The organism is Gluconobacter oxydans DSM 3504, from assembly GCF_000583855.1.
Lineage (GTDB): Bacteria > Pseudomonadota > Alphaproteobacteria > Acetobacterales > Acetobacteraceae > Gluconobacter > Gluconobacter oxydans.
Genome location: NZ_CP004373.1, coordinates 383,345 through 441,015 on the forward strand (window position 1 = coordinate 383,345; position 57,671 = coordinate 441,015).

Below are 57,671 nucleotides of genomic sequence, written 5' to 3' on the forward strand. Positions count from 1 at the left end.
TGCCGGCCGCAGGTACCGCGGAAGTCCAGCTCGACCGCCACGAACGGCACATCCTCGACCTGGATGATTCCCTGTTCCATCGGCGTTTTCAGCCAGTAGGTTCCCTCAGGATCGCGGGTGAGCATCGAAGAGAACATGCACAGCATGGCTTTGCGTTTGATCGCCGAGCCCCGGTAAAGCCAGGTGCCATCGCGCTGGATGAGAAAAGGCAGCAGCCGGGGGCCTGTACCAGGCGTTCCGGGAAAGGAAGACGGAGGCATCAGGGGATCTGGAGACAGGGCGGCGTCAGGTCGGGCCGCCTGCCGGAACTGATGATCGCTCAATTTTCCCTCCAACTGCATAAAAACTCTCTTCTCACACCAACTTGGGTGCAATCGAGCCTTGATGAAACCCCCACACCTGTCAGACTGGCGTCATGAGCGAGCAGCAATATTCTTCCGGCGTTTCCGCCGGCACCCTGCAGGGCGAGGCGGACGTGGCTGAAGCCGACCGTCTGGCCCCGGTTCTCCGTCATGTCCGTCAGGCCATCGGCGGCATTGTTCTGGGCCAGGACAGCGTCATTGAACAGGTGCTTGTCACGATCCTGTCCGGTGGTCACGCGCTTCTGATGGGCGCGCCGGGTCTGGGCAAGACGCTTCTGGTCAATACGGCGTCGCGCGTGCTGGGTCTGGACGCAACGCGCATCCAGTTCACGCCCGACCTGATGCCGTCGGATATCACGGGTGCGGAAATCCTCGATCAGGATGCCGACGGGCGTCGCGCCTTCCGCTTCCTACCCGGCCCGATTTTCGGTCAGCTCGTTCTGGCTGATGAAATCAACCGTGCCAGCCCGCGCACCCAGTCTGCCCTGCTTCAGGCGATGGCAGAACGACGCGTGACGCAGGGCGGCAAGGATTACGCCCTTCCGCGTCCTTTCCACGTTCTCGCGACCCAGAACCCGATCGAGCAGGAAGGCACCTATCCGCTTCCCGAAGCCCAACTCGACCGTTTCATGCTTCAGATCAGCCTCGGATTTCCGGGTCGGGACGCGGAACGTCAGATGCTGCTTCAGACCACGGGCGCCACGACGCCGACGGCTTCTGCCCTGATGAATGCTGAAAGTCTTCTCGCGGCCCAGAACCTCGTTCGCCGCCTGCCGGTTGGCGATCAGGTCGTGGATGCAATCCTAACACTTACGCGCTCCCTGCGTCCGGAAGATCCGTCCTCTCCGCAGGACGTGCGTGATGCCGTCTCCTACGGTCCCGGCCCCCGTGCGGCACAGGCCTTGATGATCGCAACCCGCGCCCGCGCACTGCTCGACGGCCGTCTGGCGCCGAGCCTCGATGACGTCGTGGCCCTTGCAAGCCCGGTGCTGTCGCATCGTATCGGGCTGGGCTTTGGCGCGCGCGCATCGGGGACGGATCGCGAAGCCCTGATCCGCAAGCAGGCACAGGCCCTCCTCTGATCGCCGTGAAAAGTCCGTCCGATACCCTGCGCAGTTTCTTCCGCCGCAACCGGGGCGCTGCTTCCAGCGCTCCGGCCGTGCAGGCGGAAAGCCTCGCCCTGCCCGCGCTCGTTCTTGAAGCCGAAAAGATTGCCGCGAGCCTGCAAAGCGGTGTTCATGGCCGCAGGCGTTCGGGCGCGGGTGAGGATTTCTGGCAGTTCCGCCCCTATCACGCTGGCGAGCCCGCAACGTCCATCGACTGGCGGCAGTCAGCCCGCTCTCCGGTCGAGGACACGTTCTGGGTCCGTGAGCGCGAGCGGGAAAATGCCCAGTCGCTGATGCTGTGGTGCGACCCGTCGCCGTCCATGCAGTGGCGCTCGTCCGAGGCCCTGCCGACCAAGGCGGAGCGGGCGCAGCTCTGCACGCTGGCTCTGGCTTCCGCGTCCCTGCGCGGTGGCGAACGCGCTGGCCTTCTGACCGGGATTGAGGCGGGACGCGCTCTGGCTGGTCGGCAGGTCCTGCCGCGGCTGGCCGCCTCCCTTCTGCATCCGGATGCGGACGAGCCAGAGTTCCCGCGCATGGCACTCATTCCCGCCCGGTCCGATCTGGTCGTGATCAGCGATTTCCTGTGGGACGAAGACCGGATCGACACATTTCTCAAGACCTGCGCCAGCCGCCCCGTGCGTACCCATCTTCTCTGCGTTCTCGATCCTGCGGAGCGGGAACTGAAACGCTCCGGACGAATCCGGTTTGAAGGGCTGGAAGGCGGCGTTCTGACGCTTCCGGCGATGGAAAGCCTTGGCCCGGCCTATGAACAGGCCATGAATGCGCATCTGGCAGCGCTGAAGCAGAGTGCGGCCTCGCTTCATGCCGACTGCATCCTGCATGACACATCGCAGAATCCGCTTCCGGCCCTGCTGGCGCTTCACATGGCATTGGGAGGTGGCCGATGATTCTTCTCGCCCCACTCCTGCTGCTCGGCCTCCTCACGCTGCCTGCTTTGTGGTGGCTGGTCCGCGCCACGCCGCCCGCACCGCAGGATCAGCGCTTTCCGTCCCTGCTCATCCTGCACCGGCTGACGGCACGGCGCGAAGATGCGGCCCGTTCGCCGCTCTGGCTCCTGCTTCTGCGCATGGCCGCCGTGGCCCTCATCATTTTCGGACTAGCCCGTCCTGTCCTGACCCCGCATCAGGCTGAAACCGGAAACGGCCCGCTCACACTCATTCTCGATGATGGCTGGGCCGCCATTCCGCACTGGAACGAACGTATTTCCGCGGCTCTGGCGCTTGGTGAAACTGCGATCCGCAACGGTCAGGACGTAACGCTCCTGCACGCCGCCCGCGCGCCTGATGGCGCGATGCCCGAAGCATTCACGACGCATGACGCGCATGCCCTGTCCGAACATCTTTCCCGCCTGCGGCCTCAGCCCTGGCCAACGGACCGTCAGGCTCTGGCGTCCCTGCTCCAGCACCGGGACCTGTCCGGCCAGCGCGTGATGGTCCTTTCGGACGGGCTGGCGGCGGACGGAGACAACGCCCTGCATGACGCACTTGCAAAGGCCCATTCGGTGCAGGACATGCGCTGGAATGGCTGCGATATCTTGCGTCTTGCTGCGTCCACCGGTCAGGACGGTGCCCTTCATGCCAGAGTGGACACACTGTCCTGCCACACGCGGACCGTGACGCTCCATGCTGCCAATGCCAATGGTGGAACGCTTGCCGCCTATCCTGTCAGAACCGGGCAGGATCAGACCATTTCGCTCCCGCCTCTCCTGCGGAACCAGCTTGATCATCTGACGCTGGAAGGCGCGACCGGCCCGGCTGCAGTGCATCTGATGGGACAGGCGGATCATCGCCGCCCCGTCGGTATCCTCCAGACGCCCGGCGATGCCACACCGCTTGTCGGTTCGGCGTTCTTCCTGAACCGCGCCTTGCAGCCGATTTCAGATCTGCATAGCGGGGATGCGACGGCGCTGCTGGGTGCGCCCCTGTCTGTCCTGATTGCGACCGATGGCGCGCTTTCCGGCGACCAGACGCGCAGCCGTGTCCTGAACTGGGTCCGTCATGGCGGCATGCTCGTCCGCTTTGCCGGTCCCGGCCTCGCTGCCGATCAGGGCGCTGCTTCCGACGCCACGTCAGACGCGCTTTTACCCGTCCACCTCATGAGCGGCATGCGGCAGCTTGGCGGTCCCATGTCCTGGGGCAAGCCGCAGACACTGGCGCCCTTCCCCGAGACCTCGCCGTTCTCTGACCTCACGATCCCACCCGATGTCACCGTCTCCCGGCAGGTTCTGGCCAAGCCTGAAACAGGCCTGACGGATCACGTCTGGGCGGCCCTGAGCGACGGAACGCCTCTCGTGACCGCGCGGGCGGAAGGCAATGGCGAGATCGTCCTGTTCCATGTCACGGCCTCGCCGGACTGGTCCAATGTGCCGCTGTCGGGGCTGTTCCCCGACATGCTGGAGCGCCTGATCGAGCGTTCGGCCGGCGTTGCGGGCGGGGGACCTTCGGAGCTTGCGCCCTGGCGTATTATCGGAAGTGACGGTGGGCTCATCATGCCGCCACAGGCCGCACGCTCCATCCGCGTCGCGGATCTGGCGCATACGCCTGTCTCCGTTACTCATCCCGCCGGACTTTACGGTCCGGCCCATGGAACGCATGCCCTGAACCTTTCCGACTCTGCGCCCGCAATGAAGGAAGAAGCCCTGCTTGGGTCCCGCATTTCACCGGATGGTGCCCATGCGGACCGTCCTCTTGGCCCGGCGCTGATGACAGCGGGCCTGCTGCTTCTGCTGCTGGACCTGCTCCTGTCCCTGCGGCGTCGCGGGCTGCTGGGCGCTCTGGGCGTGGCCTGTCTGCTGATCCTGCCCGTGGCCCATGCCCAGACCCCGACGCAGATGCCGCCCCTGCCGACAACAGTGCCACAGGCTGCGCTTGATACACGGCTGGCTTATGTCATCACCGGCCATGACGATATCGACACTGTCTCCCGCGAAGGGCTTCAGGGCCTCTCCGACTTCACGACTGCACGCAGTTCCGCAACGCTCGGCCATCCGGATGGCGTCGTTCCTGGCAAGGACGATCTGGCGTTCTATCCGCTCCTGTACTGGCCGGTCACACCCGATGCCCAGCCCGACCCCGAGCGCACGAAAGCCCTCAATGCCTTCATGGATCATGGCGGCATCCTGCTGATTGACGAACAGGGCGCGGGGACCGATACGGATTCCGGAACCAGTTCTGCCGCCCGGGCTGCGCTTCAGCGCGTCACCGACGGTCTTGTCGTGCCGCCCCTCGCCAAGCTGACGGAAAAGCATGTTCTGGCCCATACCTTCTATCTGCTGCACAGCGGCTTTCCCGGCCGCGTTGCCGGGCAGCCGGTCTATGTCGCGCGTAACGGCGATGAAGCGAATGATGACGTCAGCCCGGTCATCATCGGCAATGGCGACTGGGCGCATGCCTGGGCCGTGGATGGTTCGGGCAACCATCCCTTTGCCGTCATTCCCGGTGGCGAGGACCAGCGGACGCAGGCCTATCGTTTCGGCATGAATATGGTGCTGTACGCCCTGACCGGAAACTACAAGAACGATCAGGCCCAGTATCCTGAAATGCTCCGCCGCCTCGGCACACCCGACAATGGAGCCGCCGCAACCAGCCCCGACAGCGTTGACGAGGAGGACGCACCATGATGTTCGACCTTTCTCCCATGCTGCCGGTCTGGCTTCTGGCAACGCTGGCAGTCCTGACCGTTGCGGGCGCAGTCTACGGTGCCATCCGTGGCGCACGCGGCATGCTTTGGCGGGCTCTCGCTGTGCTGGCACTTCTGGGCTGGCTGTCCGGACCGCGCTCGCTCCATCCGGTGCTGCGACCCGTGCCGCAGGATGCGCTTCTGGTTGTGGACCGCTCGGCCTCCATGCAGGTTGGTCACCGGACTGCCATCGCAGATCATGCCGCCGAACAGATCATGCAGGACGCGGCCCATCTTCCGGGCCTGACGCTGCATCGCGTCGATGTGCCGGGCGGGACCGGTCACGGAACGCGCCTGTTCGAGGCTCTCGACCATGCGGATCTGCCGCAGGGCCGTTTCGCGGGCGCCATTGTCGTGACCGATGGCATGGATCATGACGTGCCACCCCATCTGCCACCCCGCTTTCATGGCGCGAATGGACAAACGCTTCCTCTGCATCTTCTGCTGACGGCGCATGGCGAGGAACAGGACCGGCGCCTGCGTATCCTGAGCACGCCGCCCTATGCGATCGTCGGCCAGAACGCCACGATCCGCGTTCAGGTGGACGATCTGGGAGCGCCCAGCGCTTCGGACGCCATTCTCACGATCCGCTCCGGCGACGCCCCGTCGCAGACACGCCCCATCCAGACCGGTACGCCGCAGGACATCACGCTGCCCGTCCAGCATCCCGGCGAGACGCTGGTTGGGCTGTCCGTGTCCCCTCTGGCCGGGGAAGCGTCCACCGAGAACAACAGTGAAGTCGTCCGTATCCGTGGCGTTCGGGACCGGCTGCGCGTGCTGCTGGTCTCAGGTGTGCCCAATCAGGGAGAGCGGGTCTGGCGCCGGCTGCTGAAGGCCGATCCGTCCGTCGATCTCGTGCACTTCACCATCCTGCGCTCCCCCAATACCGATGACGGCACACCGCTGTCGGATCTGGCGCTGATCCCGTTCCCGATCCGCGAACTGTTTCAGGAAAAGATCCGCAGCTTCGACCTCATCATTCTGGACGGCTTTCGCAACAGCAACATCCTGCCCGACGAATACCTGACCAATATCGCCGATTACGTGCGCAATGGCGGCGGGCTGCTGGTGACGGCCGGACCTGAATTCACGCAGGACGGCACGCTTCAGGACACAAGCCTCGCGCAGGTTCTCCCCGCGCATGTCAGCACGGACGGAATCGTTACTCGCGCCTTCCGTCCTTCCCTGACCGATCTCGGCAAGACCCATCCGGTCACCGCTGGCCTGACGGAAGACTGGGGGCCCTGGTATCGCGCCCTTCATCCGGACCAGTCACACGGCGAAGACCTGATGCACGGTCCCGATGGTGCGCCGCTTCTCCTGCTGGACCGCGTGGATCGCGGGCGCGTGGCCATGCTGTTGTCGGATCAACTCTGGCTCTGGTCACGCGGTGAAGGTGGCGGCGGACCGCAGGCCGAACTTCTGCGCCGCCTGTCACACTGGCTGATGAAGGAACCGGACCTTGAGGAAAACCGCCTCACGGCCCGGATCGAGAACGGCCAGCTTGAAATCGAACGTCATGCCGCCGGCCAGCCCGTTTCGCCGGAAGCTTTCGTGACCGCCCCGGACGGAAAGCGCCAGCCCCTGACGCTGACCCGGACGAATGGCGTCTGGCATGCTACGGCCCCCGCCACGATGCCCGGAATCTGGAGCGTCCGGCAGGATGGTCTCGTCGCCTTTGCCAGCCCGGTCTCGCATGATCCGATCGAGCGGCAGGATCTGCGCGCCACCGCGACCGTCATGGGCGCCAGCGCCAAAGCCTCCGGCGGGTCGGTCTCCTGGATCGCGGATCACACGCCGCATCTGCGACAGGTTTCCACCGGTTCGGCCATGAGCGGTTCGGACTGGATGGGCCTGCCCGTCACGACCGCCGCCGTCGCGGGTGAGACACGCACGAAAGACCTCATTCCCGCCTGGGCGGCCCTGCTTGCGGCGCTGATTTTCCTCGCAATCGGCTGGTGGCGGGAAGGTCATTGAAAAAATGTCACATTCCGGCACGCCTGAGAGGCATCTGCAGACTCGCACAGGACGATCGATCACAGTATATTGGCATCATGCGACTGCTCCCCACCCTGCCCCGCCTGCTGCTCGTTGCTGCTCTGGCAATGACGCCGACGATTCTCGTACCCTGGCATCACGCCCAGGCTCAGGATGCCGACGACGCCGAGGCTGAACAGGAAGCCGAAGCCGCCCAGAAGAAGGCCGAGGCCCGCAAGGCCGCCCAGCGCGCCGCGCCGCCTTCCGCCCTGCCCGGAGCAGAAGCATCCGATGACGATGCCGGTCATGCCCGTTCGGACGTGAACCCGACCACCGCCCTGTTCGATGCCATCAACCGTGGCTCGCTCAACGCTGCGAAAGAAGCCCTCAACCGCGGTGCCGATATGGGCGGTCACAACGTTCTGGACCAGACGCCGCTGGACATGGCCATCGACCTGAACCGCAAGGACATCATGTTCCTGCTCCTGTCGATGCGGACCTACAACCCGGATGGCAAGATCGAGAACAGCGTCTCTGACGAGGGCGTCGAGATGAAGAACGGCAGCGGCCATCTCACGATCGGCGGCAAATCCGTTACCCCGAAACGCTCTCTCGTCGCAGCATCGCCGCATTTCGATACGAGCGGCGGAAAACCGGACCCGTCAGTCGGCTTCCTTGGTTTTGCAGGCCACTGATATTTCTGCACCAGACACGAAAAAAGCCGGAGACTGATCTCCGGCTTTTTTTATGAGCACTGCCCCGGGCGTCAGCCGACGTTACGGAGCGCCTGGCTTTCCTGACGCAGCACATCAATCTGGACGTACTGGCCGTCCCGCTCGAAATACCAGAACGTCCAGCCATTGCAGGACGGTGCATTGGTCAGCATCGCACCCAGCTTGTGGATCGAGCCACGCTGATTGCCCGACACGAGCGTGCCATCGGGCGTGACGGTTGCTTTCAGCCGCTTCTGCCGGTCGTAAAGCAGCGTCCCGGCCGGAAGGACACCGGTTTCCACGAAACTGCCGAACGGAATGCGCGGCATTTCGCGCTTGGCAGGCGTCGTCGCAAGCTGCTCGGAAGTCAGGCGCTCTTCACGCGCCACGCGTTCCCGGGCGGCTTTGACGTAGTCCGGGTGGCGTTCAATAGCGATGTAATGGCGACCAAGGCGCTTCGCCATCGCAGGGGTGGTGCCACTTCCGCAGAACGGATCGAGCACCACGTCATTGGCATTGGTCGAGGCCACCAGCACACGATGCAGCAGGCTTTCCGGCTTCTGCGTCGGATGCAGTTTCAGACCATGTTCGTTCTTCAGACGCTCATTGCCCGTGCACAGCGGCAGGTACCAGTCCGAACGCATCTGAAGATCGTCATTCAGCGCCTTCATGGCCTGATAGTTGAAGCGATACTTGCTTTGCGGACCGCGCGCGGCCCAGATCAGCGTTTCATGCGCGTTGGTAAAACGACGTCCGCGGAAATTCGGCATCGGGTTGGACTTGCGCCAGACGATGTCGTTCAGGATCCAGAACCCCAGATCCTGCATGATCGCGCCCAGCCGGAAGACGTTGTGATACGACCCGATAACCCAGATCGTGCCGTCCTTGTGCAGGATACGACGCGCTTCACTCAGCCATTCGCGCGTAAAATTGTCGTAGGTCGCGTAATCCGCGAACTTGTCCCAGTCATCATCCACGCCATCCACGACGGTTTCGTCTGGACGACGCAACTCACCGCGCAGCTGAAGGTTGTACGGTGGGTCGGCGAAAATGCAGTCCACGCTCCCATCGGGCAGCGTCTTCATCGTCTCGATGCATTCTCCACGCAGGATCTGGTCGACGGGAAATTCACCGCTCATGCTGCGTGTGCCTCTGCTTCAATCATGTTTCGTATCGGCGCGAACCCGCGCCTGTGATGGGGTGTCACCCCCCGGAGCTTCAGTCCCTGCATATGCGCGGCCGTACCGTAACCGGCATTGCGCTCCCATCCATAAGCATCATGACGCACAGCCAGACGCGCCATCAGGCGGTCCCGCGTCACTTTTGCAATGATGGAGGCTGCGGCGATGGACAGGCTGATCCCGTCCCCGCCGATCACCATTTTGATGGGGCATGGCAGCTTCGGGGCATGTTTGCCGTCCACAAGCGCCAGATCGGGAGTGCGTCCCAGACGGGACAGGGCCCGCCGCATGGCCAGATAGCAGGCCTGGGCAATATTGATCTGCTCGATTTCCGCAACCGATGCCGCGCCGATACCGATCAGCGCCTGCTCATCGGCCATCAGGGCCTCATAGGCCAGCATCCGGCGACGGGCCGTCAGTTTCTTGGAATCATCGAGGAGGGAAGACAGGGTTTCTGAGGGGGGAGCCGTGAATGCTACGGCAGAAGCCACTACCGGCCCTGCCAGAGGACCACGCCCGACTTCGTCGATCCCGACGACCAGCCCCCCATGGGCAGCTTCCAGGGCGTAATCCGGCATTTCTGAGCATTCTCCCCGACAGACACCCCGAAATCAGGTGACCGAATCGGTTTTGAATCATGGCGACTCGAAAGGGAAGCCCAAAAATGCATGTTCTCTAAGTTTAATCTGTCAAGTGTGGTGGGAAAGACTCTTTCCCACCACCGTCAGAGTTCTTCCTGCTCGTTGTCCTGACCCGAGGCTGGCGGGGTTGAGGGAGCGGGCTGATTCAGCTCTCCCTGCCGGGTCTGAAGCTCGGTTTCGATCTGTGGCAGCTGATAGATTTTTTCCGTCACATTGGCCGCCAGCAGCACGAGACTGACGATAAGGAGCGACAATCCGCGCCCAACAATCTGCCGGCGCCGCCAGAAATATCCGGGCAGGAACAGCCACCACCAGAAGCCCGGCGGCGTCTGTCCACTTTCGCGGATGGAGTTCCGGTCCAGCATGAAAGCCGTAAAGAACAGGGCCAGCGACATCATTCCGACGATGGAGAAAGTCCCCATCCGTTCGCTGTCAGGGATCTGCCGCCAGTCCAGAACAAGAAGCGCCAGACGCTGGATCAGCCATGGCCCGACCAGCAGCACCCAGGCCCAGTGCTCCGAGATCCCGGCCGACATGCGCAGCAGCCCCGTCAGCGGAGACACCAGCCCCGCCGCGCTGGCCGGCTTCCAGACGTCTCCGAATTCCGACGTCCAGACAAGCGTCTCAGGTCTGATGCGCTGCTGCATGATCAGACGCAGAATTTCTTCACGGGAGACGGGACCGGCCTGCTGCCCGTTATTCTCGTAAAACCATTCCATGCAAAAAGCCTCCCGGATTACTCCGGGAGGCTTCTAGCACAAAGACGCCGCTGTGGTCGAAGCGCCTCTTGCTCCCTCAGGAGCTTTTGCGACCGAACATCAGTCCGCCCACGATCATTCCCACGACCGTCGCGATCACCAGCGAGATCAGCGGGCGATCCTGAACGAATGCCGTCGCGGCTTCGAGCTTGGTTTCACCCTCGTCGTACAGGTCCGCGAAGTCCTGCTGCGCCATGCCGGAAAGCTGGTCGAACTTGCCTTCGGCCTGGAGCTTCGCATCGCCCGTCAGACCGCCGAAACCGTCCTTGACCTTGCCCTTGGCTTCGTCCAGGAGGCCCTCGGCCTTCGTCTCAGTTGTATCAGCCATCTTGTTCTCCTCTGTCCGGATAGACCTGTGTCTGCATTCAAACGCGCGACGGGAGCATCCGGTTCCTGTCCGATATGATCCCTGAGCGCAGAAGAGACAAGCCCCGGGAAAAGGTAACGAAGCGTATCATTTGCGCTCTTTTTGATTTTCATTGTCAAAACTGAACAGGATTTAAGGTCGCGTCATGGCAGGCGCTGGCCTCCTGCCTTATAGGTATGAAAACACACAGCATCGCCGCCTGAGAGCCCTGTGCTCTGGTATACGGGAAAGACAGAACCACCATGGATCAGCAGACGGCCGGCTCAAACGACCGCCTTACGAACAGCACAGCCCAGTCCTCCCCCCCACCCGCACGCTCCCGTCGGCGCTGGATCCTGTGGGGAATTGTCCTTCTGGTCGCTCTTCTGATCCTGTTCGCAGTTTTCCGCCCCCATGGCGCAACGCACAAGCATGCCCGCGGAGCAACCGCCGATGGAAGCGTGCAGCCCGTCGCTGTCGCAACCGCCCATATCGGTGACATGCCCGTCATTTTCCAGGAAATCGGCACGGTCGTCCCGGTCACCAACGTGACGATCACACCGCGCGTCAACGGCCATATCGCGGCTGTCTATTACCAGGAAGGCCAGCACGTCCATAAAGGTGACGAGCTCGAACTGATCGATCCGCGTCCTTATGAGGCCACGCTCGAGCAGTATCGCGGCACGCTTGCGGCCGATATTGCGCAGCTTGAAAAAGCCCGTGTGGACAATGCCCGTTACCAGCGCCTGATCAAGCAGAACTCGACCTCGGCCATGACCGCCCGGGATCAGGAATTCACGGTGCAGCAGCTTGAAGGACAGGTCGAATACGATCGCGCCAATGTCCGCAATGCCGAACTGAACGTGATGTACTGCCATATCGTCGCGCCGGTCGAAGGTCGCGTCGGTATCCGCGTGCTCGACGTGGGCAACTATGTCACCGCGGGCCAGTCCGGCGGCCTGACGATCCTGACGCAGATGCAGCCGATCTCCGTGATTTTCACGGTCCCGCAGAACCAGCTGGGCGAAGTCGCGACCCATCTGCGTGAATCCGGCGAACTGACGGTCGAAGCCTGGAACAGCGACAACACCCAGAAACTCGCCACCGGCACGGTAAAAGCCCTCGACAGCCAGATCGACACCTCGACCGGAACGGTCCGGATGCGTGGCATTTTCCCGAACGAGGATGAACGCCTCTTCCCGAACCAGTTCGTCAATCCGCATCTGCTGGTTACGACGCTGCATAATGTCCTGCTCGTCCCCGGCAATGCCCTGCAGACCGGTCCGGACGGACGCTTCGTCTACCGCGTGAAATCCGATATGACCGTGGAAACCGTCCCCGTCACGGTGGGCGCCACTGACAGCACGAATGCCGTGATCCAGAAAGGCCTGAACGACGGTGACCGTGTTGTGACGGACGGCGTCAGCCATCTGCGCCCCGGCCAGAAGGTCTCGATCCCCGACACGTCTTCGGCAGCCAAGCAGACCTCGGAAGCCGAGCAGCAGACCGCCGGTCAGCACCGCCGGCACCGCAACGGACAGCAGAGCTCCGACGCCCCGCAGAAAACCAACGATCCGTCCTCGCCCGCCGATACTGGCAACCACTGATCGCCGCCCAGAACAGCAAGATTAGGGAACAGCAAGACCGTGAATCCGTCCCGCCTGTTCATCGAGCGCCCGGTTGCCACCAGCCTCCTGATGTTCGCCATCCTGCTGAGCGGTCTGCTCGGCTATCACTTCCTGGCCGTGTCAGCCCTGCCGCAGGTCGAATACCCGACGATCACGGTCTCGACCTTCTATCCGGGCGCCGGGCCGGACGTGATGAGCACGTCCGTCACCGCCCCTCTGGAAACCCAGCTCGGCCAGATGGCGGGTCTGGACCAGATGACGTCCCAGTCTTCGGGCGGTGCCTCGGTCGTGACCCTGCGCTTCGGGCTCGACATGTCGATGGACGTGGCCGAGCAGGAAGTCCAGGCGGCGATCAACAATGCCACCTCCCTGCTTCCCAGTGATCTGCCCGCACCCCCGATCTATGCGAAGGTCAATCCGGCTGACACCCCCGTCCTGACGCTCGGCATCACGTCCAAGACGCTGCCGCTTCCGGAAGTCGAGGATTACGTCAACACACGTCTTGAGCAGAAGATCAGCCAGATTTCCGGCGTTGGTCTCGTCACCCTGTCGGGCGGCAACCGCAAGGCGTACCGGATCCAGGTCAACATCCCGAAGCTGACATCCTACGGCATCGCGATTGATACGCTGCGCACCATTATCAGCACGGTGAACGTCAACTCCCCGACCGGTACGTTCGACGGTCCCAAGCGCTCCACCTCCCTGCGCATCGACGGTCAGATCCAGTCCGTCGAACAGCTCATGAATCAGGTGATCGCGTATCAGAACAACGGTCCGATCCGCGTGCGGGACATCGCAACCGTCGTCGAAGGTGCGGAAAACGCACAGCTCGCCGCCTGGGCCAACCGCACGCCTGCGCTGATCCTGAACGTGCAGCGCCAGCCCGGCGCGAATGTCATTGGCGTCGTGGACAACGTGCTGCGCGTCCTGCCGCAGCTCAAACTCGACCTGCCGCCCGGCATTGACGTCACGCCCCTGACCGACCGGACCACCACCATCCGCGCCTCGGTCAATGACGTGGAATACGAACTCGCACTGGCCATGCTGCTGGTCGTGGGCGTGATCTTCGTATTCCTGCGAAACGTTCCGGCGACGATCATTCCCAGCCTCTCCGTTCCGCTGTCGCTGATCGGCACGCTGGCGGCGATGTATCTGCTGGGCTTCTCGCTCGACAACCTTTCGCTGATGTCCCTGACCATCGCGACCGGCTTTGTCGTCGATGACGCCATCGTGGTGATCGAGAACATCGCGCGTTACGTCGAAGCCGGCGAGGACCGCTACACTGCTGCGCTGAAGGGTGCGGGCGAAATCGGCTTCACCATCATCTCGCTGACGGTCTCGCTGATCGCCGTGCTGATCCCGCTGCTGTTCATGAAGGATGTCGTCGGGCGTCTCTTCCATGAATTCGCGATGACGCTTTCCATCACGATCATCATTTCCGCCGTCGTCGCCCTGACGCTGGTGCCGATGATGTGCGCGCGCCTGCTCTCCGATACGCATGCGCCGTCCACGAAAAACACGGTCTGGAGCCGTCTGTCCAACAGCACAGAACGCGGCATCAATGCCCTGATCGCTGGCTATGGCCGCTGGCTTGATGTGGTGCTGCGCTTCCGTGTCACGACCCTTCTGGTCACGGTCGGCACGATCATCCTGACAGGCGTTCTGGCCTGGACCATTCCCAAGGGCTTCTTCCCGACACAGGACACCGGCGTCATCCAGGGCATCTCCGTGATGTCGCAGGCCATTTCGTTCGAAGGCATGAAGGAGCGTCAGGCCGCCCTTGGAGACGTGATCCTCAAGGACCCGGACGTCGCCAGCATCTCGTCCTTCGTCGGCATCGACGGCCAGAACATGACGCTGAATGTCGGCCGCTTCCTCATCAACCTCAAGCCGCGTGAACAGCGGACGAGCGACCTTCAGACGATCCTGCGCCGCCTCTCTTCCGTCGGGCAGCAGGTGACCGGCGCCGAACTCTATGTCCAGCCGATCCAGGATCTGTCGCTGGATTCCTCGATTTCCGCTACGCAGTACCAGTTCATGCTGGAAAACCCGGATTACGACACCTTCAAGACCTGGGTGCCGAAATTCGTGGATGCGCTGCGCAAGGAGCCGTCCCTGACGGATGTGACGTCCGATCTTCAGGCCGAGGGGCTGGTCGCCCAGCTCTCGCTCGACCGTCCGACCGGCGCGCGTTACTCCATCACGCCCCAGACGATCGACAACCTTCTGTATGACAGCTACGGCCAGCGCCAGATCACCACGATCTACACGCAATCCAACCAGTACCGCGTCATTCTGGAAGCCGATCCGAAGCTCCAGACGGACCTGACGTCCCTGAGCCAGCTTTACCTGCCGGGCATCTCGTCCGAAGCCGGCGCCAGCACGTCTGGCCCGACCCGCCAGCCGACATCCGGTCTCGTGCCGCTGTCGCAGGTGACGACGATCACCCATGCGCTCTCGCCGCTGCTGATCAGCCATTACGGGCAGTTCCCCGCCACGACCGTCTCGTTCAACGTGGCCAATGGCTATTCGCTGGGCACCGCGACCGACGCCATCGAGCGCGTGGAAAAGCAGATCGGCCTGCCGCCCGAGTTCCAGACCGCCTTCCAGGGCACGGCCGCGGCGTTCCGCTCGTCGCTGTCCAACGAGGTCTGGCTGGTCATGGCGGCCGTGATCGCGGTCTATATCGTGCTGGGCATTCTCTATGAGAGCTATGTCCATCCGATCACGATCCTCTCCACCCTGCCTTCGGCCGCCATTGGTGCACTGATCGGGCTCTATCTGTTCGGGATGGATCTCGACATCATGGGCATCATCGGCATCGTGCTGCTGATCGGCATCGTGAAGAAGAACGCCATCATGATGATCGACTTCGCGCTCGAAGCCGAACGTCTGGAAGGCCATACGCCCCTTGAGTCCATCAAGCGCGCGGCCATGCTCCGTTTCCGTCCGATCCTGATGACCACGCTGGCCGCCCTGTTCGGCGCCCTGCCCCTGCTGCTTGGCACGGGTGTCGGTTCCGAACTGCGTCGTCCGCTGGGTGTGGCCATCGTCTTCGGCCTGATGATGTCGCAGCTTCTGACCCTGTTCACCACGCCCGTCATCTATCTGTTCATGGATGAACTCGGCACGAAAACCCGTGCCTTCATCAAGCGCCACCGTCGCAGCAGCCCGCCTTCGAAGCCCCAGACCTCCAATCCCCAGACAGGCGCTCCGTGAATCTGGTCCGCCTCTTCGTCCTGAGGCCCGTCGGCACGACGCTGCTGGCCGTTGCTCTCGTGATGGGCGGCATCATGGGGTATTTTACCCTGCCGGTCGCCGATCTGCCGGACGTGGATTTCCCGGTCATCATGGTGACCGCGAACCAGCCCGGCGGCTCCCCGTCCGAAATCGCGAGCACGATCGCCGGACCTCTGGAACGGCATCTGGGCGCGATTTCCGGCGTGACCGAGATGACGTCGGAATCCACGGTCAACCAGACGCGCATCACGCTGCAGTTCGACCTGTCGCGGGATATCAACGGCGCGGCGCGTGACGTGGAAGCAGCGTTGCAGGGTGCGCGGCAGGATCTGCCCACGACCCTGCGCAGCAACCCGACCTATATGAAGGCGAACTCGAATGGTCCGCCCGTCCTCGCGCTGACGCTGACGTCCAGCACCCGGACCCCACAGGAACTCTACGACTTCGCCAGCAATATCCTGATCCCACAGCTCAGCCAGATCGAAGGCGTGGGCGATGTGGACATCCGGGGCGCCTCCCTGCCGGCCGTGCGTGTCGAGATCAATCCGCTACGGCTGTTCCGTTACGGGATCGGGTTCGAGGATCTTCGCGCTGCCCTGGCCTCCGCCAATGCGCACACGCCCAAGGGCTTTCTGGACGCCAATGGCGAGCGCATGATGCTCTCCACCAACGATCAGGCCACGAAGGCCGAGGAATACCGTGACCTGATCATCGCCTACCGTGACAGCCAGCCCGTCCGTCTCACGGACGTGGCGGAGGTCAATGACAGCGTCGAGGATCTCCGCCAGGCTGGCTACCTGAATGGTCAGGCCGCCATCATCTGCACCGTGTTCACCCAGGGTGGGGCCAACGTCATCAAGACGATCGACGGCATCCGCAGCCGCCTGCCTGTCCTGCAGTCCGCCCTGCCTGGCAACACCGATATCTCGATCCTGATCGATCGCTCCAAAACGATCCGGGCCTCGCTGGACGATACGAAACAGACGCTCATCATCGCCGTCGTGCTTGTGGTGGCCGTGGTTCTGCTGTTCCTGCGCAGTCTGTCGGCCATCATGGTTCCGGCCATCGTGGTTCCGGTCTCGATCATTGGCACCTTCGGCGCGATGTCGCTGATGGGATACCAGCTCGACAACATGTCGCTGATGGCCCTGACGATCTCGACCGGCTTCGTGGTCGATGACGCCATCGTCGTTCTGGAAAACATCGCCCGCTACATGGAGATGGGTTACGAACGGCAGGAAGCCGCCATCAAGGGCACGACGGAAGTGGCTTTCACCGTCGTCTCGATCACCGTCTCGCTGATCGTCGTCTTCGCACCGATCATGCTGATGGGCGGCATTGCCGGGCGCCTGTTCCACGAGTTCGCGATGACCATGGTCATCACGCTCTGCATCTCGCTGGTCCTGTCCCTGACGCTGACGCCCATGATCAGCGCCCAGCTCCTGACCCATACGGACGATCAGGGGCCTGGCCTGTGGAAGAAGATCGGCCGCTTCCTCGAACGTTCGATCAACGGCATTACCGCGGGTTACGGGCGCTCCCTCGACTGGGCGCTGGGGCATCAGTTCCTGATTGCGATGTCCCTGCCCGCCACGCTGGTTCTTGCGGGTGTGCTGTATGTGAAGATGCCCAAGGGCTTTTTCCCGTCCGAGGATACCGGACAGATCATGGGCCGCGTCGTCGCCGACCAGTCGATCTCGTTCCAGGCGCTCCAGAAAATCGTGGTCAAGGCCATGAAAGCCGTCGCATCCGATCGCGACGTCGTGGGCGTCATGGGCGGTGTTGGCGGACGTTCGGCCAATTCCGCCAACATGTTCGTCGCCCTCAAGCCCAAATCCGAGCGCACGGACGATCTCGCCACGACCATTCAGCGCCTGACCCGCCGGTTCTCCCACATCCCCGGGGCTCAGCTTCGCCTGATGGCGCCGGGCAGCGTCCGGATGGGTGCGCGTCCCGGCGATGCCGCCTATCAGTATTCGCTGGAAGGGCCTTCCGCCGAGGACCTGTTTGAATGGACGCCCAAGATCGTGGCCGCGCTCTCCAAGCTGCCGGAACTCATGGACGTCACCTCGGACGTGGAACAGGGCGGACAGGGCATCAACATCGCGATCAACCGCGATACGGAGGCCCGCTACTCCGTCACGCCGCAGCTGATTTCCAACACGCTCTATGATGCGTTCGGCCAGCGCTCGGCATCCATCATCTACGGCAATCTCAACCAGTACCGCGTTGTCATGGAAGCGGCCCCCCGCTACTGGCAGGATCCGTCGATGCTGGATCAGATGTGGGTCAGTATCTCGGGCGGGACAGCCGCAGGCGGAACGGCGTCCAACAACATCCGCGTCAAGGCCACAACCACGACGACCACCCTGTCCGAGAGTGAAATCTCCTATCAGAACTCAGTGGCCAACGCCCTCGCCGGCGGCAAGTCAGCCTCAAGCGGTTCCGCGGTGGCCACGAGCGCATCCACGATGGTGCCGCTCTCCGTCGTCTCGCGCCAGCGCAACACCAACACGGCCCTGACCGTCAGCCATGACGGACAGTCCGTCGCGACGACCATCTCCTTCAACCTTGCCCCGGGCGTCTCGCTTGGTCCGGCTGTCGATGCCGTTCAGGCCGCCATGGTCAAGCTGCATGTCCCTGCGGATATTCACGGCGGGTTTGCCGGCAATGCGGCGGCCTTCCAGAAGTCGGTTGGCAACGAGGCCCTGCTGATCCTCGCGGCACTCGCGGCCGTCTATATCGTGCTCGGCATCCTGTATGAGAGCCTGATCCATCCCCTGACGATCCTCTCGACCCTGCCGTCTGCGGGTGTGGGCGCTATCCTGGCCCTTCAGGTCTGCGGTGAGGAGTTTTCCCTCATGGCGATGATCGGCGTGATCCTGCTGATCGGTATCGTCAAGAAGAATGCCATCATGCTGATCGACTTCGCCCTGGTGGCGCAGCGTGAGGGCCTGTCCCCCACGGATGCCATCCGTCAGGCGAGCCATCTGCGCTTCCGCCCGATCCTCATGACATCGCTGGCAGCCGCATTCGGCGCCGTGCCCCTGATCATCGGCAACGGATATGGCTGTGAACTGCGGCGTCCGCTGGGTATCGCCATCCTTGGCGGTCTCGTGGTCAGCCAGCTTCTGACGCTCTACAGCACCCCCGTCATTTTCCTGTATCTCGACCGGTTCGGGCGCGCCATGGGCCGTCTGCGGGCCCATATCGCCTCCTTCTTCCATCTTTCTTCCCGGGAAACACAGTCCTGATGACCGCCCTCCGTAAGTCTACCCTGCGCACTGCCCTGCTGGGGGCAGCGACCCTGCCTTTCCTGAGCGGCTGCATCGGCGGCATGGTCGGACCGAACTATCATCGTCCGAAGGCCATCATCTCTGCCAAGTTCAAGGAAGCGCCCCCGCCCCCCGGCTGGCAGGTTGCCGCCCCGGATCTTGCAAAGATGCCCAAGGGAGACTGGTGGACGATCTTCAACGATCCCATCCTGAACGATCTTGAAGAGCGGGTTGCCACATCCAATCAGAGCCTGAAGGAATACGAGGCGCAGTACCGCAAGGCTGCCGCCACGATTGACTCGATCCGCGCGCAGCTCTTCCCGACCCTGAGCGGCAAGTTCAGCTTCAACCGCAACTCGGAGGGCGGCAGCACCTCGAATGCCAGCAACGGCATTCCCTACACGTCCAGCCAGTCCTACACGTCCAACACATGGACCACCGGCCCCTCGGCAAGCTGGACCGTGGACGTCTGGGGCATGATCCGCCGTCAGGTGCAGGAGCAGGTCGCTGCAACCCAGGCCGACGCCGCGCTGGTTGCCAACATGCGCCTGTCCTATCAGCTCCAGCTGGCTCAGGATTATTTCGATCTGCGTTATCAGGACAGCCTGATTGCGCTCTATGCCCGCAACGTGGACCTGTATCGCCACAACCTGGAGATCCTCCAGAACCAGCTCGAAGCCGGTGTCGCCGATCCCGCAAGCGTGCTCCAGGCCCGATATCTCCTGCAATCGACACAGGCCAGCCTCTCCAACGCACATATTGCCCGCTCGCAGTATGAGCATGCCATCGCGATGCTGACGGGCCGCGCTCCGGCAGAGCTTACTCTAGCGCCCTCTCCCCTGCCCGAGACGATCCCCCCGGCGCCTGTTGCGGTCCCGTCCATGCTGCTCCAGCGCCGTCCGGACGTGGCGCAGGCCGAGCGGAACATGGAAGCCTATAATGCCGAAATCGGATACGAGATCGGGGCCTTCTTCCCGCAGGTCACGCTCTCCGCATCCTACGGCTACAGCGGTAATCCGCTCCAGCAGCTGATCCAGACCGCTACCCGGACCTGGAGCCTTGGTGCAGCAGCAACGGAGACCATCTTCGAGGGCGGCTCGCGCTCCGCTGCGGTTCGCAGTGCAGAAGCCGATTACGACAACGCTGTCGCCACCTACCGTCAGACAGTCCTGGCCGCGCTGCAGGACACCGAGGATCAGATGTCAGGTCTGCATTATCTCGATCAGCAGCTGGCCCTGCAGAATGCTGCCGTAAAATCCGCCGAGGCCGCGGTTCAGGTTTCGATGAACGAATATCTTGCCGGAACGCAGATCTATACGACGGTCATCACGGCCGAGCAGAATGCCCTGCAATATCAGGAAACCCAGCTCAGCGTGCGGCAGCAGCAGTTCCTTGCCGAAGTAAAGCTGATAACGGATCTTGGCGGCGGCTGGACCACGCAGCAGCTTCCCAGCAAAAACTCGCTCCAGACGGACAATCCGCTGCTTCCGTCCTTCATCCAGAGGGACAAGAACGGAAACTGAAGCACAGAAAAAGGGCGGGGCCATCGGCACCCGCCCTTTTCATATCCGCCCCGCCTCCCGGAATCAGAGAGCGTGCAGCCCCGCGACACCTGCGAGAATGGCCAGCACTGCCAGCACCAGGAAGACGATAAAGAACAGCTTGGCGATTCCAGCCGTTGCGGCCGAAATACCGGAAAAGCCGAAAACACCGGCAATGATGGAAATGATAAAGAAAACAATCGCATAGTGCAGCATGACGCAGGCTCCTCGCCCAAGAGTTCGTGGTCATGTCGTAACGTGACGAGCCTGCGGAAGTTTAACTTTTCCGAAAAAGACCTTTTCCCAACAAAATCCCGATGAAAAACGAGGTCAGCAACCAGAACAGTGGCTGATCCACCATCAAATCGCTGACAAGTGCCTCAGTTTCTCTTGCAGCACTGGAAACTTTTTTCTCAAGACCGTTCATCCAGGGACAGGCGCTGGCATCGTCCTGCAATCGCCCTACCCCTGCCTCCAGATACTGTTCCAGATCGGCGTCCATAGCTCTTCTCCTTGACATGACTGCCTCCCAACGCGGAAGGGGGCAGCCCGATCCCGGACTGCCCCCTTCTTTTACAGTGTCAGGGCGATGACGGAATGCCCTGAACTCAGTGCCCAACCACTGGAGCGCTCTCGCCCCGTGCTGCAGCTTCTTCGCTGTAGCGACGTGCTTCCGGCGAGATGGTCAGAGCCATCGTCATGCCGGCAGAGGCCAGATAGATCACGGCAAAGGTCCAGATCACATACTGCATGCCCGGACCGAAGACAGCTTCACAGCCTGCCACGACTGCCGGACCAACCCAGGTGGATGCACCTGCACCCAGACCCAGAATGGACAGCGCAGCAGCTTTCTCACGCGGGCAGATCTGCGGCATCAGGCCGGACAGCGGAACGAATGCTGCCACGGTCGCGCCATAGAAAATGCCTGCGGCGGCCACGGCCCAGAAGTTTCCGGGGAACCACAGCGGCACATAATAAAACAGCGGAATGGCGATGAAGCCGCCAATGCCACCGAACACGGCGACAACGAACCGGTGCCCAAGGCTATCGGCAACCATACCCGAGACAAGGTTGAACAGGATGTTGCTCAGGAAGATGAGAGACAGCAGGTTCAGCCACTGGCCGAGGGAAAAGCCGAGATGGTCGACGAAGAACGCCGGCATGATCGCCAGGAATGCATATTCCGAAGACGTGTCGATCACACGGACGATACCGGCAATCAGCGTCTTGGGCTCACGCCACATGATGCTCATGGAACCAAAGAAAATGTCCTTGGTCGGAACATGGTCCGGGAGAAGGCGCTTCTTGCCGGTCGGCTCATGCGTAAACAGCAGAGCGACAAGACCACCGATGATCACCAGTCCGAGGGAGCACCAGAAGGTCCGAAGCTCGCCAATCTGGGGAATGGCAAAACGTGCAAACTGCGAGCCAAGCGTCGGCAGGCCGGCAGAGAAGGAAAACCAGAACCAGCCCGCAGCCGAACCCAGCATGGCGGTCGGCGTGGCGGCGGCAATCCAGACAAGGAAGCCATACGCAAAGAGCGGATAGGCAAAACCGCGAAGCGTATAGAAAAGCAGGATCATCGGTCCGCTGTTGGGTCCAAGACCCAGGGACAGGAAGCCCACTTCAAGAATGGCCCACAGGACGAGACCAAGCCACATGACTTTCTTCGGCCCCATGAGATCCGACAGCGGCCCGGAGAACCAGGCGGCGATCATCACGGTGATGCCGTAGAAAGTGAACATTTCGTTCACGAAACCCTGCGTATGGCCGTGATGAAGCATGTAGGTATCGAGATACCCCGCCTCCACACCATCACCGACCATGAACAGGAGCTGTCCCACAAATGCCCAGAACAGGGCTCTGGGTATCCCAAGGGCTTCCGCAAGCCCGTGCTTGGGGGGGGAAGATTCGGACATTATAACGCTCTCCAAACGCTAGACGCATCACGAACCCATCCGGGCCTCATTGCCGGGATACATATTCGATGCGTCGTGGCAGGCCCTACGAGAGTGCTCGGACCTGTTTCTCAGAATTGTGCAGACCCACCGCGAAGAACGGCGGAACGTTCTCCAAAAAGGGCGGGAACCGCTCCCGTGAGGAAACGGAATTTCACGCTGTCCCGACACAGGACAGGAATGGGTCTGCAAAGAGTGGGGACTGCATATCACACAACATCGTGGCAAAGAAACCACGAATCAAAAAAGGCCGGGGCATTCCTGCCCCGGCCTTTCTCAAAGCTTTGAAAACAGGAGCCTCAGGCGGCTTCCTGCTCCTCTGCAACGTTTTGCTTCGGTCCGCTGTCCTGGCCCTTTGCAGCGACATCACGATCGACCAGCTCGATCACGGCCATATCGGCATTGTCGCCATAACGGACGCCAGCCTTCAGGACGCGGGAGTAGCCACCGGCACGTCCCTTGTAGCGCTCGGCAACAGCCGAGAACAGCTTCGTCACGACGGCGTCGTCACGCAGCTGTGCGAAAGCCTGACGACGGGCGTGCAGATCGCCACGCTTTCCGAGCGTGATCAGCTTCTCGACCACCGGGCGAAGTTCCTTCGCCTTCGGCAGCGTCGTCGTGATCTGCTCGTGCTTGATGAGAGCCACGGCCATGTTGCGGAACATGGCAGCGCGGTGAGAAGAGGTGACGTTGAGCTTACGCCCGCTCACACCATGACGCATTGCTAGTTTTCCTTACCTTGAAAGTTCTCAGAACGTCTCGTCGAGACGCTTGGCCAGATCCTCGATGTTCTCGGGCGGCCAGGCCGGGACGCTCATGCCGAGCGACAGCCCCATACCGGTGAGAACTTCCTTGATCTCGTTGAGCGACTTGCGCCCGAAATTGGGCGTACGGAGCATTTCCTGTTCGGACTTCTGCACCAGATCGCCAATATAGACAATGTTGTCGTTCTTGAGGCAGTTGGCGCTACGCACCGACAGCTCGAGCTCGTCAACCTTGCGGAGAAGATTGCGGTTGAACGGCAGGTCATCCTGCGGCTCTTCATGCTGGACCGGACGCGGCTCATCAAAGTTGATGAACAGCTGCAGCTGATCCTGAAGAATCCGGGCTGCAAGAGCCAGACTGTCTTCCGGTGTCACCGCACCGTTGGTCTCGACCGTCAGCAGCAGCTTGTCATAGTCAGTGACCTGACCGACACGCGTCTGCTCGATCTTGTAGGAAACCCGACGCACCGGCGAATAGATCGCGTCAATGGGAATCAGGCCAATCGGGGCATCTTCCGGACGGTTTGCTGCTGCTGCAACATAGCCCTTGCCCATATTGACGGTGAATTCCATGCCGAGCTTCACGCCGTCATCGAGCGTGCAGATCACGAGATCAGGATTCATGATCTCGATGTCATGACCCGCCTGGATCTGGCCAGCCGTCACTTCACCCGGGCCCGTGGCCGTCAGGATCATGCGCTTGGGGCCTTCACCATGCATGCGCAGGGCAAGCTGCTTGACGTTCAGGACGATGTCCGTGACGTCTTCGCGAACACCCGGCACGGCGGAGAACTCGTGCAGCACGCCATCGATCTGGATGGCGGTCACGGCAGCGCCCTGCAGCGACGACAGGAGAATACGACGCAGTGCGTTACCGAGCGTCATGCCGAAGCCGCGTTCCAGAGGCTCGGCCACGACAGTGGCGATGCGCGAGGCAACCGGTCCGGGCTCGACTTCAAGCTTCTCCGGCTTGATGAGGGACTGCCAGTTTTTCTGGAGAACCAAGGTCGTGGCCTTTCAAACAACGAAGCACGCCAAGGGAAATTGGCGGCACCTGGGCCCGCACCGAAGGTGCGGCAAAAGATGCAATCACTTACAGATGCTGCGTATCGCGCACGATACGCAGCAAAGCATCACTCAGACGCGACGACGCTTCCGGGGACGGCAGCCATTGTGCGGCACGGGCGTCATGTCGCGGATGGACGTAATGTTGAACCCTACGGCCTGAAGAGCACGGAGAGCGCTTTCACGCCCCGAACCCGGACCGGAGACCTCGATCTCAAGCGTTTCCATGCCATGCTCGCGTGCCTTGCGGCCGGCATCTTCTGCAGCGACCTGAGCAGCATACGGCGTGGACTTACGGGAGCCTTTGAAGCCCTGCGCACCCGACGACGACCAGGCAATCGCGTTGCCCTGTGCGTCAGAAATGGTGATCATGGTGTTGTTGAACGTGGAAAGCACGTGAGCAACACCGGAAATGATATTCTTGCGTTCCTTTTTACGGATACGCGGAGCAGCGGCCTTGGCCATGAGAGAGGTCGTCCTAAAAGTTTAACGAAAAACGTCGATGAAGATGTCAGGCGCGGATTAGCGCGTGACCTTCTTCTTGCCGGCAATCGCCACGGCCTTGCCCTTGCGGGTACGGGCGTTCGTGTGCGTGCGCTGACCGCGGACCGGCAGGCCACGACGGTGACGAAGGCCACGGTAGCAACCGAGGTCCATCAGACGCTTGATGTTCATTGCGGTCTCGCGACGGAGGTCGCCTTCAACGCGCAGTTCGGAATCGATCAGCTCGCGGATCTTCACGATTTCATCGTCAGACAGCTCGTTGACGCGCTTGGCATCGGGGATTTCGAGCTTGTTGCAGATGGACTGCGCCGTCGACGGGCCGATGCCGTAGACATAACGCAGGGCAATGACGACCCGCTTGTTGGTCGGAATGTTTACGCCGGCAATACGTGCCACGCCTGTTACTCCCATTGGAACGGCTCAGGGCCGTACCAGACTGTTACGTGCCCGGCCGTGGCCAGGTCGATTATCTCGCAGCCGGACCTGTCACCTGCCGATTCCGGCATGCGCATACACGGTCTGACTGCAGCTGTGTCGAGGGCGCGCAATATACTGCCCACCCTACCTGAGTCAAATGATAGAGATCACTTTTTCGTGATTCTATCAGAATGCTCAGTGTTTCTTCGCTGCCGCAACGATGGCATCGATCTCTTTGCCAACGCTCTCAACGTCTTTCATGCCATCAACATGCAGCAGACGCCCGGCCCTCTCATAATAAGGAAGGATGGGCGCGGTCTGCTTGCGATAGACATCCAGACGGGCACGGACCACATCGGGATTGTCATCCGGACGCCGCGTACCATCTTCGCCGCGGCGACTGGCGATCCGCTCAACGAGTTCTTCTTCGTTGACGTCCAGAAGGATAACGGCATCGATCGTCAGGCCACGAGCGGATAGCATGGTGTCCAGCGCCTCAGCCTGACTTTCGGTCCGCGGGAAGCCATCAAGAATGAAGCCCCGCTCGCAGTCCGGCTGTGCAATCCGGTTCTGGATCATGGCAACAATGATCGGATCAGGAACAAACTGTCCCTTCTCCATGATCGCCTTGGCTTCGTTGCCAATCGCCGAACCAGCAGCGACTTCCGCCCGCAGCATGTCGCCGGTAGAAATCTGCTTGAAGCCATAGAGAGCTTCAAGACGTTTGGCTTGGGTTCCCTTGCCTGCCCCCGGGGGGCCAAGAAGAATGATGTTCATCGACGCTTCGAGCCTCCCGGAATACCACCACGGGAACCGCGGCTACGCTGTTTGCGGATCAGGCCCGAATACTGATGCGCCACCAGATGGGACTGAACCTGTGTCACCGTATCAATCGTGACCGACACGATGATGATCAGACTGGTGCCCCCGAAATAGAACGGCACGTTATATTTGCTGATCAGGATCTGCGGCAACAGGCAGACCACCACGAGGTACATCGCACCGATCGCCGTCAGACGGGACAAGATCTTGTCGAAATACGTGGCGGTGCTTGCCCCCGGACGAATACCCGGGATGAAGCCCCCCTGCTTGCGCAGGTTCTCTGCCGTTTCCTCGGGATTGAACGTGATCGCCGCATAGAAATAGGAGAAGAACAGGATCATCGCTGCATAGAACAGCATGTACAGCGGCTGTCCCTGCCCCAGCTGCTGGCCCAGAACCGAGAGCCATCCCGGCATCGAATGCCCGTTCATGAAGCCGGAGATGGTCACCGGAATCAGAAGAACAGAGGATGCAAAGATCGGCGGAATGACACCGGCCGTATTGACCTTTAGCGGCATGTGGGTGGAGTCACCGCCAAAAATGCGGTTTCCAACCTGGCGCTTCGGATACTGAATCACGACGCGGCGCTGTGCCTGTTCCATAAAGACGATGAAGCCAATGACGGCAATCGCCAGAACAAGGAAGATCACAACGAAAATGGGCGAAAGAGCCCCCGTCCGTCCTAGTTCGAAAAGACTGGCCAGAGCATGCGGCAGGTTCGCCACGATACCCGCGAAAATGATGAGGGAAATCCCGTTCCCAACACCTCGGGACGTGATCTGCTCTCCAAGCCACATCAGGAACATCGTGCCGCCCACAAGCGTCACGACGCAGGATGCAATGAAGAACATCCCAGGGGCCACCACAGCATTCGCACCATGCGCCGTCATGTTCTCAAGCCCGACAGCAATGCCATAGGCCTGAAAAAGGGCGATGAAAACCGTAAGATAGCGCGTGTACTGATTGAGCTTCTTACGACCCGCCTCACCTTCCTTCTTCATTGCTTCCATGGACGGAAGCGCCGTGGAAAGAAGCTGGATGATGATCGAGGCACTGATATACGGCATGATGTTCAGCGCGAACACGGTCATACGCCCAAGCGCACCACCCGTGAACATGTCGAACATCCCTAGGATACCACCCTGATGCTGGGCAAGAAGCTGCCCCATCACGGTCGCGTCCACGCCGGGAACCGGAATATACGTGCCAAGCCGATAGACGATCAGCGCACCCAAGGTGAACCAGATGCGCTTCTTGAGTTCGGTCGCCTTGGAAAACGAACTCATATTGAGATTGGCGGCGAGCTGCTCTGCTGCGGAAGCCATCCACCTGTCCTTTCATGAAAACAGCGTCGCCGCACGAGAGCACGGGACGCTGTTCACTATCCAACCCTATACCGGGCCGAAGCCCGGAGAAGAAATATCAGGCGTCAGCCTGAGCTTCCTTCTTGGTTTCGAGCACCTTGACGGTGCCGCCAGCCTTCTCAACCGCAGCCAGAGCTGCAGCGGAAGCGCCAGCCACTTCGATGGTCACACCATGCGAAAGCTCACCATGGGCAAGAAGACGGACACCGGCCAGCTTGCTACCGTTGACGAGACCAGCCTTGCGGAGGGCCTCCTCATTGACGGTTGCAGCCTTGTCCAGCTTTCCGCTTTCGATGGCCTTGGAGATCGCACCGAGGTTCACCGGAGCATATTCCTTGCGGAAAATGTTCACGAAGCCACGCTTCGGCATACGACGGTACAGCGGAAGCTGGCCACCCTCGAAGCCGTTGAGGGACACGCCCTCACGAGCCTTCTGACCCTTGACGCCACGACCCGACGTCTTGCCCTTGCCGGACCCGATGCCGCGTCCGAGACGCTTCTTGCGATAACGAGAGCCCTCGTTATCGCGCAGTTCGTTGAGGTTCATTTCAACCCTCCACCTTGATGAGGTGGGCAACCTTGCGGATCATTCCACGCACGGCCGGAGTATCCTCCAGCGTACGCGTGGAACCAATTCCACGCAGACCAAGACCGGTGATGGTCTCAGCCTGGCCCGGTTTACGACCGATGACCGATGCGATCTGCGTAACCTGGACGGTCTTGCCGTTCTCAGCCATTTGTCACCTCCGCTTCCGTCTGGCCCTGCTCGCGCTTGCCAAACAGTTCTGCAGCCTTCTTGCCGCGACGGGAAGCAACATGACGCGGGCTGCTGGCCTTCTCAAGCGCAGCAAAGGTCGCCTTGATCATGTTGTGCGGGTTCCGCGTGCCGAGGCTCTTGGCCACAACGTCATTGACGCCGAGGCTTTCGAATACTGCACGCATCGGACCACCGGCGATGATACCCGTACCGGCTTCAGCCGCACGGACAACAACCTTGCCGGCACCGTAGTGACCGAACGTATCGTGATGAAGGGTACGACCCTCCTTCATCGGTACGCGGATCATCGTGCGCTTCGCGCGCTCGGTTGCCTTGCGGATCGCCTCGGGAACTTCACGGGCCTTGCCCGCACCGTAACCAACGCGCCCCTTCTGGTCACCAACAACCACGAGGGCAGCGAACGCAAAACGCCGACCACCCTTCACGACCTTGGCGACACGGTTGATGGTTACGAGCTTGTCGACCAGATCATCGCCCTGCTCGCGCTCACGACCACCACGGCCGCCTTCTCTTGGCTCACGTGCCATGTGTGATCCTCCTTAGAACGAGAGTCCGCCCTCACGGGCAGCCTCTGCCAGGGCTTTGACCCGGCCATGATACAGATAAGAGCCGCGGTCGAACACGACGGTCTTGACGCCAGCTGCAACACCGCGCTCGGCAATCAGCTTGCCGATAACCGTAGCCGCAGACACGTCGGCGCCGGTCTTGCCAGCGTCGCGGAGCGTCTTTTCCAGCGTGGAAGCGCTGGCAAGTGTGCGGCCCTGTGCATCGTCGATGATCTGGGCGTGAATGTGCTTGCTGGAACGGAAGACCGACAAACGCGGCCGGCCGCCGCTCTTGCGACGAAGCTGGAAACGCAGCCGCTGACGGCGACGTTCCTGCAATCCTTGCTGCGATGCCATTACTTCTTCTTACCTTCCTTACGACGCAGAACCTCGGTCTCGTACCGAACACCCTTGCCCTTGTAAGGCTCAGGCTTGCGGAAGCTGCGAATATCGAGCGCAACCTGACCAACACGCTGCTTGTCGTTACCTTCAACGACAATCGCGGTCGGACGCGGAGTGGTGATCTTGATGCCTTCCGGAATCGGATAGACAACATCGTGCGAGAAACCGAGGTTCATCACCAGGTTGGAGCCCTGAACAGCAGCACGGAAACCCGTACCCTGAATTTCAAGCCCCTTGGAGAAGCCGTCGGACACGCCCTTGACCGTATTGGCGATCAGAGCGCGAGTCGTTCCCCACATGGTCCAGTTTTCACGGGAGCGACGACCGACAGGAGCGACGGAAACGTTGCTGCCCTCAATCTTGACTTCCACGTGACGGGACACCGGAACGGTCAGTTCACCGAGCTTGCCCTTGGCCTTGAAGAAGCCATCAGCAACGGAAACCTGCACGCCAGCCGGAACTTCGACGGGATATTTACCTACGCGAGACATGCGATCCTCCTTAGAAGACGCGGCAGAGGACCTCGCCGCCAACGTTGGCAGCGCGAGCCTCGACGTCCGACAGGACGCCACGCGGGGTGGACAGGATCGACACACCAAGGCCGGCATAAACGCGCGGAAGTTCCTTGATCTTCGAGTAGACGCGACGGCCGGGCTTGGAAACGCGATGGATTTCCTTGATGACCGGCTGGCCTTCTACATACTTCAGCTCGATGCGGAGCTGTGCAACACCCTTGCGGAGTTCCTCGGCTGCGAAGCCACGGATGTAGCCTTCACGCTTCAGAGCTTCCAGAACGCTTGCGCGCAGCTTGGATGCAGGCGCAACGCAGACAGCATGACGGGCACGCTGCGCATTGCGGATCCGGGTCAGCATATCGCCCAGTGGATCAGACAAAGACATTCGATCTACCCTTTACCAGCTCGACTTGACCATGCCAGGAATCTGGCCGGCGGAGGCAAGATCACGCAGAGCGATACGGCTCAGCTCGAACTTGCGATAGTTGGCACGGGGGCGACCAGAAAGCTTGCAACGCAGACGGACACGCGTGGCGGATCCATTGCGCGGCATCTGGGCCAACTTGAGGGTCGCATCAAAGCGGTCTTCAACCGACAGTGTGCGATCCTTGATGATGTTCTTGAGAGCGGTCCGCTTTTCCTTGTCGCGCTTCACCAGGGCAGCGCGATGGTTATTACGGTTTACCGCTGAGACCTTCGCCATCTCGAATTTTCTCCCGGAACCTGTCAGGCCTATCCCGACGGTTTTCCAATCAGCGTGTCTATAAAGGAAAGCGGCCTTCCAATGGAAGGCCGAATCCTGATTTTAACCGTGATCGGTCTGAAAAATTATGGATCAGCCGTTGAACGGCAGATCAAAGGCCTTCAGCAGGGCCTTTGCTTCAGCATCAGACTTGGCGCTGGTCACGAAAATGATGTCCATGCCGCGGACGGCATCGATCTTGTCATATTCGATCTCAGGAAACACGATCTGTTCCTTGATGCCCATGGCGAAGTTGCCGTGTCCATCAAAGCCCTTGTTTGCCGGCAGACCGCGGAAATCGCGGATACGCGGCATGGCGATCGTCACCAGACGGTCAAGAAACTCGTACATGCGGGCACGACGGAGCGTGACCTTGCAGCCGATGGGCAGACCTTCACGGATCTTGAAGCCGGCAATAGCCTTGCGAGCAAGGGTCTTGACGGGCTTCTGACCGGAAATGACGGTCATTTCCGCAACAGCGGCATCAAGCTTCTTCTGGTCGCCGGCGGCTTCACCAACACCCATGTTCAGCACGATCTTCTCGAGCTTGGGAACCTGGAGTTCGTTGGCGTAACCGAACTGCTCACGCAGCTGCTTCTTCAGAACGTCTTCGTAGCGCTGGTGCAGACGCGGCAAAGCGTTTTTATATTCGCTCATTGTTGCGCTCCTCAGCCTTCGATCACTTCGCCGGTTGCCTTGGCAACGCGAACCTTGCGACCGTCTTCCAGAATACGGAAACCAACGCGCGTCGGCTTACCGCTCTTCGGATCAACCAGCTTCAGGTTGGAGAGGTGGATCGGCATTTCGCGCTCGATGATGCCACCTTCTCCGCCCATGCGGTTGGGCTTCGTGTGACGCTTGGCAACTGCCACGCCACGCACAACAGCCTTTTCGGCCTTCGGCATCACGGCGAGAACTTCGCCACGAACGCCACGGGACTTGCCGGAGAGGACCAGAACCTGGTCACCCTTCTTGATACGAGCAGCCATTACAGCACCTCCGGAGCCAGCGAGATGATCTTCATGAACTTGCGCGCACGCAGTTCACGAACCACCGGGCCAAAGATACGCGTACCAATCGGCTCCTGCTGCTTGTTCAGCAGAACGGCAGCATTCTTGTCGAAGCGGATGGCGGAGCCATCTGCACGACGGACCGGGTAGGAGGTGCGAACGATAACGGCCTGATGGACGTCACCCTTCTTCACCTTGCCGCGGGGAATTGCTTCCTTGACGGACACGACAATGACGTCGCCGACCGAGGCGGTCTTCCGCTTGGAACCGCCCAGCACCTTGATGCACTGCACCCGACGTGCGCCGGAGTTGTCGGCGACGTCCAGGTTGGTCTCGGGATGAATCATGTGCCTACCCCCTTATGCGCTGACGGAAGAGGAGGCAGCAGCCAAGTCCTCTCCGTTGCGCGACACGACAGACCACGTCTTGCGCTTGGAGATCGGTGCGCATTCTTCAATGCGGACCAGATCACCCGTCTGGCAGACGTTCTCTTCGTCATGAGCCGCATACTTCTTGGAGCGGCGAATAAACTTCTTGTAGAGCGGATGCATGATGCGACGATCGACAAGAACGGTAACCGTCTTGTCCATCTTGTCGCTCGTGACCCTACCCGTCAGGACGCGCCTTGGCATCGTCCGTCTCCTCTCAGGACTTAGCGGCGGACGTTTTGGCGCCCGCACGGTTCTTCGATTGATGAGCCAGTGTCTTGATACGTGCTACTGCACGGCGCACGACCTTGACGCGGCTTGTGTTCTCCGACTGCCCGGTGGCAGCCGAAAAACGGTGGTTGATCTGTTCGCGCTTGAGATCGAGCAGAAGAGCGTTCAGCTCGTCCTCGCTCTTCGCGCGCAGATCGGCAGGCTTGTACGTGTCGGCCATTACGCGTCTCCGATACGCTGAACGAACTTGGTCTTGATCGGAAGCTTTGCAGCACCCAGGCTCAGGGCCAGCTTGGCAACCTCAGGCGGAACGCCTTCGATCTCGAACAGGATACGACCCGGCTTGACACGTGCTGCCCAGTACTCGGGGTTACCCTTACCGGAGCCCATACGCACTTCTGCAGGCTTTGTCGAGACCGGAGTGTCCGGAAAGATACGAATCCACACACGACCGGCACGCTTCATGGCACGCGTGATCGCACGACGGGAGGCTTCGATCTGGCGAGCGGTGATCCGCTCCGGCTCCAGCGCCTTCAGGCCGAAGGCACCGAAGTTAAGCTGGGTTCCGCTTTTCGCCAGACCGTGAATGCGGCCCTTGTGGGCCTTACGAAACTTTGTCCGCTTCGGGGAAAGCATGTTGTTAAATCCTCAAATCAGCACCAGCAATGGAACTGTGAGCTTGCGCTCACAGTCTTAGCGCTGGGGAGCCTGCTCCGCAGCACGACGATCCTGTGCCAGCGGGTCATGAGCCAGGATCTCGCCCTTGAAGATCCATACCTTCACACCGCAGGTGCCATACGTTGTCTTGGCGGTTGCCGTACCGTAATCGATGTCGGCGCGAAGCGTATGCAGGGGAACGCGTCCCTCACGATACTTTTCGGCACGAGCGATTTCAGCACCACCCAGACGACCACCGCAGGTGATCCGGATGCCCTGGGCACCAAGACGCATTGCGGACTGAATTGCGCGCTTCATGGCACGACGGAAAGCAACACGACGTTCCAGCTGCTGAGCAATGTTCTCGGCAACGAGGGTCGCATCGATTTCCGGCTTGCGGATCTCGACGATGTTCAGCGCCACGTCGGTCTTCGCCATACGGCTCAGTTCCTTGCGGAGCGCGTCGATGTCCTGGCCCTTCTTGCCGATCACGACGCCCGGACGGGCGGCATAAATCGTCACGCGGGGCTTCTTGGCCGGACGCTCGATAACAACGCGGGACACGCCTGCGCCGGACAGCTTGCGACGCAGGAATGCACGAAGCTTCAGGTCTTCATGCAGCAGACGTGCGTAGTCTTGACCGGCGTACCAGCGGCTGTCCCAGGTACGGTTGACGCCGAGCCGAAGCCCGATCGGATTGACCTTGTGTCCCATGGATCAGGCTGCCTTCTGCTCTTTGTTGGTTCCGCGAGACGGCTTCGTCTCTTCCGGTGCTTCTGCACGCTCGGCAACAACAATCTTCAGGTGGCTGAAGAACTTCTCGACGCGAGCGGAACGGCCACGACCACGAGCGTGGAAACGCTTCATGACGATGGACTTGCCCACTTCTGCCGTCTTGACCACCAGCTGATCGACATCGAGCTGGTGATTGTTCTCAGCGTTGGCCACGGCGCTCTCAAGAGTCTTCTTGACCTGCTGCGCGATACGACGACGCGAGAAGGTCAGAGCGGCGATAGCCTTGTCAGCCGGCTGGTTGCGGATCATTGCCGCGACCAGGTTCAGCTTGCGCGGGCTGACGCGGATGTTGCGGGCAACTGCCTGCGCTTCCGTGTCAGCGAGCGTGCGGATGTGCTTCGGCTTGCTCATTTTCAGCCCCGCTTCGACTTCTTGTCAGAGCCATGACCGGTGTAGGTCCGCGTCGGCGAGAACTCACCGAACTTGTGACCGACCATGTTCTCCGTGACCTGCACAGGCAGGAACTTGTGACCATTATAGACGCCGAACGTAAGCCCGACGAACTGCGGAAGGATCGTCGAACGACGCGACCAGATCTTGATCACTTCATTACGACCCGAAGCGCGTGACGCTTCAGCCTTACCGAACAGATACCCGTCAACGAACGGGCCCTTCCAGACGGAACGTGCCATCTCTGTTTGCCCCCTCTTACTTGCCGGACTTACGGCGACGGATGATCAGGCTATCCGTCTTCTTGTTAACACGCGTCTTGTAACCCTTGGTCGGAACACCCCACGGCGTAACCGGATGACGGCCACCAGAGGTCCGGCCTTCACCACCACCATGCGGATGGTCAACCGGGTTCATGACAACGCCACGGTTGTGCGGGCGACGTCCGAGCCAGCGGGAACGGCCGGCCTTGCCCATGTGCTGGTTCATGTTGTCCGGGTTGGACACGGCACCAACGGTTGCCATGCATTCACCGCGAACAAGACGCAGCTCACCGGACTGCAGCTTGACCTGTGCATAGCCGGCATCCTTGCCAACCAGCTGGGCATATGTGCCAGCGGAGCGGGCCAGCTTGCCACCGGCGCCCTGCTTCAGCTCGATGTTATGCACGATCGTTCCGACCGGCATTGCACCCAGCGGCATGGCGTTGCCAGGCTTGACGTCCGTGTGGGCGCCGGAGATGACGCGATCGCCAACCTTCACGCGCTGCGGAGCAAGGATGTAGGCGAGCTCGCCATCTTCATACTTGATCAGCGCAATGAATGCCGTGCGGTTCGGATCGTATTCGAGACGCTCGACCGTTGCGGCCACATCGAACTTGCGACGCTTGAAGTCGACATAACGATAGGACTGCTTGTGCCCGCCGCCACGGAAGCGAACCGTGGTGCGACCGTGATTGTTACGGCCGCCCGACTTGTTCTTGCCTTCCGTCAGCTGCTTGACCGGCTTGCCCTTGAAGAGCTCGCTGCGGTCAATCAGCACGGTGCCGCGTGTGCTCGGCGTCGTGGGATTAAAGTGCTTGAGTGCCATGGTATCCTACCCCGCGTCAGCCCAGCTTGGCTGTAAGGTCAATGGACTGACCTTCAGCAAGCTGTACATACGCCTTCTTGATGTCCGAGCGACGGCCGGGACGACCCTTGACGCGCTTGACCTTGCCCTTCTGGACCAGCGTGTTCACGCCGGTAACCTTCACGTTGAAGAGCTTCTCAACCGCAGCCTTGATCTGAGGCTTCGTCGCACCGGGAGCGACCTTGAACACCACCTGGTTACGCTCGGAAAGAAGCGTAGCCTTTTCGGTGATCAGCGGTGCACGGACCACGTCGTACAGGGCTTCCTGCGACATGTTCTGTGCCGTCTTGTGTGCGTTCATGACGGTATTGGTGGTCATGCCAGACGCTCCTTAAGACCCTCAAGACCGGCGCGGGTGATGACCAGCACGTCGTGGTTGAGGATGTCATAGACGTTTGCACCAATGGTCGGCAGAACGTCGATCTTCGGCAGATTGGCGATTGCGCGAGCGAACTGCTCGTCAACAGCGCCATCAACGATCAGCGCGGACGTCCAGCCCAGGGCCTTGATCTTCGCTGCGGCTTCACGGGTCTTGGTGACACCGTTGGCTGCATCGAGAACGATCAGCTTGCCCTCGGCTGCCTTCTGCGACAGGGCGCAGATCAGGCCGAGACGACGGACCTTCTTGGGAAGATCATAGCCGTGGTCGCGAACGACCGGACCATGGACAACGCCACCCGTACGGAACTGCGGTGCACGCAGGGAGCCCTGACGGGCAGAACCCGTGCCCTTCTGGCGGTAAGGCTTCTTGGTCGTGCCAGAAATCTCACCCATGCCCTTCGTACGGTGCGTACCGGCACGGCGCTTTGCGAGCTGCCAGTGCACAACACGTGCCATGATGTCAGAGCGCGGAGTGACCGCGAAAATCTCTTCAGGAAGCGCGACAGAGCCTGCGCTACCGTTATCGAGGGTCTTGATATCGTATTCCATGCCCCTCGTCCTCAACCGGCGGCCGCCACTGTTGCTGCCGGATACGGCGCATCAGCATGGCGAGCCTTCTTGATTGCATCGCGAATCAGCACAAGGCCGTTCTTCGCACCAGGAATTGCACCCCTGACCATGATCAGGTTGCGCTCTTCATCCACGGCAGCGATCTCAAGGTTCAGCGTGGTAACACGCTCGTCACCCATGTGACCTGCCATCTTCTTTCCCTTGAAGACCTTGCCAGGATCCTGGCGCTGGCCCGTAGAACCATGGGAACGGTGGCTGATGGAGACGCCGTGGGACGCTTCGAGACCTGCGAAGTTATGACGCTTCATAACACCCGCAAAACCCTTGCCCTTGCTCTGGCCCGTGACGTCAACTTTCTGTCCCACAACGAAGTGAGCAGCGGACAGCTTGGTTCCAGCTTCCAGCAGGGCGTCTTCAGAGACGCGGAACTCTGCCAGATGCTTCTTTGGCTCGACCTTGGTCCGGGCGAAATGGCCACGGTTCGCCTTGGTGACATTCTTCACCTTGGCATTACCAAGTCCGAGCTGAATGGCGGTATAGCCATCGCGCTCGTTCGTGCGGGCATCCACAACCTCGACATTGTCAAGGTGAAGGACCGTCACAGGCACATGCGTGCCATCTTCCTTAAACAGCCGGGTCATTCCCAGCTTCTTTGCAATCAATCCGGTTCGCATCGTCTGGACCTTAGAGTTTGATCTCGACGTCCACGCCAGCGGCGAGGTCGAGCTTCATGAGGGCGTCCACGGTCTGCGGGGTCGGCTCGACAATGTCGAGCAGCCGGCGGTGAGTCCGAATTTCGAACTGTTCGCGGCTTTTCTTATCCACGTGTGGCGAGCGGTTCACCGTGAACCGTTCGATATGCGTCGGCAGCGGGATCGGACCCCGAACCCGCGCACCCGTACGCTTCGCCGTGTTTACGATCTCCTTGGTGCTGTTGTCCAGCACGCGATGATCGTACGCCTTAAGGCGAATGCGGATGTTCTGGTTGTCCATGTTCTTGTTCGTCCAACTCAAAAATTCGGGTGTCGTCCTACTGCCATTGCCCCTGAAAGGGAACCCCGGTCAGAAAAAATCTGACCGGGGCTGTCAAAGCCAACGGCTAAACGCAGGACTTAGGCGGTGATGGAAGAAACCACACCGGCACCCACGGTACGGCCACCTTCGCGCATAGCGAAGCGCAGGCCTTCGTCCATGGCGATCGGAGCGATCAGCTCCACATCCATGGCAACGTTGTCACCCGGCATGACCATTTCCGTGCCTTCCGGCAGCGTCACGACGCCCGTGACGTCGGTCGTACGAAAATAGAACTGCGGGCGGTAGTTCGTGAAGAACGGCGTGTGACGGCCACCCTCTTCCTTCGTGAGGATGTAAGCCTCAGCCTTGAACTTCTTGTGCGGCGTGATGGAGCCGGGCTTTGCCAGAACCTGGCCACGCTCGACGTCTTCACGCTTCGTGCCACGAACCAGCGCACCGATGTTGTCACCGGCTTCACCGCGATCGAGCAGCTTGCGGAACATCTCGACGCCCGTAACGGTCGTCTTGACGGTGTCCTTCAGGCCGACGATTTCGACTTCGTCACCCACGTTGACAACGCCGCGCTCGACACGACCCGTGACAACCGTACCACGACCCGAGATCGAGAACACGTCTTCGATCGGCATCAGGAACGGACGGTCAACCGGACGCTCCGGCTGCGGGATGTAGGCGTCAACCTGCGTCATCAGCTCGAGAACGCGGTCTTCACCGATGGACGGATCGCCATCTTCCAGCGTCACAAGAGCGGAGCCCTTGACGATGGGGATATCGTCGCCCGGGAACTGGTAGGAAGACAGAAGCTCACGAACTTCCATTTCCACGAGCTCGAGCAGCTCCGGATCATCAACCTGGTCAACCTTGTTCAGGAACACGACCAGTGCCGGCACGCCAACCTGACGGGCAAGCAGGATGTGCTCGCGGGTCTGCGGCATCGGACCATCAGCAGCGGACACGACGAGGATCGCGCCGTCCATCTGAGCTGCACCCGTGATCATGTTCTTCACGTAGTCAGCATGGCCCGGGCAGTCGACGTGAGCGTAGTGACGGTCAGCCGTCTCGTACTCAACGTGAGCCGTGGAAATGGTGATACCACGGGCGCGCTCTTCCGGAGCCTTGTCGATCTGGTCGTACGCGCTGTAGGTGGCGCCGCCGGTCTTAGCCAGCGTCTTGGTGATTGCAGCAGTCAGCGAGGTCTTGCCGTGATCGACGTGACCGATGGTGCCGATGTTGCAGTGCGGCTTCGTCCGCTCGAATTTAGCCTTTGCCATCGTCTTTCTCCAAAACCCCGCTCCACCTGGAACGGGAGTAAGACTGAAAGTTCAAACCAGTCAGTGCACGATCCTGAGATCGACACACTGCCGGAAGCCCTTTAACCGGTTCTGATTACCAGCGATAGTGGCTGAATGCCTTGTTGGCTTCAGCCATGCGGTGCGTGTCTTCGCGCTTCTTGACAGCGGAGCCACGGTTGTTGACCGCATCCATCAGTTCGTTGGACAGACGCTCCTGCATCGTGTTCTCGCCACGCTTGCGGGAGGCATCGATCAGCCAGCGGATCGCGAGAGCCTGACGGCGCTCGGCGCGGACTTCAACCGGAACCTGATAGGTTGCGCCACCGACGCGACGCGAGCGGACTTCAACCGCAGGCTTCACGTTGTCCAGAGCCGAGTGGAACATGGCCACCGGATCTGCAGTCGTGCCGCCGCGACGGCGCATGACTTCGAGAGCACCGTAAACGATGCCTTCGGCAGTGGATTTCTTACCATCGTACATCAGCGCATTCATGAAGCGCGTAATGACGACGTCTCCGAACTTCGGATCGGGAAGGATCTCGCGCTTTACAGCGCGGTGACGGCGACTCATTCCAAATACCTCTTACTTCGGACGCTTCGCGCCATACAGCGAACGACGCTGACGACGCTTGGCGAGACCCTGTGTATCAAGCACACCACGCAGGATGTGATAACGGACGCCAGGAAGATCCTTCACGCGGCCACCACGGATCAGAACAACACTGTGTTCCTGAAGGTTGTGGCCTTCACCCGGAATGTAGCTCACGACCTCATACCCGTTGGTCAGACGCACCTTGGCGACCTTACGCAGAGCGGAGTTCGGCTTCTTCGGCGTTACGGTATACACACGCGTGCAAACGCCGCGCTTCTGCGGGCAGCCCTGCAGTGCGGGGACCTTGTTCCGCTTTGCGGCCGGCTCACGGCCGTTCGCGATCAACTGGTTGATGGTCGGCATGCGCCCTTCCCAATCCTTGTCCTATTTCAGACAGCAACATTGCTGTTTCTGTCGTGACATTTGTTCCAACCGACATGCGGTAGGACCGCCTGCCATTTCCACATCGTGAAAAGGAAACAGCCTGAGCTGTTCCCTTCTCTCTTTAGCGTGCGGCCTTGGCATTTCCTCCTGAGAGAATAGCGGCACCGCATGCGATTCTTTAAACTTCGTCGGCTTTTTCAGCCTTCCGGGAAGGCAGTAGCCGAGGGCGCGGAACCTACGAAGGGTTCGACGCCAAGTCAAGTGGTTCAGCCGAAATGGCCCGATTCTGCAAAGAAAGTTTCCGGAATCGGGCGAGCCGGATCCCCGCCTCATTCAAAAGCGGGGATCCGGCTCTCATTCCGCTGCGTCTTCGACGGCCTTCGGAGACGTTCCACCGACACGCTGACGGTCCTGGCTGGCAGCGATACCCCGCAGGCGGTTCATCACACTGCCCGTTCCTGCCGGGATCAGACGCCCGACAATCACGTTCTCCTTCAGACCGTTGAGGGTATCCACCTTGCCCGACGTCGCCGCATCCGTGAGGACACGTGTGGTCTCCTGGAAGGAGGCCGCCGAGATAAAGGACTGCGTCTGCAGAGACGCCTTGGTGATGCCCTGCAGAACCGGCATGGCCTTTGCAGGCGTATCCCCGTTCTCCATGAGACGCTGGTTTTCACCCTCGTACTCGATACGATCCACCGTCTCGCCGATCAGGTAGGTCGAGTCACCCGGCTCAAGGATTTCCACCTTCTGCAGCATCTGACGAACAATGACTTCGATATGCTTGTCATTGATCTTCACGCCCTGCAGTCGATAGACGTCCTGAATCTCATTGACGAGATAGTCGGACAGGGCCTCGACACCCATGACCTTGAGAATGTCATGCGGCACGCGCGGACCGTCGACCAGCGGATCGCCCTTCTGGACAAAGTCGCCTTCCTGAACGGAAACGTGCTTGCCCTTCGGGATGAGGTACTGGGTCTCTTCACCCGTATCGTCGTTCTTGACGATGACGCAGCGCTTGGACTTGTAGTCCTTCCCGAACTCGATACGGCCCTCGCCTTCGGCAATGATCGCATGATCCTTCGGACGACGTGCCTCGAACAGTTCTGCCACACGCGGCAGACCACCCGTAATGTCACGCGTCTTGGACCCTTCGCGAGGAATACGGGCCAGCACGTCACCGGCATTGACCTCCGCTCCGTTCTCCACCGACAGAATACTGTCCGGAGAGAGGAAGTAGCGGGCGTCATTGCCATTGGCGAGCTTGACGACGTTGCCGGAAGCATCCTTGAGCTGCAGGCGCGGACGCAGATCCACACCCTTGGCTGCCTGCTTGTAATCAACGACGACCTTCGAGCTCAGACCTGTGACTTCATCCATGCGCTCAACGAGCGTGATGCTGTCGATCAGGTCGAGATACTCGACGGTACCAGCCTGCTCGGTGATGATCGGCAGGGTGTACGGATCCCACTCGGCCATCTTCTGGGTCCGCGTCACCGCTTCGCCTTCCGAGACCATCAGACGTGCACCGTAAGGCACACGGTAGCGGGCACGTTCCACACCGTTTTCGTCGGTCAGCAGGATCTCGCAGTTACGCGACATCACGACCAGAACCTTCTGCGAGTTCTCGACGACGTTGCGGTTCTTGATCGTCACGATACCGTCGCGGGACGCTTCGACCATGGACTGCTCGGCACCACGCGTTGCCGCACCGCCAATATGGAAGGTACGCATCGTCAGCTGGGTGCCCGGTTCACCGATGGACTGGGCAGCGATAACGCCGACAGCCTCACCGATATTGACCGGCGTACCGCGGGCCAGATCACGGCCATAGCAGTGAGCGCAGATACCGACGCGGCTGTCACAGGTCAGAACAGAGCGGATGTCGACGCTTTCCACACCAGCCTTCTCGATGAGCTCGGCCTCGGCTTCTTCGATCAGCGTGTTGCGCGGCAGAATGACATCCTGCGTCACCGGATGGATCACATCCTTGGACAGGGTACGACCCAGGATACGCTCGGACAGGGAGGCAACGACTTCGCCGCTATCCATGACCGCACGGACCGTCAGGCCGCGCTCCGTACCGCAATCCGGCTCGACAATGATGCAGTCCTGCGCCACGTCGACGAGACGACGCGTCAGGTAACCCGAGTTCGCGGTCTTCAGCGCCGTATCCGCGAGGCCCTTACGGGCACCGTGGCTGGAGGTGAAGTAATCAAGAACCGACAGGCCTTCCTTGAAGTTCGCGATGATCGGCTGTTCGATGATCTCGCCCGAAGGCTTCACCATCAGACCGCGCATACCGGCGAGCTGCTTCATCTGGGCCGGCGACCCACGGGCACCGGAGTGGCTCATCATCCAGACCGAGTTCGTCGGCTTGCCGATAACCTGCTTGGAGATCTCCTTGAGCATCGCAGCCTGGACTTCGTCCGTGCAGCGTGACCAAGCATCAACTACCTTGTTGTAGCGCTCGCCAGCCGTGATCAGACCGTCCTGATACTGCTGCTCGAATTCCTTGACCTCTTCCGACGTCTTGCCAACCAGCGTTGCCTTGGCTTCCGGAATGATCATGTCATCCTTGCCGAAGGAAATGCCGGCGCGGGCTGCATGACGGAAACCAAGCCCCATCAGGCGGTCACAGAAGATCACGGCTTCCTTCTGACCACAGTGACGATAGACCGTGTCGATCACGTCGGACACGTTCTTCTTCGTCAGCTGCTTGTTGATCAGGCTGAACGGAATGGCCTGGTGCTTCGGCAGAATCTGCGCAATCAGCGCACGACCCGGCGTCGTCACGATCGTCTGACGGACCGACTTGCCCTCTGCATCGATCGTCGGCAGACGCAGACGGATCTTGTCATGCAGCTTCAGCGAACCCGAAAGCATGGCGCTCTCGATTTCGGCGACATCCGAATAGGCTGGCGGAGCTGCCGTGACGATCTTGCCATCCTTGATGACGGCTTCGTCAGGCGTCTCGCGGTATTCCGGCACTTCGAGGCTCAGGTAATACAGACCCAGAACGATATCCTGGGACGGCACGATGATCGGCTTGCCGTTCGCGGGGCTGAGAATGTTGTTCGTGGACATCATCAGCACGCGGGCTTCAAGCTGGGCTTCAAGCGACAGCGGCACGTGAACGGCCATCTGGTCACCGTCGAAGTCGGCGTTGAATGCGGTGCAGACCAGCGGATGAAGCTGGATGGCCTTGCCTTCGATCAGCGTCGGCTCGAACGCCTGGATGCCCAGACGGTGAAGCGTCGGCGCACGGTTCAGCATCACCGGGTGCTCGCGGATCACCTCTTCCAGGATATCCCAGACTTCCGGACGCTCCTTCTCCACCATGCGCTTTGCAGCCTTGATGGTGGTGGCGTGACCGTACTTCTCGAGCTTCGAGTAGATGAACGGCTTGAACAGCTCGAGCGCCATCTTCTTCGGAAGACCGCACTGATGCAGCTTCAGCTCCGGACCGACCACGATGACCGAACGGCCGGAATAGTCGACGCGCTTTCCGAGCAGGTTCTGACGGAAGCGGCCCTGCTTGCCCTTCAGCATGTCAGACAGCGACTTCAGCGGACGCTTGTTGGCACCCGTGATGGCACGACCACGACGGCCGTTGTCGAACAGGGCGTCAACAGCTTCCTGCAGCATGCGCTTTTCGTTGCGGACAATGATGTCCGGCGCACGTAGCTCGATCAGCCGCTTCAGACGGTTGTTACGGTTGATGACGCGGCGATACAGGTCGTTCAGATCCGACGTCGCGAAACGGCCGCCATCCAGCGGCACCAGCGGACGCAGTTCCGGCGGAATGACCGGAACGATGTCCATGATCATCCAGTCCGGACGCGAGCCGCTTTCCACGAAGGCTTCGACCAGCTTCAGACGCTTGACGAGCTTCTTGCGCGCGGCTTCCGAGGTCGCCTTGCGCAGCTTCTTGCGCATCATGGTCTTCTCGGAATCGCCTTCCATGACGTCAGCGTCATAGTCGAACGGATCCGGCAGGCCCTTTTCCTTTGCCGCGAGGCTCAGCTCACGTTCCTGGTCGTTCGGAATACCCCAGTCATAGCTGGACAGCGCGCGCTTGATGGCTTCCGCACCGATTCCGACGTCGATGCCTGCATCCGGATATTCGTCCAGCAGGTCTTCGCAGCGGATTTCGTCCAGCAGGTACTGGTCGCGCTTCTTGCCGTTCTTGTACGAGTCGATCTGATCGGATTCACAGACGCCCTTGTCGAGCACCAGGAACTTCTCGAAATACAGAACCGGCTCGACGTCCTTGAGCGGCAGATCCAGCATCGTGGCGATGCGGCTCGGCAGGGACTTCAGGAACCAGATATGTGCAACCGGAGAAGCCAGTTCGATGTGACCCATGCGCTCACGGCGCACCTTGGCCAGCGTGACTTCCACACCGCATTTTTCGCAGACAATACCGCGGAACTTCATCCGCTTGTACTTGCCGCAGAGGCACTCGTAATCCTTGATCGGGCCAAAGATACGAGCACAGAACAGACCGTCACGCTCAGGCTTGAACGTCCGGTAGTTGATGGTCTCCGGCTTCTTGATTTCGCCGTAAGACCACGACCGCACCTGCTCGCTGGAAGCGAGCTGGATCTTGATCTGGTCGAAGGTCACCGACTGGCCGGTCTGACCTAGGATCTTCATGAGTTCGTTCATGCGCCGAAACCCCAATGTGTACCGCGGCGTCCCGCGGACACCTTAAAAATGAACCGTGGCGAGAAGGAGGGAGCGGGCAATTAAAGCCCGCTCTGCTCGAGTTCGACGTTCAGGCCGAGCGACTTCAGTTCCTTGATCAGAACGTTGAAGCTCTCCGGAATGCCGGCTTCGAAATCGTCCTGCTCGCGAACGATTGCCTCGTAGACCTTGGTACGGCCGGACACGTCATCCGACTTCACCGTCAGCATTTCCTGCAGCGTGTAGGCTGCACCGTATGCCTCAAGGGCCCACACTTCCATTTCACCAAAGCGCTGACCACCGAACTGCGCCTTACCACCCAGCGGCTGCTGCGTGACAAGCGAGTAAGGACCGATCGAACGGGCATGGATCTTGTCATCGACAAGGTGATGCAGCTTCAGCATGTAGATGTAGCCAACCGTCGTCTGACGCTCGAACGGCTCACCCGTACGACCATCGATCAACTGCGACTGGCCCGACTTGTTGACGCCGGCCTTCTCGAGCATCTCTTCGATGTCCGGGATGGAGGCACCGTCGAACACCGGCGTTGCGATCGGCAGACCCTTGCGAAGGTTGTTCGCAAGCTCGATCAGCTGTTCGTTCGGCAGGGTCGCCACATCTTCGTTGAAGATGACATCGCCATAGACTTCGTGCAGACGGTCCAGCAGTTCCTGCTTGCGCTCACCGGTCCGCTGATACTCGTCCACCATATCGCCGATGCTTGCGCCGATATTGGCACAGGCCCAGCCCAGATGGGTCTCAAGGATCTGACCGATGTTCATGCGCGACGGCACACCCAGCGGGTTCAGCACGATGTCGACAGCCTGACCGTTCTCAAGGAACGGCATGTCCTCGACCGGAACAACGCGGGAGACGACACCCTTGTTACCGTGACGGCCGGCCATCTTGTCACCTGGCTGAAGCTTGCGCTTCACGGCAACGAAGACCTTGACCATCTTCATCACGCCAGGCGGCAGCTCGTCACCGCGCTGCAGCTTCTCGACCTTGCTGTCGAAACGCGCATCGATGCGACGGGTCGCTTCCTTGAACTCACCGCGCAGCTTTTCAAGCTCTGCCATGACTTCGTCGGACGTGACCGTGATGCTGGCCCAGGTTGCGCGGTGATGCTCGTCCAGAACCTCTTCCGTGATCGGGGTACCGGAGCGGATGCCCTTGAAGCCGGCACCGGCCGTCTGGCCAACCAGACGCTCACGCAGACGGTTGTAGAAGCTGCGCTCCTGGATGCCACGCTCGTCGTCGCGGTCCTTGGTGAGACGCTCGATTTCGGCGCGCTCGATAGCCATCGCGCGCTCGTCCTTGTCCACGCCGCGGCGGGAGAAGACGCGAACGTCGACAATCGTACCCGTCGTGCCAGGCGGTAGCTTCAGGGACGTATCACGGACATCGGAGGCCTTTTCACCGAAGATGGCGCGCAGAAGCTTCTCTTCCGGCGTCATCGGGCTTTCACCCTTCGGCGTCACCTTACCAACGAGAATGTCCCCCGGATTCACTTCGGCGCCGACATAGACGATACCGGCTTCGTCGAGGTTGCGCAGGGCTTCCTCACCGACATTCGGAATGTCACGCGTGATTTCTTCCTGACCCAGCTTCGTATCGCGGGCCATGACTTCGAACTCTTCGATATGGATCGAAGTGAAGACGTCATCGCGGGCAATACGCTCGGAGATCAGGATGGAATCTTCGAAGTTGTAACCGTTCCAGGGCATGAACGCGACGAGCACGTTGCGGCCCAGAGCCAGTTCGCCCAGCTCGGTGGACGGACCGTCAGCGATGATGTCGCCGGCATGAACCGTATCACCGACCTTCACCAGCGGACGCTGGTTGATGCAGGTGGACTGGTTGGAGCGCATGTACTTGCGCAGACGGTAGATATCCACACCCTGCGTGGCACCAGCCTCGTCCGTCGCACGCACCACGATACGGGCACCATCGATCTGGTCGATGACACCACGACGCTTGGCAACGATGGTCGCACCGGAGTCATGCGCAACAGCAGCTTCCATGCCGGTACCAACCAGTGGGGCATCAGCCTTCACCAGCGGCACAGCCTGACGCTGCATGTTCGCGCCCATCAGGGCACGGTTGGCGTCATCGTTCTCAAGGAACGGAATAAGCGCGGCAGCAACAGAAACAAGCTGCTTGGGCGAAACGTCGCAGGCTGTGACCTGATCCGGCGGCACAACGCGGAAGTCACCGGAACGACGGACGGAAACGAGTTCGTCCGTCAGACGCCCCTGATCATCCTGCTTGGCATCAGCCTGAGCAACAACGAGCTTCTCTTCTTCCATGGCGGAAAGATATTTCCAGCCATCCTGAAGAACGCCCTCTTCCACCAGACGATACGGCGTCTCGATGAAGCCGTACTTGTTCACCTTGGCATAGGTCGACAGCGAGTTGATCAGACCGATGTTCGGGCCTTCCGGCGTCTCGATCGGGCAGATACGGCCGTAATGCGTCGGATGAACGTCACGAACTTCGAAGCCTGCACGCTCACGGGTCAGACCGCCCGGACCAAGCGCCGAAAGACGACGCTTGTGCGTCACTTCGGAGAGCGGGTTGGTCTGATCCATGAACTGGCTGAGCTGCGAGGATCCGAAGAACTCACGCACGGCAGCGGCAGCCGGCTTCGCGTTGATCAGGTCATGCGGCATGACCGTGTCGATGTCGACGGAACCCATACGCTCGCGGATGGCGCGCTCCATGCGGAGGAGACCGACGCGATACTGGTTTTCCATCAGCTCGCCGACAGAGCGGACACGACGGTTACCGAGGTTGTCGATATCGTCGATCTGGCCGCGACCGTCCTTGAGTTCGCACATGATCTTGATCGTGCGCAGGATGTCTTCCTTGCGCAGGACGCGCAGGGTATCCGGTGCGTCAACATCAAGACGCATATTCATCTTCACACGACCGACCGCAGAGAGATCGTAGCGACCCTGGTCGAAGAACAGACCATGGAACATGGCTTCCGCCGTTTCCTTGGTCGGCGGCTCGCCCGGGCGCATGATGCGATAGATATCGATCAGGGCTTCGTCACGGCAGCTGTTTTTGTCGGCAGCCAGCGTGTTGCGGATCCAGGGACCGTGCGAACCGTCCACGGACAGCAGCGGAAGCTCCGTAATCCCCATCTCTTCAAGCGCGGCCAGACGGTCTTCCGTCAGCTCTTCGCCGGCTTCACCGTAGATCTCGCCCGTGTTCTCGTTCACGAGATCATAGGCCAGGAAGCGTCCGAGAATATCGAGGCGACCAACCTGCACGACGCGGGTCTTTTCCGCAATCTTGCGGACCATACGCGCGGTCAGCTTGGCATCGGCCTCGGCGACCACTTCACCCGTGTCAGCATCCACCAGCGGGCTGAGCAGCTTCAGACCACGGAAGGCATCCGGATCGAACGGACGCGCCCATTCGCCACCCAGCCGAGTGAACGGCACGGCCTCGTAGAAGTAGGACAGGATTTCGTCCTGATCCATGCCGCGAATATCGAGACCCTCGACATCGCCACCTTCCGCAATCTTCTGCTCACGCTGCGCGAGGTAGTTTGCACCCTCAAGCGCATACAGAAGCGTGGTGACCGGCAGCTTGCGCTTGCGGTCGATGCGGACATAGATCAGGTCCTTGGCGTCGAATTCGAAATCGAGCCAGGAACCACGATAAGGAATGACACGGGCAGCAAAGAGGTATTTGCCCGAAGAATGCGTCTTGCCCTTGTCGTGATCGAAGAACACGCCCGGGCTACGATGCATTTGCGAGACGATGACACGCTCGGTGCCATTGATGATGAAGGTGCCGTTATCGGTCATGAGCGGCATGTCGCCCATGTAAACCGGCTGTTCCTTCATGTCGTGGATCGAGCGCGAGCCCGTATCCTCGTCAATATCCCATGTCGTCAGACGAAGAATGACCTTCAGCGGCGCCGCATAGGTCAGACCGCGCTGAATGCACTCTTCGACGTCATATTTCGGATCTTCGAATTCGTAGGACATGAAGTCCAGACGACCGCGACCCGCAAAATCGTTGATCGGAAAAACCGAACGGAAGACTTCCTGAAGCCCGGCATCCTGCCGGCTGTCAGGGCTCACGTTCATCTGCAGGAATGCCTCGTAGGAGGCGCGCTGCACGTCGATCAAATTGGGCATCGGCGCAATTTCGGGAATACGCCCGAAACTTTTGCGGATCCTTTTGCGTCCCGTGAACGATTTGGTGATCGCGTTCATCTCTTCTGCCCTCTGCACCAGACCTTCGAGTCGCCCGTAAACGGCACTGGGAAACTGGCCCCAGCATTGCGGACGACCGGAACGACCGGCCATTATGAAATTTTCAGTACGTGGCGAGCCGCGCACTATACGCCCGTTTTGCTCCAACGGCAAATCGGGCGGGAACCGCATGCGATCCCCGCCCCATCTGTCTGCCAGGCAGAGACTGCTCCGCGAACGGAGCAGCCTGAAGTCAGTGAATTACTTGACTTCGACCTTGGCGCCGGCGTCTTCAAGAGCCTTCTTGATCTTAGCAGCTTCGTCCTTGGACGCGCCTTCCTTGACGGTCTTCGGTGCGCCTTCGACCAGGTCCTTGGCTTCCTTCAGACCCAGGCCCGTGATGCCACGGACTTCCTTAATCACGTTGATCTTCTTGTCGCCGGCGTCAGCCAGGACAACCGTGAATTCGGTCTGCTCTTCAGCAGGTGCAGCAGCAGCGCCACCAGCAGCAGCAGCAACTGCAACCGGAGCAGCAGCGGAAACGCCCCACTTCTCTTCGAGCATCTTGGAGAGTTCTGCAGCTTCCAGAACGGTCAGAGCGGACAGCTCTTCAACAATCTTTGCCAGATCGGCCATGGTCTTATCCTAAATTGATGTACTGTTGATCAGGTTCAAGGCCTACGCCGCAGCGCGGACCTTTATTCTCAGGCGGCTTCTGCTTCGCCGGCCTTGGCATAGGCACCAAAGACGCGAGCAAGCTGGCCAGCCGGCGCCTGGACAACACCTGCGATACGCGTGGCCGGGGTATTGATCATACCCACCAGCTTTGCGCGCAGCTCGTCCAGCGACGGCAGCTCGGCAAGGGCCTTGATTCCATCGACGCCAAGCGTCTGGGAACCGAGGGCGCCACCAAGCACCACCAGTTTGTCGTTCGTCTTGGCGAACTCGACGATCACCTTTGCCACCGATGCCGGGTCTTCAGACCACGCAAGCGCGGTCGGCCCCTTGAGCAGCGGCGCGATGCCGTCGAATTGGGTCCCATCCAGAGCACGGCTGGCCAGCCGGTTCTTCGCAACCTTGTATGTCGCCCCTGCCGCACGAATGCGTCGACGCAGTTCCGTCACATCGGCAACCGTCAGACCCTTGTTCTGGGTGACGACAACCATGGACGTGCTGCCAAACACATCGGCGAGGAACTCAACAAAGGCCCGTTTTTCCGTACGGTCCAAAACCTGTCTCCTCGTCAGTCCGGCTTTCACCGAACCAGGTTACCCATGGAACCGCCTCTTTCGAAGCAGTCCCGCTCGCCTGTCCACAGAAGTGAGCGAACCCAGCACATCGCAGCAGAGCCACAAAAATACCGTCGCCCCGTCTGACGCCCGCGATCCCGAAAGATCCTTAAGGCCCCGAAGGTCCACGTGCGGTCTTGGACAGGTTTGGAAGCAGCCCGCCGAAGCGGGCCACCCCTTAGCCATCACACCCGAAGGCGTGACGTCATTTCGTGGTGGTCTTTCCCAGAAGGAAGACCACCTGTCAATCAGGCTTCGAAGCTCGCAACGTCAACGCGAACGCCCGGACCCATCGTGGAAGACAGGGCTGCCTTCTTCAGATACGTACCCTTGGCACCCGTCGGACGAGCCTTCTGAACGGCATCGACCAGAGCGTTGATGTTCTCGACCAGCTTGGCTTCATCGAAGGAAGCCTTGCCGACGCCAGCATGAATGATACCGGCCTTCTCGGCGCGGTATTCGACCTGACCGGACTTGGCTGCCGTGATGGCACCCTTGACGTCCATGGTCACCGTGCCGAGACGCGGGTTCGGCATCAGACCACGCGGGCCGAGGATCTTACCAAGACGACCCACGAGAGCCATCATGTCCGGCGTTGCGATGCAGCGGTCGAAATCGATTTCGCCAGCCTGGATTTTTTCAGCCAGATCTTCCGCACCGACAACTTCCGCACCGGCAGCCAGGGCTTCTTCAGCCTTCGGGCCGCGGGCGAAAACGCCAACGCGAAGGGTCTTGCCCGTGCCGTTCGGCAGGGAGATCAGACCACGGACCATCTGGTCAGCATGACGCGGGTCAATGCCGAGGTTCAGCGAGATTTCGATCGTCTCGTCGAACTTTGCCTTGGCGTTGCTCTTCACCAGAGCGACGGCCTCGGACAGACCATACGGCTTGTTACGCTCGACAGTTGCCTGTGCGGCGGTCAGACGCTTGTTCTTGGCCATGATATCAGCCCTCCACCACGTTCAGGCCCATCGACTTGGCAGAACCGGCGAGCATGCGCACGGCACCGTCAATGTCGTTGGCGTTCATGTCCTTGAACTTCGTCTCAGCGATCTCGCGAAGCTGAGCCGTCGTCACGGAACCAACCGCAGCGGACTTGCCGACCGTCTGGCTGCCCTTGGAAATCTTGGCAGCCTTCAGCAGGAAGTACGTGTTCGGCGGCGTCTTCGTGATGAAGGAGAACGTGCGATCCGCATAGGCGGTGATGACCACCGGGATCGGCATGCCGGGCTCGAGCTGCTGCGTCTTGGCGTTGAACTCCTTGCAGAACTGCATGATGTTCAGGCCGCGCTGACCCAGAGCCGGACCAACCGGCGGAGAAGGATTGGCTTTACCAGCCGGGATCTGAAGCTTGATGTAGCCAACAACTTTTTTGGCCATATCCGGGACTCCCCTGTTTGTCGTTCCCGAACCGCGGTTCAACGGAGTCGGCCACGCCTCCTCCTCCCGCGTTCGAAGTGAGGCGGACCCCTAGACCAGTCAGGGCCGTCCCGTCAAGCCTTGCGGGACATTTGCCGACACCTGATCGCCGCGCAGATCATTGTCCAGCGGGGACGCATGACTGTCGATACCGTTCACAGGCTTCGGCGTCCGCAGGTCCTTGTACTGGAGCGGGCCAAACGGATCGATCTGCTTGATGCCTGGCAGATCACTGGCACTCCAGCCACCGCCCAGGGCACGGACCAGACGCACGGAGGACTGGACCTGCGCCGTCTGGACCTCGACCTCGGCCAGACGCGCCTGAAGGGCATCCTGCTGGGCCACAAGGGCATCAAGATAGTTCGACAGGCCGCCCGTATAGAGCGCCATGGTCATGCTCTGCGTGCGCAGGGCCGCATCCACGGCCTTCTGCTGCTGATCCTGTGCGATCTTGAACTGGCGTGTCTGCGTCAGGCCATCTTCGACATCCTGGAATGCGGACAGGACGACGGACCGATAGTTGTCCACCATGCTCCGGTACTGCGACCAGGAGCGCTGAAGCGCTGCACGCCGCAGACCACCGGTAAAGGCCGGCTCGACCGCCTGAACCGCGATCTTCCAGAATGCCCGGGAGATGCTGGCGAGATCGAAACCGCCATCCTCGAAACCGCCTTCGGCACTGAACGTGATATGCGGGTAGAACGCGGCGCGCGACACACCGATGGCCCGGGCCGACGCGGCCATCTGCCGTTCTGCAATGGCGATATCAGGACGACGTTCCAGAAGCGACGCAGGCAGCCCCGCATTGATCTTCACGACCCCGAAATGCATTTTCACGTCCTTGACGGGCGCGATATGGAAACCTGCGGGGGCCGTGTTGAGCAGGACCGCAATCGCATGCTCCATGATGTTGCGTCTGGCGATCAGATTGCTCTTGCCTGCCTGCGCGGAATAGAGCTGGGTCTCCGCACGCGAAACATCCAGGCCGGCACCGATCGAACCCGCCTGACGCAGTTCCGTGATCTCGACCGCAGCACGGAAGTAGCGGATGGAGTCATCATAAACCGCGTTCTGGGCATCAAGCCCGCGCAGGGCGATATAGTCAGACGCCAGTTCCGCTTCCAGACTCAGCCTGGCGAGCGCGTACTGGCCTGCCGAAGCCTGCGCCAGGTTTTTCTGCATCCGCGTGGTGTTACGGATCGAGTTCCAGAAATCCGGCTCCCAGGTCGCAGCACCGCTATAGGCCTGATTGGACTCATAAACGAGACTGCTGCTCGTGGCCGGGTTGTTATACAGCCGGCCGAGGGAGCCCTTGTTGTCGCTCATGTGAGCCGCGCCGGTGACCTGCGGATACAGACGGCTTTCCGTCTCGCGGGCTACATCGCGGGCCTGCGTAAAGGCTTCCGCCGCGGCCTGCAGATCGGGATTGACGGCCAGCATACGCTTTTCGAGCCCATCGAGAATGGGATCGTTGAACATGGTCCACCAGTCACTGCGGACAACGCCATCCGCGGGCTGCGCATTGCCCATCAGCCCCTTCCCTTCCCATCCTTCGGGATAGAGGAATTTCTGGGGATGATATTCAGGCGACAGATCACACGACGCCAGTCCGATGGAGAACACGCCAGCCAGAGCCGTCGTGATTCGCCATCTGGAGCGGTTACGTCTGGAAGAAGCCGTGGCGGACGGAGATGACTGGAGCGGGGATGACTGGGAACATTCCGGTTTCATCAGCGAGATCCGGCCTCCTCAGGGTTTGCATCATGCTGACGGACAGGCTGCTGATCCGCATCCTGCTGCGCTTTGCTCGGCGTGTTGTATCCCGGTGTGGTCGGGACGATCTTGACTTCATCCCCTTCCAGCAGATCAGCAGTAGGGTTGGCAACCACACGGTCGTCTTTTGTAATACCGCTGAGGACCTGGACTGTCGTGCCAAAGTTGATACCGACGGTCACATTCACCAGATGGGCGTGATTATTGATGACCTTGGCCACCTGTGTTCCCTCGGCCCTGAAGATGATCGCGCCTTCCGGCAGGATCAGAATGTTCGGATTGCCGGGAGCCGAAATATGTGCCGTCGCATAGGAGTTCGGCCACAGCAGATTATCGCTGTTATCCAGCGTCAGCTCGGTCGTGACCGTACGGGTCGCGGCATTGAAGGCGTTGGCCGTTGCAAGGAACGTCGCCCGGAAGCGGCTTCCCGGATACTGCGGCACCGTCAGCTCGGCTTCGATCTTCGGCGAAATGACGCTGGCGAAATCCTGCGGGACCGACACGAACACGCGCATGCGGTGCACATCAGCCACAGAGAACAGTTCGGACGCCGTGCCCCGTGAATTGAGATTGCCACCGCCTGCGTTCACGTAGTCACCCACGTTCACCAGACGCGACGTCACGATCCCGTCGAACGGCGCGACGATCTTCTTGAAGTCCTCAAGAGCCTGGAAGCGGTCCACATCATGACGCGCGGCTTCAAGCTCGGCTTTCTGTGCGGCGGCATTGGCGGCCTGCACGTCCACTTCCTGACGCGACACGGCCTGTGTTCCCTTCAGGGCCGTCCAGCGCTTGGTCGTGATCAGGGCCAGATTGTACCGCGCCAGAATGACGTTGTAATGCGCCTTGGCCGCCTCGAACTGGGCGTCGATGCTCGGGGTGCTGATTTCAGCCAGAACATCGCCGCGTTTCACATGCGCGCCATAGTCCTTGTACCACATTTTCACATAGCCCGAGACCTGCGCGTAGATCGGCGCCTCATACCAGGCCGCGAGATTGGCGGGCAGATCGACCTGCCGCGTCTTCGGACCCGGCTGTGGCGCAATCAGGGTGACGGGCGGAATGGCCGCGTCTTCTGTCGCGCCGGTCAGGGAATGATAATGCGTTCCCCGCTGCACGATCCCCCAGGCCGCCAGGGCGATCGCCAGCAGGATCACCACCAGCAGGACGAGCTTGCCGCGTGTTCCAGAACCCGTGCGTGCCGGATGGTTTGTCGGAGGCACCTGCCCCTGATCCGCAGAATGGCTCACGCGCGGTCTCCTTCAGGCCCAGCAGGCCGCTTGTAATGAATAAGGGCAAAAACGCAGGGAACAAAAAGCAGGGTGGCAACGGTTGCCACGAGAAGTCCGCCGATCACCGCCTTGCCCAGCGGCGCATTGTCGGAATTGCTGATGGACATCGGGATCATGCCGATCATCATCGCCAGCGCTGTCATCAGAACCGGGCGGATACGTTCATAACCCGCTTCCAGCGCCGCCGTGATGGCATCACCGTGATGATCCATCCGCTCACGGGCAAACGACACCACGAGGATGGCGTTGGCCGTAGCCGTTCCCATGCACATGATCGCCCCCGTCAGGGCCGGAACCGACATGGCGGTATGGGTCAGGAACAGGCTCCAGGAGATACCACCCAGAGCGCCCGGCAGAGCGGTGATGATGACAAACGGATCGAGCCAGGACTGGAAGTTCACGACGATGATCAGATAGACCAGCACGATCGAGAGCGCGAGGCCGCCAATCAGCTGGACATAGGCGTCATTCATCGTCACGGCCTGACCGCGGACCACCATGCTCGACCCATGCGGCAGCAGCTTGCGCTCGTTGTCCACGATCCGGTTCACCGCCCGCGAGACAGTTCCCAGATCCATGTCTTCAGGCGCCGCATAGATATCGAAGACCGGCATGATGTTGTAATGCGCGATTTCCGCCGGTGTTCCGGTCTGCACCAGTTCACTCAGGCCACCCAGAAGCTGCGGCGTCTGGTTGGTCGGGTTGCCGTCTCCCTTGTCGATCGGGAGGATTTCCAGATCGTTCATGGTCTGCAGATAGTTCGCAGGCGCCTGAACGTCGATCAACTGCGATGTACCCTGCGCATTCAGGTAATAGGTCTGACCGACCTGCCCACTCCCCGACAGCGTGACCAGCGCGTTCAGCGCCACGTCCCGCTCGGTGATGCCCGTTCCCAGCGCAAAGCTGCGGCGGTTGTTCACCATGATGGTCGGCTGCGTCATCGGCTCCTGAATGGAGACATCCGTAATACCCGGAATATGGCGCAGTTTCTTGGCGAGCTGCGTAGCAAAGCGGAAGTTGTCGCTCAGATCACGCCCCACCACCTGCACATCAATCGGTGACGGCAGACCGAAGTTCAGGATCTTGGCCGTGAGATCACCCGGCTGGAACGTGAAGATGGTTCCCGGGAAATCATTGGTCAGCCCCTTGCGGAGCGTCCTGCGGTATTCGGCGATCGGACTTTCGGAATTGCGAAGCTGGATCGTGATGTCGCAGTCCTGTGAGCCCACGGTCGGAGACGGGATCATGGCCTGGTTCAGCTGACTGAACGGCAGGCCGCAGTTGTTCACGACATTGACCACCTGGCCCGGCAGCAGGCTGCGGATCCGGCGCTCGGCCAGTCCGGCAATCTTGCCGGTTTCTTCAAGCCGGCTGCCGATCGGCGCACGCATGTGCATCTGCAGCGTGCCGGATTTGATCTCGGGGAAGAAATCCTGCCCGATGAACAGCAGCAGCGCCATGGACGAGACCGCCGCCAGCAGGAACAGCGTCACGAAACGGCCACGGATCGAGATCAGGGTCTCGAGGATCGTCTTGTAATGCTCGCGGAAGCTGGTGAACCGCGCCTCGAAACCACGCTGGAAGCGGCCAAAAATACTCAGCTTGCGATTATGCCATTCCGGGTCACGATGCATCCGGACCTGTGCCGCCAGCATCCAGTTCGCCATGGTCGGAACCAGTGTTCGTGACAGGATGAAGGACGCGATCATTGCGAAGATGATGGCCTCGGCCATCGGCATGAACAGCCAGCCGGAAATGCCCGTCAATTCGAACAGCGGCAGCCACACGATGCAGATACAGGTCGTCGACACGAAAGTCGGAATGACGATCTGGTTCGCCGCATCGATAATGGCGTCCTCGAGTTCCTTGCCGGTCTCGAGATGCGCATCGATGTTCTCAATCATGACGGTCGCGTCATCCACGAGAATACCGACCGCCAGCGCCAGACCGCCCAGCGTCATCACGTTGATGGACTGCCCGGCAATACTCAGCCCGATGATCGAGCACAGCATCGCCAGCGGAATGGACGTCGCCACGATCACGGTGGAGCGCCACGAACCCAGGAACAGCATGACCGTCAGACTGGTCAGGATCGCGGCGGTGATCATTTCACGCACCACGTCCACGACCGATTCCTTCACGAAGCTCGACGCATCGGTCAGGATGTTCACCGTCGTCCCGGCCGGAAGCGTTGCCTGGACCTGCGGCAGAAGCTTCTTGATTCCGCTCACGACAGACAGCGTGGATGCATCACCGCTCTTGAGGATGACGATCAGAACTGCCTGCTGGCCCTTCACAAGGACCGCATTGATCTGCGGTGGCCCCCCTCGATGGACCCACGCGACATCGCGCAGATAAATCACGGAATTGCCGACCTGCTTGACCGGCATCTTGTTGAACACCGCCAGATCAAGGGGCGTCGAGTTCGTCTTCACCATCCAGTCGAGCTGGCCGATCCGCTGGTCACCGGCCGGAAGAACGATGTTCTGCAGGTTCAGCGCCGCGGCCACGTCCTCAGGCGAGAGCCTGTGGGCCAGCAGCTTGATCGGATCGATATCCACCATGATGTCCGGGGCCAGACCACCATAGGGATTGGGAATGGCCGCCCCGGGCACGGAAATCAGCTCCGGCCGGATCAGGTTGGACGCCATATTGTAGATTTCCGACCCGGACATGGTCGGATTGTTCACCTGCAGGGTGAGGACCGGAACGGAAGACGCATCCATCGCCAGAATCAGCGGTGGCGTGGAGCCGTTCGGCAGCTGCTTGATAACCGTCTGGGAGACCGACGTGATCTGCGTCTGCGCCACCGCCGTATTGGTCCCCGGCTGGAAGAACACCTTCACGATACCGCGCCCGTAATAGGACGAGCTTTCGATATGTTCGATGTTGCTGACGGTCGCTGTCAGGGCGCGCTCGTAATAATAGACGATACGTCCGGACATGTCGTCGGGCATCAGACCCGTATAGGACCAGATAACGGCCACGATCGGGATCTTGATCGAAGGAAAGACATCCGTCGGCGTGGAAACGATGGCCCTGACCCCGAAGATCAGGATCATGATCGACAGAACAACGAAGGTATAAGGCCGCTTCAGCGCGGTAACGACAATGGCATTCATGCGGTCAGACAACCCCTTGGGGCTCTTCCTGGTCCGGTCATTCTCAACGGGTGTCCCCTTGCAAATTGATCCGAGTCATATCCATCGAGACTCAGACGACAAGGAAAATTCTGTTTAAATATCAAGACACACGGCAAACATTGACATAGTAAGACACATTCAGGCGCTTTTCAGACAGAGGCCGGCGGCGCGAAATGAATGGTGAAAACCGCTCCGGGCAGCGGCTGGCCGGGATGGGCGGACACGATATCCACTGAAGCTCCGTGCAGCCGCAGGATCGCCGAGACCAGACTCAGCCCCAGCCCGCTTCCCGGAACATGCCGGCTTTTATCCGAACGATAGAACCGGCCCATGACGGCCTTGCGCTCGTCCTCAGCAATACCGATCCCCGTATCGGCAACCTGAAGCCAGGTCGCCCCGTCAGGCCCCTGCCCCGCACTCAGCCGGACCGTTCCCGGCTCAGGCGTAAACTTGATCGCATTATCCACGAGATTGGCCAGAACCTCGTTCAGCAGGTCCTTGTCTCCGAAAAGCGGCACCGGCTCATCCGAATCCACCACTTCCAGCATGACGCCTTCGGTCTCGGCGATGGGCTCATACAGATCCACCACCCCGGCCATGAGTTCGCGCAGGTCCA

Annotated in this window: 57 protein-coding genes (2 of these 57 running past the window's edge); 9 read left to right on the top strand and 48 right to left on the bottom strand. The window is 60.6% G+C overall.

All coding sequences use genetic code 11. The features are described 5' to 3' along the window. Positions 1 to 260 carry the beginning of a DUF1285 domain-containing protein gene (locus GLS_RS01810; protein ID WP_052327602.1) on the bottom strand. 277 nt of this gene lie to the left of the window's left edge, so only the first 260 of its 537 coding nucleotides appear in the window; its start codon is at positions 258 to 260; its stop codon lies off the left edge, out of view. A gap of 155 nt (positions 261 to 415) precedes the next feature. On the opposite strand from GLS_RS01810, the gene GLS_RS01815 reads away from it, so the two are divergent. The 5 genes from GLS_RS01815 to GLS_RS01835 all read left to right on the top strand — a co-directional run bounded on the left by GLS_RS01815 (position 416) and on the right by GLS_RS01835 (position 7,839). Continuing rightward, positions 416 to 1,444: an AAA family ATPase gene (locus GLS_RS01815; protein WP_041110816.1), complete on the top strand. Its 1,029-nt coding sequence runs from the start codon at positions 416 to 418 to the stop codon at positions 1,442 to 1,444. A gap of 5 nt (positions 1,445 to 1,449) precedes the next feature. Then, a complete protein-coding gene (locus GLS_RS01820) occupies positions 1,450 to 2,376 on the top strand; it encodes a DUF58 domain-containing protein (protein WP_041110818.1) in 927 nt (308 codons plus the stop codon). After that, the gene (locus tag GLS_RS01825; RefSeq protein ID WP_041110820.1) at positions 2,373 to 5,108 is read left to right on the top strand and encodes a DUF4159 domain-containing protein; all 2,736 of its coding nucleotides are present in this window, start codon (positions 2,373 to 2,375) and stop codon (positions 5,106 to 5,108) included. The genes GLS_RS01820 and GLS_RS01825 overlap by 4 nt, the downstream gene beginning before the upstream one ends. Beyond that, positions 5,105 to 7,144 carry a hypothetical protein gene (locus GLS_RS01830; RefSeq protein WP_041110821.1) on the top strand — a complete coding sequence of 680 codons (2,040 nt, stop codon included), beginning with the start codon at positions 5,105 to 5,107 and terminating at the stop codon, positions 7,142 to 7,144. The genes GLS_RS01825 and GLS_RS01830 overlap by 4 nt, the downstream gene beginning before the upstream one ends. A gap of 77 nt (positions 7,145 to 7,221) precedes the next feature. Then, complete coding sequence (locus GLS_RS01835; RefSeq protein ID WP_041110822.1) at positions 7,222 to 7,839, top strand: ankyrin repeat domain-containing protein; 618 nt, start codon at positions 7,222 to 7,224, stop codon at positions 7,837 to 7,839. A gap of 71 nt (positions 7,840 to 7,910) precedes the next feature. Here the strand turns inward: GLS_RS01835 and GLS_RS01840 are convergent, their stop codons facing one another. From GLS_RS01840 to GLS_RS01855, 4 genes are all read right to left on the bottom strand, one after another. Continuing rightward, positions 7,911 to 8,996 (bottom strand): site-specific DNA-methyltransferase, encoded by a 1,086-nt coding sequence (locus GLS_RS01840; RefSeq protein ID WP_011251930.1) that lies wholly within the window; start codon positions 8,994 to 8,996, stop codon positions 7,911 to 7,913. Beyond that, entirely contained in the window at positions 8,993 to 9,616 is a 624-nt protein-coding gene (locus tag GLS_RS01845; RefSeq protein WP_041110825.1) for a ribonuclease HII, read from the bottom strand. Before GLS_RS01845 ends, GLS_RS01840 begins: the two co-directional genes overlap by 4 nt. A gap of 146 nt (positions 9,617 to 9,762) precedes the next feature. After that, positions 9,763 to 10,398, bottom strand: a complete 636-nt coding sequence (locus GLS_RS01850; RefSeq protein ID WP_041110826.1) for a DUF4339 domain-containing protein — start codon at positions 10,396 to 10,398, stop codon at positions 9,763 to 9,765. A 76-nt stretch (positions 10,399 to 10,474) separates the two neighbouring features. Beyond that, complete coding sequence (locus GLS_RS01855) at positions 10,475 to 10,765, bottom strand: CsbD family protein (protein WP_011251933.1); 291 nt, start codon at positions 10,763 to 10,765, stop codon at positions 10,475 to 10,477. 281 nt (positions 10,766 to 11,046) lie between these two features. Here GLS_RS01855 and GLS_RS01860 point away from each other — a divergent pair, with 281 nt between their 5' ends. From GLS_RS01860 to GLS_RS01875, 4 genes are read left to right on the top strand one after another with little or no spacing between them, the layout of a single operon-like run. Continuing rightward, entirely contained in the window at positions 11,047 to 12,390 is a 1,344-nt protein-coding gene (locus tag GLS_RS01860) for an efflux RND transporter periplasmic adaptor subunit (protein ID WP_041110828.1), read from the top strand. Between the two features lie 39 nt (positions 12,391 to 12,429). Then, positions 12,430 to 15,630, top strand: coding sequence for an efflux RND transporter permease subunit (locus GLS_RS01865; RefSeq protein WP_041110830.1), 3,201 nt, complete (start codon positions 12,430 to 12,432; stop codon positions 15,628 to 15,630). Beyond that, positions 15,627 to 18,905, top strand: coding sequence for an efflux RND transporter permease subunit (locus GLS_RS01870; RefSeq protein WP_041110831.1), 3,279 nt, complete (start codon positions 15,627 to 15,629; stop codon positions 18,903 to 18,905). Before GLS_RS01865 ends, GLS_RS01870 begins: the two co-directional genes overlap by 4 nt. Further along, positions 18,905 to 20,449 (top strand): efflux transporter outer membrane subunit, encoded by a 1,545-nt coding sequence (locus GLS_RS01875; protein WP_041110832.1) that lies wholly within the window; start codon positions 18,905 to 18,907, stop codon positions 20,447 to 20,449. The genes GLS_RS01870 and GLS_RS01875 overlap by 1 nt, the downstream gene beginning before the upstream one ends. A gap of 63 nt (positions 20,450 to 20,512) precedes the next feature. Here the strand turns inward: GLS_RS01875 and GLS_RS13055 are convergent, their stop codons facing one another. From GLS_RS13055 to GLS_RS02090, 43 genes are all read right to left on the bottom strand, one after another. After that, positions 20,513 to 20,683 (bottom strand): DUF1328 domain-containing protein, encoded by a 171-nt coding sequence (locus GLS_RS13055; RefSeq protein WP_011251938.1) that lies wholly within the window; start codon positions 20,681 to 20,683, stop codon positions 20,513 to 20,515. 61 nt (positions 20,684 to 20,744) lie between these two features. Next, complete coding sequence (locus GLS_RS01885; protein WP_024717238.1) at positions 20,745 to 20,969, bottom strand: hypothetical protein; 225 nt, start codon at positions 20,967 to 20,969, stop codon at positions 20,745 to 20,747. Between the two features lie 106 nt (positions 20,970 to 21,075). Then, complete coding sequence (locus tag GLS_RS01890) at positions 21,076 to 22,386, bottom strand: MFS transporter (RefSeq protein ID WP_041110835.1); 1,311 nt, start codon at positions 22,384 to 22,386, stop codon at positions 21,076 to 21,078. A 338-nt stretch (positions 22,387 to 22,724) separates the two neighbouring features. After that, on the bottom strand, positions 22,725 to 23,147 hold the full coding sequence (rplQ, locus tag GLS_RS01895; RefSeq protein ID WP_011251941.1) for a 50S ribosomal protein L17: 423 nt from the start codon (positions 23,145 to 23,147) through the stop codon (positions 22,725 to 22,727). A 27-nt stretch (positions 23,148 to 23,174) separates the two neighbouring features. Continuing rightward, positions 23,175 to 24,194: a DNA-directed RNA polymerase subunit alpha gene (locus GLS_RS01900; protein ID WP_011251942.1), complete on the bottom strand. Its 1,020-nt coding sequence runs from the start codon at positions 24,192 to 24,194 to the stop codon at positions 23,175 to 23,177. A gap of 132 nt (positions 24,195 to 24,326) precedes the next feature. Then, positions 24,327 to 24,719: a 30S ribosomal protein S11 gene (rpsK, locus tag GLS_RS01905; RefSeq protein WP_011251943.1), complete on the bottom strand. Its 393-nt coding sequence runs from the start codon at positions 24,717 to 24,719 to the stop codon at positions 24,327 to 24,329. A gap of 57 nt (positions 24,720 to 24,776) precedes the next feature. Continuing rightward, positions 24,777 to 25,154 (bottom strand): 30S ribosomal protein S13, encoded by a 378-nt coding sequence (gene rpsM, locus GLS_RS01910; protein WP_011251944.1) that lies wholly within the window; start codon positions 25,152 to 25,154, stop codon positions 24,777 to 24,779. 216 nt (positions 25,155 to 25,370) lie between these two features. Continuing rightward, positions 25,371 to 25,952, bottom strand: coding sequence for an adenylate kinase (locus GLS_RS01915; RefSeq protein ID WP_041110837.1), 582 nt, complete (start codon positions 25,950 to 25,952; stop codon positions 25,371 to 25,373). Then, complete coding sequence (gene secY, locus GLS_RS01920; RefSeq protein WP_011251946.1) at positions 25,949 to 27,322, bottom strand: preprotein translocase subunit SecY; 1,374 nt, start codon at positions 27,320 to 27,322, stop codon at positions 25,949 to 25,951. Before secY ends, GLS_RS01915 begins: the two co-directional genes overlap by 4 nt. A 97-nt stretch (positions 27,323 to 27,419) precedes the next feature. Then, positions 27,420 to 27,908, bottom strand: coding sequence for a 50S ribosomal protein L15 (gene rplO, locus GLS_RS01925; RefSeq protein ID WP_011251947.1), 489 nt, complete (start codon positions 27,906 to 27,908; stop codon positions 27,420 to 27,422). Position 27,909: 1 nt separating this feature from the next. Next, positions 27,910 to 28,098 carry a 50S ribosomal protein L30 gene (rpmD, locus tag GLS_RS01930; RefSeq protein WP_011251948.1) on the bottom strand — a complete coding sequence of 63 codons (189 nt, stop codon included), beginning with the start codon at positions 28,096 to 28,098 and terminating at the stop codon, positions 27,910 to 27,912. After that, positions 28,091 to 28,666, bottom strand: a complete 576-nt coding sequence (gene rpsE / locus GLS_RS01935) for a 30S ribosomal protein S5 (protein WP_011251949.1) — start codon at positions 28,664 to 28,666, stop codon at positions 28,091 to 28,093. The genes rpmD and rpsE overlap by 8 nt, the downstream gene beginning before the upstream one ends. Positions 28,667 to 28,678: 12 nt before the next feature. Further along, positions 28,679 to 29,041 (bottom strand): 50S ribosomal protein L18, encoded by a 363-nt coding sequence (gene rplR, locus GLS_RS01940; RefSeq protein WP_011251950.1) that lies wholly within the window; start codon positions 29,039 to 29,041, stop codon positions 28,679 to 28,681. Further along, positions 29,041 to 29,577, bottom strand: coding sequence for a 50S ribosomal protein L6 (rplF, locus tag GLS_RS01945; RefSeq protein WP_011251951.1), 537 nt, complete (start codon positions 29,575 to 29,577; stop codon positions 29,041 to 29,043). Before rplF ends, rplR begins: the two co-directional genes overlap by 1 nt. Before the next feature lie 10 nt (positions 29,578 to 29,587). Next, complete coding sequence (gene rpsH, locus GLS_RS01950; RefSeq protein ID WP_011251952.1) at positions 29,588 to 29,986, bottom strand: 30S ribosomal protein S8; 399 nt, start codon at positions 29,984 to 29,986, stop codon at positions 29,588 to 29,590. A 12-nt stretch (positions 29,987 to 29,998) separates the two neighbouring features. After that, on the bottom strand, positions 29,999 to 30,304 hold the full coding sequence (gene rpsN, locus GLS_RS01955; protein ID WP_011251953.1) for a 30S ribosomal protein S14: 306 nt from the start codon (positions 30,302 to 30,304) through the stop codon (positions 29,999 to 30,001). A 132-nt stretch (positions 30,305 to 30,436) separates the two neighbouring features. Further along, on the bottom strand, positions 30,437 to 31,000 hold the full coding sequence (gene rplE / locus GLS_RS01960) for a 50S ribosomal protein L5 (protein WP_011251954.1): 564 nt from the start codon (positions 30,998 to 31,000) through the stop codon (positions 30,437 to 30,439). Between the two features lie 11 nt (positions 31,001 to 31,011). Then, a complete protein-coding gene (rplX, locus tag GLS_RS01965; RefSeq protein ID WP_011251955.1) occupies positions 31,012 to 31,332 on the bottom strand; it encodes a 50S ribosomal protein L24 in 321 nt (106 codons plus the stop codon). Next, complete coding sequence (gene rplN, locus GLS_RS01970) at positions 31,332 to 31,700, bottom strand: 50S ribosomal protein L14 (RefSeq protein WP_011251956.1); 369 nt, start codon at positions 31,698 to 31,700, stop codon at positions 31,332 to 31,334. The genes rplX and rplN overlap by 1 nt, the downstream gene beginning before the upstream one ends. A 12-nt stretch (positions 31,701 to 31,712) precedes the next feature. After that, positions 31,713 to 31,985: a 30S ribosomal protein S17 gene (gene rpsQ, locus GLS_RS01975; RefSeq protein ID WP_041110838.1), complete on the bottom strand. Its 273-nt coding sequence runs from the start codon at positions 31,983 to 31,985 to the stop codon at positions 31,713 to 31,715. A 13-nt stretch (positions 31,986 to 31,998) separates the two neighbouring features. Continuing rightward, positions 31,999 to 32,232 carry a 50S ribosomal protein L29 gene (gene rpmC, locus GLS_RS01980; RefSeq protein ID WP_011251958.1) on the bottom strand — a complete coding sequence of 78 codons (234 nt, stop codon included), beginning with the start codon at positions 32,230 to 32,232 and terminating at the stop codon, positions 31,999 to 32,001. After that, positions 32,232 to 32,648, bottom strand: a complete 417-nt coding sequence (gene rplP, locus GLS_RS01985; RefSeq protein WP_011251959.1) for a 50S ribosomal protein L16 — start codon at positions 32,646 to 32,648, stop codon at positions 32,232 to 32,234. Before rplP ends, rpmC begins: the two co-directional genes overlap by 1 nt. A 57-nt stretch (positions 32,649 to 32,705) precedes the next feature. Then, positions 32,706 to 33,383: a 30S ribosomal protein S3 gene (gene rpsC / locus GLS_RS01990; RefSeq protein ID WP_011251960.1), complete on the bottom strand. Its 678-nt coding sequence runs from the start codon at positions 33,381 to 33,383 to the stop codon at positions 32,706 to 32,708. A 3-nt stretch (positions 33,384 to 33,386) separates the two neighbouring features. After that, entirely contained in the window at positions 33,387 to 33,815 is a 429-nt protein-coding gene (gene rplV, locus GLS_RS01995; protein ID WP_011251961.1) for a 50S ribosomal protein L22, read from the bottom strand. Positions 33,816 to 33,817: 2 nt separating this feature from the next. Continuing rightward, positions 33,818 to 34,096, bottom strand: coding sequence for a 30S ribosomal protein S19 (gene rpsS, locus GLS_RS02000; protein ID WP_011251962.1), 279 nt, complete (start codon positions 34,094 to 34,096; stop codon positions 33,818 to 33,820). Between the two features lie 16 nt (positions 34,097 to 34,112). After that, complete coding sequence (gene rplB / locus GLS_RS02005; protein WP_011251963.1) at positions 34,113 to 34,943, bottom strand: 50S ribosomal protein L2; 831 nt, start codon at positions 34,941 to 34,943, stop codon at positions 34,113 to 34,115. A gap of 16 nt (positions 34,944 to 34,959) precedes the next feature. Beyond that, positions 34,960 to 35,256, bottom strand: coding sequence for a 50S ribosomal protein L23 (locus GLS_RS02010; protein WP_172492046.1), 297 nt, complete (start codon positions 35,254 to 35,256; stop codon positions 34,960 to 34,962). 41 nt (positions 35,257 to 35,297) lie between these two features. Further along, the gene (rplD, locus tag GLS_RS02015) at positions 35,298 to 35,912 is read right to left on the bottom strand and encodes a 50S ribosomal protein L4 (RefSeq protein WP_011251965.1); all 615 of its coding nucleotides are present in this window, start codon (positions 35,910 to 35,912) and stop codon (positions 35,298 to 35,300) included. 11 nt (positions 35,913 to 35,923) lie between these two features. Beyond that, positions 35,924 to 36,607, bottom strand: a complete 684-nt coding sequence (rplC, locus tag GLS_RS02020; RefSeq protein WP_041110841.1) for a 50S ribosomal protein L3 — start codon at positions 36,605 to 36,607, stop codon at positions 35,924 to 35,926. A gap of 10 nt (positions 36,608 to 36,617) precedes the next feature. After that, entirely contained in the window at positions 36,618 to 36,926 is a 309-nt protein-coding gene (rpsJ, locus tag GLS_RS02025) for a 30S ribosomal protein S10 (protein WP_007282720.1), read from the bottom strand. Between the two features lie 119 nt (positions 36,927 to 37,045). Further along, entirely contained in the window at positions 37,046 to 38,236 is a 1,191-nt protein-coding gene (gene tuf, locus GLS_RS02030) for an elongation factor Tu (RefSeq protein ID WP_041110853.1), read from the bottom strand. Positions 38,237 to 38,351: 115 nt separating this feature from the next. Further along, a complete protein-coding gene (rpsG, locus tag GLS_RS02035; RefSeq protein WP_011251968.1) occupies positions 38,352 to 38,828 on the bottom strand; it encodes a 30S ribosomal protein S7 in 477 nt (158 codons plus the stop codon). Between the two features lie 12 nt (positions 38,829 to 38,840). After that, positions 38,841 to 39,212, bottom strand: a complete 372-nt coding sequence (gene rpsL / locus GLS_RS02040) for a 30S ribosomal protein S12 (RefSeq protein ID WP_011251969.1) — start codon at positions 39,210 to 39,212, stop codon at positions 38,841 to 38,843. Positions 39,213 to 39,587: 375 nt separating this feature from the next. Further along, positions 39,588 to 43,907: a DNA-directed RNA polymerase subunit beta' gene (rpoC, locus tag GLS_RS02045; protein WP_041110855.1), complete on the bottom strand. Its 4,320-nt coding sequence runs from the start codon at positions 43,905 to 43,907 to the stop codon at positions 39,588 to 39,590. A gap of 80 nt (positions 43,908 to 43,987) precedes the next feature. Then, on the bottom strand, positions 43,988 to 48,160 hold the full coding sequence (gene rpoB, locus GLS_RS02050; RefSeq protein WP_041112551.1) for a DNA-directed RNA polymerase subunit beta: 4,173 nt from the start codon (positions 48,158 to 48,160) through the stop codon (positions 43,988 to 43,990). 240 nt (positions 48,161 to 48,400) lie between these two features. Next, positions 48,401 to 48,775, bottom strand: a complete 375-nt coding sequence (gene rplL, locus GLS_RS02055; protein ID WP_041110858.1) for a 50S ribosomal protein L7/L12 — start codon at positions 48,773 to 48,775, stop codon at positions 48,401 to 48,403. A gap of 68 nt (positions 48,776 to 48,843) precedes the next feature. Beyond that, positions 48,844 to 49,368 (bottom strand): 50S ribosomal protein L10, encoded by a 525-nt coding sequence (rplJ, locus tag GLS_RS02060; RefSeq protein ID WP_041110860.1) that lies wholly within the window; start codon positions 49,366 to 49,368, stop codon positions 48,844 to 48,846. Between the two features lie 308 nt (positions 49,369 to 49,676). Next, positions 49,677 to 50,369 (bottom strand): 50S ribosomal protein L1, encoded by a 693-nt coding sequence (gene rplA, locus GLS_RS02065; protein WP_011251974.1) that lies wholly within the window; start codon positions 50,367 to 50,369, stop codon positions 49,677 to 49,679. Positions 50,370 to 50,373: 4 nt separating this feature from the next. Further along, positions 50,374 to 50,808: a 50S ribosomal protein L11 gene (rplK, locus tag GLS_RS02070; protein ID WP_008852418.1), complete on the bottom strand. Its 435-nt coding sequence runs from the start codon at positions 50,806 to 50,808 to the stop codon at positions 50,374 to 50,376. Positions 50,809 to 50,907: 99 nt separating this feature from the next. After that, positions 50,908 to 52,578, bottom strand: coding sequence for an efflux transporter outer membrane subunit (locus tag GLS_RS02075; RefSeq protein ID WP_226986606.1), 1,671 nt, complete (start codon positions 52,576 to 52,578; stop codon positions 50,908 to 50,910). After that, positions 52,578 to 53,870 (bottom strand): efflux RND transporter periplasmic adaptor subunit, encoded by a 1,293-nt coding sequence (locus GLS_RS02080; protein ID WP_172491793.1) that lies wholly within the window; start codon positions 53,868 to 53,870, stop codon positions 52,578 to 52,580. Before GLS_RS02080 ends, GLS_RS02075 begins: the two co-directional genes overlap by 1 nt. After that, positions 53,867 to 57,034 (bottom strand): efflux RND transporter permease subunit, encoded by a 3,168-nt coding sequence (locus GLS_RS02085; protein ID WP_041110862.1) that lies wholly within the window; start codon positions 57,032 to 57,034, stop codon positions 53,867 to 53,869. Before GLS_RS02085 ends, GLS_RS02080 begins: the two co-directional genes overlap by 4 nt. A 170-nt stretch (positions 57,035 to 57,204) precedes the next feature. Further along, positions 57,205 to 57,671 carry the 3' portion of a sensor histidine kinase gene (locus GLS_RS02090; protein ID WP_080691870.1) on the bottom strand. 964 nt of this gene lie beyond the right edge of the window, so only the last 467 of its 1,431 coding nucleotides appear in the window; its start codon lies off the right edge, out of view; the stop codon is at positions 57,205 to 57,207.

Bases quoted from the DNA above. Each gene is read 5' to 3' on its own strand.
- GLS_RS01825 (WP_041110820.1), top strand. From the start codon at position 2,373: ATGATTCTTCTCGCCCCACTCCTGCTGCTCGGCCTCCTCACGCTGCCT.
- GLS_RS02010 (WP_172492046.1), bottom strand. From the start codon at position 35,256: ATGTCGCAGGAAGCCCTGTACGACGTGGTCCGTGCACCGCTGATCACC.
- rplN (WP_011251956.1), bottom strand. From the start codon at position 31,700: ATGATTCATCCCGAGACCAACCTGGACGTCGCCGACAACTCCGGCGCA.
- GLS_RS01915 (WP_041110837.1), bottom strand. From the start codon at position 25,952: ATGAACATCATTCTTCTTGGCCCCCCGGGGGCAGGCAAGGGAACCCAA.
- rpmC (WP_011251958.1), bottom strand. From the start codon at position 32,232: ATGGCCGACACGTACAAGCCTGCCGATCTGCGCGCGAAGAGCGAGGAC.
- GLS_RS01840 (WP_011251930.1), bottom strand. From the start codon at position 8,996: ATGAGCGGTGAATTTCCCGTCGACCAGATCCTGCGTGGAGAATGCATC.
- rplL (WP_041110858.1), bottom strand. From the start codon at position 48,775: ATGGCCGATCTGGCAAAGATTGTTGAAGAGCTGTCCGCTCTGACCGTT.
- GLS_RS01855 (WP_011251933.1), bottom strand. From the start codon at position 10,765: ATGGCTGATACAACTGAGACGAAGGCCGAGGGCCTCCTGGACGAAGCC.
- rplD (WP_011251965.1), bottom strand. From the start codon at position 35,912: ATGGAATACGATATCAAGACCCTCGATAACGGTAGCGCAGGCTCTGTC.
- rpsL (WP_011251969.1), bottom strand. From the start codon at position 39,212: ATGCCGACCATCAACCAGTTGATCGCGAACGGCCGTGAGCCGGCCGCA.
- rpsC (WP_011251960.1), bottom strand. From the start codon at position 33,383: ATGGGACACAAGGTCAATCCGATCGGGCTTCGGCTCGGCGTCAACCGT.
- rplC (WP_041110841.1), bottom strand. From the start codon at position 36,607: ATGCGAACCGGATTGATTGCAAAGAAGCTGGGAATGACCCGGCTGTTT.
- GLS_RS02085 (WP_041110862.1), bottom strand. From the start codon at position 57,034: ATGAATGCCATTGTCGTTACCGCGCTGAAGCGGCCTTATACCTTCGTT.
- rplF (WP_011251951.1), bottom strand. From the start codon at position 29,577: ATGTCTCGCGTAGGTAAATATCCCGTCGAAGTTCCGGCTGGCGTGCAG.
- rplO (WP_011251947.1), bottom strand. From the start codon at position 27,908: ATGAACCTCAACGAACTGCGCGATAACGAGGGCTCTCGTTATCGCAAG.
- tuf (WP_041110853.1), bottom strand. From the start codon at position 38,236: ATGGCAAAGGCTAAATTCGAGCGGACGAAGCCGCACTGCAACATCGGC.
- GLS_RS01835 (WP_041110822.1), top strand. From the start codon at position 7,222: ATGCGACTGCTCCCCACCCTGCCCCGCCTGCTGCTCGTTGCTGCTCTG.
- rpsE (WP_011251949.1), bottom strand. From the start codon at position 28,666: ATGGCACGTGAGCCAAGAGAAGGCGGCCGTGGTGGTCGTGAGCGCGAG.
- rplA (WP_011251974.1), bottom strand. From the start codon at position 50,369: ATGGCCAAGAACAAGCGTCTGACCGCCGCACAGGCAACTGTCGAGCGT.
- rpoB (WP_041112551.1), bottom strand. From the start codon at position 48,160: ATGAACGCGATCACCAAATCGTTCACGGGACGCAAAAGGATCCGCAAA.
- rpsS (WP_011251962.1), bottom strand. From the start codon at position 34,096: ATGGCACGTTCCGTCTGGAAGGGCCCGTTCGTTGACGGGTATCTGTTC.
- rplV (WP_011251961.1), bottom strand. From the start codon at position 33,815: ATGAGCAAGCCGAAGCACATCCGCACGCTCGCTGACACGGAAGCGCAG.
- rplQ (WP_011251941.1), bottom strand. From the start codon at position 23,147: ATGCGTCATGGTGTGAGCGGGCGTAAGCTCAACGTCACCTCTTCTCAC.
- GLS_RS13055 (WP_011251938.1), bottom strand. From the start codon at position 20,683: ATGCTGCACTATGCGATTGTTTTCTTTATCATTTCCATCATTGCCGGT.
- rpmD (WP_011251948.1), bottom strand. From the start codon at position 28,098: ATGGCTGAGAACGGCAAGACCGTCCAGGTTACGCAGATCGCATCGGTC.
- GLS_RS01830 (WP_041110821.1), top strand. From the start codon at position 5,105: ATGATGTTCGACCTTTCTCCCATGCTGCCGGTCTGGCTTCTGGCAACG.
- rplP (WP_011251959.1), bottom strand. From the start codon at position 32,648: ATGCTTTCCCCGAAGCGGACAAAGTTTCGTAAGGCCCACAAGGGCCGC.
- rpsG (WP_011251968.1), bottom strand. From the start codon at position 38,828: ATGAGTCGCCGTCACCGCGCTGTAAAGCGCGAGATCCTTCCCGATCCG.
- GLS_RS01860 (WP_041110828.1), top strand. From the start codon at position 11,047: ATGGATCAGCAGACGGCCGGCTCAAACGACCGCCTTACGAACAGCACA.
- GLS_RS01875 (WP_041110832.1), top strand. From the start codon at position 18,905: ATGACCGCCCTCCGTAAGTCTACCCTGCGCACTGCCCTGCTGGGGGCA.
- GLS_RS02075 (WP_226986606.1), bottom strand. From the start codon at position 52,578: ATGAAACCGGAATGTTCCCAGTCATCCCCGCTCCAGTCATCTCCGTCC.
- GLS_RS01845 (WP_041110825.1), bottom strand. From the start codon at position 9,616: ATGCCGGATTACGCCCTGGAAGCTGCCCATGGGGGGCTGGTCGTCGGG.
- rplR (WP_011251950.1), bottom strand. From the start codon at position 29,041: ATGGCATCGCAGCAAGGATTGCAGGAACGTCGCCGTCAGCGGCTGCGT.
- rpsH (WP_011251952.1), bottom strand. From the start codon at position 29,986: ATGTCTTTGTCTGATCCACTGGGCGATATGCTGACCCGGATCCGCAAT.
- rpsQ (WP_041110838.1), bottom strand. From the start codon at position 31,985: ATGCCAAGGCGCGTCCTGACGGGTAGGGTCACGAGCGACAAGATGGAC.
- GLS_RS01815 (WP_041110816.1), top strand. From the start codon at position 416: ATGAGCGAGCAGCAATATTCTTCCGGCGTTTCCGCCGGCACCCTGCAG.
- rpsN (WP_011251953.1), bottom strand. From the start codon at position 30,304: ATGGCGAAGGTCTCAGCGGTAAACCGTAATAACCATCGCGCTGCCCTG.
- GLS_RS01850 (WP_041110826.1), bottom strand. From the start codon at position 10,398: ATGGAATGGTTTTACGAGAATAACGGGCAGCAGGCCGGTCCCGTCTCC.
- rplK (WP_008852418.1), bottom strand. From the start codon at position 50,808: ATGGCCAAAAAAGTTGTTGGCTACATCAAGCTTCAGATCCCGGCTGGT.
- rplE (WP_011251954.1), bottom strand. From the start codon at position 31,000: ATGAGCGAATATAAAAACGCTTTGCCGCGTCTGCACCAGCGCTACGAA.
- rplB (WP_011251963.1), bottom strand. From the start codon at position 34,943: ATGGCACTCAAGCACTTTAATCCCACGACGCCGAGCACACGCGGCACC.
- rpsJ (WP_007282720.1), bottom strand. From the start codon at position 36,926: ATGGACAACCAGAACATCCGCATTCGCCTTAAGGCGTACGATCATCGC.
- rplX (WP_011251955.1), bottom strand. From the start codon at position 31,332: ATGGCTGCTCGTATCAAGAAGGGTGACCAGGTTCTGGTCCTCTCCGGC.
- rpoC (WP_041110855.1), bottom strand. From the start codon at position 43,907: ATGAACGAACTCATGAAGATCCTAGGTCAGACCGGCCAGTCGGTGACC.
- rpsK (WP_011251943.1), bottom strand. From the start codon at position 24,719: ATGGCCAAGGCCGCTGCTCCGCGTATCCGTAAAAAGGAACGCAAGAAT.
- GLS_RS01885 (WP_024717238.1), bottom strand. From the start codon at position 20,969: ATGGACGCCGATCTGGAACAGTATCTGGAGGCAGGGGTAGGGCGATTG.
- GLS_RS01890 (WP_041110835.1), bottom strand. From the start codon at position 22,386: ATGTCCGAATCTTCCCCCCCCAAGCACGGGCTTGCGGAAGCCCTTGGG.
- secY (WP_011251946.1), bottom strand. From the start codon at position 27,322: ATGGCTTCCGCAGCAGAGCAGCTCGCCGCCAATCTCAATATGAGTTCG.